40 protein-coding genes and 2 pseudogenes are annotated in these 46479 nt (G+C 44.5%); 14 read left to right on the forward strand and 28 right to left on the reverse strand.

Annotation, left to right across the window (positions count from 1 at the left end):
* Window positions 1–318 (reverse strand): annotated as a pseudogene (locus AB4323_RS20490) (cysteine--tRNA ligase); the annotation flags it as partial.
* 647 nt (window positions 319–965) lie between these two features.
* On the opposite strand from AB4323_RS20490, the gene AB4323_RS20495 reads away from it, so the two are divergent.
* The 4 genes from AB4323_RS20495 to AB4323_RS20510 all read left to right on the forward strand — a co-directional run bounded on the left by AB4323_RS20495 (window position 966) and on the right by AB4323_RS20510 (window position 4102).
* Window positions 966–1781 (forward strand): hypothetical protein, encoded by an 816-nt coding sequence (locus AB4323_RS20495; RefSeq protein ID WP_146161064.1) that lies wholly within the window; start codon window positions 966–968, stop codon window positions 1779–1781.
* Between the two features lie 127 nt (window positions 1782–1908).
* Entirely contained in the window at window positions 1909–2340 is a 432-nt protein-coding gene (locus AB4323_RS20500; RefSeq protein WP_108123650.1) for a hypothetical protein, read from the forward strand.
* 462 nt (window positions 2341–2802) lie between these two features.
* The gene (locus AB4323_RS20505; protein WP_108196063.1) at window positions 2803–3438 is read left to right on the forward strand and encodes a hypothetical protein; all 636 of its coding nucleotides are present in this window, start codon (window positions 2803–2805) and stop codon (window positions 3436–3438) included.
* Window positions 3439–3475: 37 nt separating this feature from the next.
* A complete protein-coding gene (locus AB4323_RS20510) occupies window positions 3476–4102 on the forward strand; it encodes a hypothetical protein (RefSeq protein WP_133153603.1) in 627 nt (208 codons plus the stop codon).
* A 292-nt stretch (window positions 4103–4394) separates the two neighbouring features.
* Here the strand turns inward: AB4323_RS20510 and AB4323_RS20515 are convergent, their stop codons facing one another.
* Window positions 4395–5123 (reverse strand): hypothetical protein, encoded by a 729-nt coding sequence (locus AB4323_RS20515; protein ID WP_265130221.1) that lies wholly within the window; start codon window positions 5121–5123, stop codon window positions 4395–4397.
* 1845 nt (window positions 5124–6968) lie between these two features.
* On the opposite strand from AB4323_RS20515, the gene AB4323_RS20520 reads away from it, so the two are divergent.
* Window positions 6969–7328, forward strand: coding sequence for a hypothetical protein (locus tag AB4323_RS20520; protein ID WP_016800258.1), 360 nt, complete (start codon window positions 6969–6971; stop codon window positions 7326–7328).
* Between the two features lie 20 nt (window positions 7329–7348).
* On the opposite strand, the gene traI is transcribed toward AB4323_RS20520, so the two are convergent.
* The 3 genes and pseudogenes from traI to AB4323_RS20535 all read right to left on the reverse strand — a co-directional run.
* Entirely contained in the window at window positions 7349–13129 is a 5781-nt protein-coding gene (gene traI, locus AB4323_RS20525) for a conjugative transfer relaxase/helicase TraI (RefSeq protein WP_372153235.1), read from the reverse strand.
* Between the two features lie 187 nt (window positions 13130–13316).
* Window positions 13317–15356 carry a type IV conjugative transfer system coupling protein TraD gene (traD, locus tag AB4323_RS20530; protein ID WP_016800260.1) on the reverse strand — a complete coding sequence of 680 codons (2040 nt, stop codon included), beginning with the start codon at window positions 15354–15356 and terminating at the stop codon, window positions 13317–13319.
* Window positions 15357–15684: 328 nt separating this feature from the next.
* Window positions 15685–16008: pseudogene (locus AB4323_RS20535) on the reverse strand (type I restriction enzyme endonuclease domain-containing protein); the annotation flags it as partial.
* Window positions 16009–16270: 262 nt separating this feature from the next.
* Between AB4323_RS20535 and AB4323_RS20540 the strand changes: the two are divergent.
* The 4 genes from AB4323_RS20540 to AB4323_RS20555 are packed head-to-tail and all read left to right on the forward strand — an operon-like array spanning window position 16271 to window position 20849.
* Entirely contained in the window at window positions 16271–17350 is a 1080-nt protein-coding gene (locus tag AB4323_RS20540; protein WP_102579940.1) for a CBASS cGAMP-activated phospholipase, read from the forward strand.
* Complete coding sequence (locus tag AB4323_RS20545) at window positions 17334–18647, forward strand: CBASS cGAMP synthase (RefSeq protein ID WP_102579941.1); 1314 nt, start codon at window positions 17334–17336, stop codon at window positions 18645–18647. Before AB4323_RS20540 ends, AB4323_RS20545 begins: the two co-directional genes overlap by 17 nt.
* A 1-nt stretch (window position 18648) precedes the next feature.
* Window positions 18649–20364 carry a ThiF family adenylyltransferase gene (locus tag AB4323_RS20550; RefSeq protein WP_372153238.1) on the forward strand — a complete coding sequence of 572 codons (1716 nt, stop codon included), beginning with the start codon at window positions 18649–18651 and terminating at the stop codon, window positions 20362–20364.
* Window positions 20361–20849, forward strand: a complete 489-nt coding sequence (locus AB4323_RS20555; RefSeq protein ID WP_102579943.1) for a Mov34/MPN/PAD-1 family protein — start codon at window positions 20361–20363, stop codon at window positions 20847–20849. The genes AB4323_RS20550 and AB4323_RS20555 overlap by 4 nt, the downstream gene beginning before the upstream one ends.
* 589 nt (window positions 20850–21438) lie before the next feature.
* Here AB4323_RS20555 and AB4323_RS20560 read toward each other — a convergent pair.
* Window positions 21439–22407, reverse strand: a complete 969-nt coding sequence (locus AB4323_RS20560) for a hypothetical protein (RefSeq protein WP_372153240.1) — start codon at window positions 22405–22407, stop codon at window positions 21439–21441.
* 561 nt (window positions 22408–22968) lie between these two features.
* Here AB4323_RS20560 and AB4323_RS20565 point away from each other — a divergent pair.
* The gene (locus AB4323_RS20565) at window positions 22969–23121 is read left to right on the forward strand and encodes a hypothetical protein (protein WP_372145445.1); all 153 of its coding nucleotides are present in this window, start codon (window positions 22969–22971) and stop codon (window positions 23119–23121) included.
* 213 nt (window positions 23122–23334) lie between these two features.
* Window positions 23335–23646: a Fic family protein gene (locus tag AB4323_RS20570; RefSeq protein WP_372145443.1), complete on the forward strand. Its 312-nt coding sequence runs from the start codon at window positions 23335–23337 to the stop codon at window positions 23644–23646.
* Between the two features lie 274 nt (window positions 23647–23920).
* Here the strand turns inward: AB4323_RS20570 and AB4323_RS20575 are convergent, their stop codons facing one another.
* The 4 genes from AB4323_RS20575 to AB4323_RS20590 form a co-directional block, all read right to left on the reverse strand.
* Window positions 23921–24382, reverse strand: coding sequence for an RES family NAD+ phosphorylase (locus AB4323_RS20575; RefSeq protein ID WP_017093449.1), 462 nt, complete (start codon window positions 24380–24382; stop codon window positions 23921–23923).
* On the reverse strand, window positions 24379–24822 hold the full coding sequence (locus AB4323_RS20580; RefSeq protein ID WP_016800265.1) for an antitoxin Xre-like helix-turn-helix domain-containing protein: 444 nt from the start codon (window positions 24820–24822) through the stop codon (window positions 24379–24381). Before AB4323_RS20580 ends, AB4323_RS20575 begins: the two co-directional genes overlap by 4 nt.
* 432 nt (window positions 24823–25254) lie before the next feature.
* Window positions 25255–25707, reverse strand: a complete 453-nt coding sequence (locus AB4323_RS20585) for a hypothetical protein (RefSeq protein WP_016799983.1) — start codon at window positions 25705–25707, stop codon at window positions 25255–25257.
* An 86-nt stretch (window positions 25708–25793) separates the two neighbouring features.
* On the reverse strand, window positions 25794–26591 hold the full coding sequence (locus AB4323_RS20590) for a hypothetical protein (RefSeq protein WP_372153242.1): 798 nt from the start codon (window positions 26589–26591) through the stop codon (window positions 25794–25796).
* Window positions 26592–26940: 349 nt separating this feature from the next.
* Between AB4323_RS20590 and AB4323_RS20595 the strand changes: the two genes are divergently transcribed.
* Together AB4323_RS20595 and AB4323_RS20600 are read left to right on the forward strand one after the other, a co-directional pair.
* Window positions 26941–27669: a zeta toxin family protein gene (locus AB4323_RS20595; protein WP_017091786.1), complete on the forward strand. Its 729-nt coding sequence runs from the start codon at window positions 26941–26943 to the stop codon at window positions 27667–27669.
* A gap of 18 nt (window positions 27670–27687) precedes the next feature.
* The gene (locus tag AB4323_RS20600) at window positions 27688–27846 is read left to right on the forward strand and encodes a hypothetical protein (protein WP_016799988.1); all 159 of its coding nucleotides are present in this window, start codon (window positions 27688–27690) and stop codon (window positions 27844–27846) included.
* Window positions 27847–28101: 255 nt separating this feature from the next.
* Here AB4323_RS20600 and AB4323_RS20605 read toward each other — a convergent pair whose 3' ends face one another.
* A complete protein-coding gene (locus tag AB4323_RS20605) occupies window positions 28102–28431 on the reverse strand; it encodes a hypothetical protein (protein ID WP_372147498.1) in 330 nt (109 codons plus the stop codon).
* Window positions 28432–28544: 113 nt separating this feature from the next.
* Entirely contained in the window at window positions 28545–29366 is an 822-nt protein-coding gene (locus AB4323_RS20610) for a restriction endonuclease (protein WP_016799990.1), read from the reverse strand.
* 331 nt (window positions 29367–29697) lie between these two features.
* Between AB4323_RS20610 and AB4323_RS20615 the strand changes: the two genes are divergently transcribed.
* Entirely contained in the window at window positions 29698–29970 is a 273-nt protein-coding gene (locus AB4323_RS20615) for a helix-turn-helix domain-containing protein (protein WP_102502808.1), read from the forward strand.
* 165 nt (window positions 29971–30135) lie between these two features.
* Here the strand turns inward: AB4323_RS20615 and AB4323_RS20620 are convergent, their stop codons facing one another.
* The 16 genes from AB4323_RS20620 to traE form a co-directional block, all read right to left on the reverse strand.
* Entirely contained in the window at window positions 30136–30579 is a 444-nt protein-coding gene (locus tag AB4323_RS20620) for a hypothetical protein (protein WP_017091788.1), read from the reverse strand.
* A gap of 85 nt (window positions 30580–30664) precedes the next feature.
* Window positions 30665–33373 carry a conjugal transfer protein TraG N-terminal domain-containing protein gene (locus AB4323_RS20625; protein WP_372153244.1) on the reverse strand — a complete coding sequence of 903 codons (2709 nt, stop codon included), beginning with the start codon at window positions 33371–33373 and terminating at the stop codon, window positions 30665–30667.
* A 12-nt stretch (window positions 33374–33385) separates the two neighbouring features.
* The gene (locus AB4323_RS20630; protein WP_017061846.1) at window positions 33386–34747 is read right to left on the reverse strand and encodes a conjugal transfer protein TraH; all 1362 of its coding nucleotides are present in this window, start codon (window positions 34745–34747) and stop codon (window positions 33386–33388) included.
* Window positions 34744–35181: a conjugal transfer protein TraF gene (traF, locus tag AB4323_RS20635; protein ID WP_372153246.1), complete on the reverse strand. Its 438-nt coding sequence runs from the start codon at window positions 35179–35181 to the stop codon at window positions 34744–34746. The genes AB4323_RS20630 and traF (AB4323_RS20635) overlap by 4 nt, the downstream gene beginning before the upstream one ends.
* A gap of 15 nt (window positions 35182–35196) precedes the next feature.
* Window positions 35197–36006 (reverse strand): type-F conjugative transfer system pilin assembly protein TraF, encoded by an 810-nt coding sequence (traF, locus tag AB4323_RS20640; protein WP_170962716.1) that lies wholly within the window; start codon window positions 36004–36006, stop codon window positions 35197–35199.
* Window positions 36007–36018: 12 nt separating this feature from the next.
* Window positions 36019–36222 (reverse strand): hypothetical protein, encoded by a 204-nt coding sequence (locus AB4323_RS20645; protein WP_137001387.1) that lies wholly within the window; start codon window positions 36220–36222, stop codon window positions 36019–36021.
* A 24-nt stretch (window positions 36223–36246) separates the two neighbouring features.
* Window positions 36247–37992 carry a type-F conjugative transfer system mating-pair stabilization protein TraN gene (gene traN / locus AB4323_RS20650; RefSeq protein WP_372153248.1) on the reverse strand — a complete coding sequence of 582 codons (1746 nt, stop codon included), beginning with the start codon at window positions 37990–37992 and terminating at the stop codon, window positions 36247–36249.
* Window positions 37989–38675, reverse strand: a complete 687-nt coding sequence (trbC, locus tag AB4323_RS20655; RefSeq protein ID WP_372147131.1) for a type-F conjugative transfer system pilin assembly protein TrbC — start codon at window positions 38673–38675, stop codon at window positions 37989–37991. The genes traN and trbC overlap by 4 nt, the downstream gene beginning before the upstream one ends.
* Before the next feature lie 12 nt (window positions 38676–38687).
* Complete coding sequence (gene traU / locus AB4323_RS20660) at window positions 38688–39689, reverse strand: conjugal transfer pilus assembly protein TraU (RefSeq protein WP_372147130.1); 1002 nt, start codon at window positions 39687–39689, stop codon at window positions 38688–38690.
* An 11-nt stretch (window positions 39690–39700) separates the two neighbouring features.
* The gene (gene traW, locus AB4323_RS20665; protein WP_016800270.1) at window positions 39701–40423 is read right to left on the reverse strand and encodes a type-F conjugative transfer system protein TraW; all 723 of its coding nucleotides are present in this window, start codon (window positions 40421–40423) and stop codon (window positions 39701–39703) included.
* Between the two features lie 4 nt (window positions 40424–40427).
* Window positions 40428–40775: a TrbI F-type domain-containing protein gene (locus AB4323_RS20670; RefSeq protein ID WP_016800271.1), complete on the reverse strand. Its 348-nt coding sequence runs from the start codon at window positions 40773–40775 to the stop codon at window positions 40428–40430.
* Window positions 40772–43315: a type IV secretion system protein TraC gene (traC, locus tag AB4323_RS20675; protein ID WP_016800272.1), complete on the reverse strand. Its 2544-nt coding sequence runs from the start codon at window positions 43313–43315 to the stop codon at window positions 40772–40774. Before traC ends, AB4323_RS20670 begins: the two co-directional genes overlap by 4 nt.
* Window positions 43316–43319: 4 nt before the next feature.
* Entirely contained in the window at window positions 43320–43700 is a 381-nt protein-coding gene (gene traV, locus AB4323_RS20680; RefSeq protein ID WP_016800273.1) for a type IV conjugative transfer system lipoprotein TraV, read from the reverse strand.
* An 11-nt stretch (window positions 43701–43711) separates the two neighbouring features.
* Entirely contained in the window at window positions 43712–45124 is a 1413-nt protein-coding gene (locus tag AB4323_RS20685) for a TraB/VirB10 family protein (protein WP_102258055.1), read from the reverse strand.
* Window positions 45121–45846 carry a type-F conjugative transfer system secretin TraK gene (traK, locus tag AB4323_RS20690; protein ID WP_016800276.1) on the reverse strand — a complete coding sequence of 242 codons (726 nt, stop codon included), beginning with the start codon at window positions 45844–45846 and terminating at the stop codon, window positions 45121–45123. Before traK ends, AB4323_RS20685 begins: the two co-directional genes overlap by 4 nt.
* On the reverse strand, window positions 45843–46403 hold the full coding sequence (gene traE / locus AB4323_RS20695; RefSeq protein WP_016800277.1) for a type IV conjugative transfer system protein TraE: 561 nt from the start codon (window positions 46401–46403) through the stop codon (window positions 45843–45845). Before traE ends, traK begins: the two co-directional genes overlap by 4 nt.
* Window positions 46404–46479: the final 76 nt, after the last annotated feature.

Raw genomic sequence — 46479 nt, forward strand, 5'->3', positions numbered from 1 at the left:
AAAAAAAGTAGCAATATCCCAAGCTGATTTTTCTTGTTTGCGTGCACCTTTCTCCATCTTGTCTTCTCCAGTGTCACCATCTGATACTAGATGTCCGACATCGGTTATGTTCATGACATGATTAACTTGATACCCATTGATCTGTAGTACGCGTTTTAGAACGTCAACGAACAAATAGGTACGTAGATTACCGACATGTGCATAGTCATAAACGGTTGGGCCACATGCATAAAGGCCAACCTTACGGGGTTGAATCGTATAAAACGGACTCAGTGTTCTATTAAGGGTATTAAAGAGCTGGAGTGTAGGTTGGGTCATAAATCATATCCTTATAAATACAAAAAGGCCGTGGATGAAAACATCAACGGCCTAGGTAATAGTGCGATAGGTTTGCTACGTAATAGCTACACGAAAACGGCCGTAAATAAGGTATTTACAGCAACAACATAGAGTTTGAGTGGAAGTAGTTATCAGCGTCATTTTTTTAAATTAAAATAGATGATTAACAAAAGCAATACATTTATTTGATGGTTATGTTGAGCATCATCGTTGGTAGTAATGGACGTCACCCTCACTATCAAAACGGGGGCATTAAACTTAGCTACTTCCCATACTATTAGTTATCCATGAATTGCTAATTTAGCTGAAGCTGTAGCTCATTTCTGCCCAAGAGTTTCTTAGGTTGAATTTCTACCCTTGGCACATTCTAACTCGAAAGTGCCCCAAACCTTCCTAGAACCCACAAACGGAACACCTGAGCAGTGCACCAATAGACCAAGTTAATCTAATCCGTACTTTGCTCTCTTATACTGAATTTTTCGTAATTCGACCCCGCAACTATATGCTGATTCACATAACAGGTTGATACCAGTTGAGTTTCATAATGAATGGCAGCAACATAGATGGAATGCAAAGGCGGAAAAAGTCCGCCTATAAAGCGTTATAAGAATAAAGGAGGTAAGTCTGTGTCAATTTATCACTATACCGACTTAAACGCGGTTAAATCGATACTGGAAACTAAGAAGTTACGGTTAACCGATAGCCGGTATTTAAATGATATTAAGGAGTTATCAGACGGGCTAACGTTTATTTATGAAGCAATTGAAAATGGGAATTGGTCTGAAACCTCAAGAGAACAGCGTAAAAGAGCTATCGATTTCATAAAGGCTGAGATAAATGAATATTTACTTTATGGTACCGAAGAAGAGCCTATTTTTGTTTGTTCATTTAGTACCAAACCTGATCTTTTGAGTCAGTGGCGTTCTTACGGCATGTTCGCAATTGAGTTCGAGGAACTGGATCTTGAGAGCGATGGATTTAATCTACGAAAGTGTTTATATAACAAAGAAGAAAAACGAGATAGAGCTAATCTAGCAGTTAAGGAAGCAATTCTGGGGTTAGAATCATTTTTCCATACAAATGATGGTCAATTTTTCGGTGATGCATTTGACTTTGTACCCAAATTAGTTGAGCTTGCATCAATCTTCAAAGACTCCGGTTTCTCAGAGGAAAGTGAAGTTAGGCACATTGATGTTGTTGGAGAAACAGAACCAAAATTAAAATTTAGAGTAAAGGACAACATACTTGTCCCTTATATTGAAAAAGAAATTTTCTTGCCATCCATAAAGGCCATTCATGTAGGCCCTGTTCCAGACCGTAAAATGGTTATTAATTCTTTAGAGCAATACATTCGTTTTATATGGAGCCAGCACGAAAGAGAGTGGGGATGGTCTGAACACCATATAGATATTGTAGAATCGGTAATACCATACCGAGGGTAAATTCTTATAACAAAGCAATTAAGGTGATGCCTTACACTCGGCGGTTTTGTATGGACTTCAGTGCGCTTTGTTAGTTCGGTGGGGCACACCTTATTGCAGGCGTTAGCTTTACAAGGAGGATTATAGTTTGGCAAAAGAGAAAAATTCGGTAAATGTTAGTCATGAGCATGCGAAGCCAATATTGAAGCTTCTATTTAGTAAGTATGACTCTCGGCATAAGGATGATAGTGCTTTAAACAGCTATCCATTTACCCCTCACCACCTGTATCCAGAGCTTAGCGAAGAATTAGTTGAACTAATCAATACGATTAAGGACAAGCATAACTTAGCGGAGACTAACCAAACTGTTTTAGACACTGTTTTGAATGGTTTTGTCAAAAATGACCTGCTTAAGAGTGATGATTGCGTGGTTTTTAACTTTACGCCCCGTGGCTATAAATTTGCGTTGAAGTACAGCAGTACTTTCCGTTATTTGTGGAAATATCATCCAGCAACTTTATGGGCTGCACTTTCATGTATTATCGCAGGGGTGGGCGTAATCGCTACGTTGACACAGTAAGGCTAACAAACGTTTAAGGTTTCAAGATACTTTTTCTAATCTGATTGAAACCGTTTAGATCAAAGAATCTAAATGGTTTCTGTCCAAAATCGTCACAACCTGAATTTTAACGCACAGTATTTTCTAGCTCGAAAATGCCCCATTGTAGGATAGACCTTTTACTCATTCACATCCTGTTCATAGGGTTTTGCCCTACTAGAAGTTATCCATTCTTCTGATGCTGTTCGTAGTGAATCCCCGCGTTGTATTACGGAGGGTATTATCCAAGATAACTTGCCACCTTCCCCGATTATCCACAACTGTAACGCGCCAGTTTTAAGCGTTAGCAAGCAATTAAACCATTGATTCATATCACGTTATTGGTAAGCAAAAGAGTGTATAATAAAAAAATTATGCAGAAAACTGCCGTCTAGATAGCGTTATGTGTAATCAGAGTTTTGTACTTAAATAAATTGGATTTTTATGACCACTTCTAAAAGTAAATATGGTGTCTTTATCATTGAATCTCTGAGACGAGGTGATTTTTTTGATGGGGAAAATTTAAGTGAAATATTAGGGCTGTCCGATATAGAAAATATATATCGAGAAGTAAACACAATATCAGATTTTAAAAATGCAATTGTGGATTTCAAAGAATCTAATTTCAGATATCTTCATTTATCATGTCATGCTGATATGGATGGCATAGAAGTTAATGGTAAAGAAATAACTAACATAAATTTATCTGAAATATTTAAAGGAAATGTTAATAAAAAAAGGATTTTCTTATCGGCTTGTAAAGGGGGAAATCGTAACCTTGCTACAGCTGCAATTTCTGAATGTGGTGCACAATCAGTTATTGGAACACCAATAGACCTTTATTTTGATAAAGCGGCTTTATTTTGGCCAGCTTTCTACCATGTAATTAATTGTGAAGACCAAAAGAAAATGAACCAAAGTAGTCTATCTTCAACATTAAAACGATGCGTAGATTTGTTTGAAATTCCAATTAACTATTACCATTCCATAAATGGTCAATCTAAATTCTTGCGAAGATATAAATTTAGAGATGGTAAACCGATAACAAATAAGAAAATTTTACGAACAAAGGTGTTGTAGCACTTACACATACAAGCATTTAAGAGGTGGATATATTGTGAAAAAAATAATGAGTATTATAGTAATTACTGTAGTTTCAGGGTGCGCTTCAGCTAGTCCAGATAACTGGTCCTATAGCGAAAAAATGGATCACTTTGAAAACAGGGTTTTTATTGAATCACAGTATTATGATGAGACGGAAAATAGTGGGTTAACTATCTCATGTGATAAAGGTGGTGAAAATGAAATATTTGCCAAGTTCATTACGCTGAAAGATGAAGGCTATTTGTTGTTCCCTGATATTGCCATGGCGAAATTTGATTTCGTGATAGATGACTTGTTAAGTGAGAGTATTTCTGGTTTCTATACGTATGAAAGCGAAGAAAAGGTTTTTTCTGGCATGACCAACAAACTTCCAAAACGCTTACTTAACGCAATAGGTAGCCCTTCTTTATCAGAAAAGCAGCTTCACGTTCGTATGACAGTTGATGGAGTTCATATCAAGGCTTTGAAAAGAGCACTAAATAGTAATGAAGATCTAAAAACAAATGAAGATGTTCTAAAATGGGTTAGAGATAATTCAGCGACCCAGGGGATCAAGCATCATTTCGAAAAGCATGTTGAATTAAAAGGCTTCAGTAAGTACATCGAAAACTATAACGGTTGCTCAGTCTCAAGCAAATAAACATACAAACAATTTAAGAGTGATTCCCCATGCTTGGCATTTTTAGTTTGGGTCTAGTTCAGTGTTTAAGGCGTCCAAATTGAGTGTTGTGGTAAATTGAAAGCGCAGAGGCACCAAATAAAATCTTTTTCTTTGGTTCGTGTTTTCGCTAAGAGCGTTTGACGTGCTTTAAAGGCTGTTTATGATAGTAAATCCACAGATTTTACATAATAGGAATAATCGACACCGAACGTTTAGTTCTTAAATTAAATAATTAGTACGGCATCACATTTGCAATACTAATTATCACAGATTAGCAACCGCGAGGGGCACGATTGGTCAATCTTTCTCCATACGGCATGGTATGAATTTCTCTAACCTCTCCAAAGCTCACATCTATGACCAATCGTGGGTATTCATCATAAAACCAATGGTCAATTGTTCCTACTGCGCTGGGCCCTGGTGAATACCAAATGCCATTTAACTTTTTGCTGCATGGCCATGAAACGTGATAAGTCTTTTTGCGATCAGGGAATCCTAAGATTTCAATCAAGTCCCCTTGTGTCGCTTTTTTCTTGAACGGTAGCTCGACAACCTTCGAGGTTAGTACCTTCTGTTTATTATTTACCTTAACTGTAATATCTATATCTTCTGTATCAGAACTTGAAATATTCCATTTTTGTAGTGATTCTTCGTAATAAATTTTTTTATTTGAGGTTATTTCAATTTTGCGTGGTTTACCTTCGATCTCAAAGTAGCCAGCTATATCGTAATAATAACTACTATTCTCATAAAGAAATACCTCAAGCCATTTATCAGACCAATAGCTGACTTTCTCACCTTTCATCTTATATAGTGATGGAATCTTATTAAAAAGACGCACGCTAACCTTGTCGAAAACAAGAAACTTTTCAATATTAGTATCTTCATTAGGAGGATTAGTTAATGTTTCTTTCTGTTGGGGGGGATAAGTATAAGTTGATTGGCAGCCAACCAATAAAAAAACAAAACCCAAGCTATTGATTATTTTTGTTATTTTCATACTTGCTTCCATTTAGTTGGCAGGAGTCCAAGCTCTTACTTTAGAACCACAACCTTCTAGAACAATATCTTTTTCTACTAATCCTTCAGCTTTAAGTCTCAATCGAGTACTACTGTCTTTCTTACAATTCAGCTTATAAACAGGTCTTATGGTCTCCCTATCTGTCCCAATTTTAGTCAACGAACTATAAATGCTACTCATTGCTTACTTTCCTTGGCTTAATTTTACATTAATGTAACTATACTTCTCTCATTGATATGATTCAAAAAATTGGAATATCTGCCTACTTAACAATACTTTACCATGGTAGTCGTAAAGCGTTTCGGCTTTGCTGAGTAAGATTTAGGCCTTTTCCGTTACTGCGTCACGGGCATTTAACGTACTGGCACTTAATACGCACCTAAACATAAACCAATCTTTTTGCTAGTACGATTTTACTTATCGCATTAGCTCTTTACAACTAGCTTTACCATACCTTTAGTTATTCATGAATTGCTAATTTAGGGAAGTCACTGGCAAACTTTTGTCCAACTCTGAGTCAGTATGTCGTCGCGACTCATGGCGAGTGCCAATGATGTATTTTGTAACTGGAAGCAGTTAGCTTTGTCGACAAAAGCTGATAACAAAGAGAGCCAAAGCTGACTAAATTGATTAACCAATAACTTTCAATGTTTTTGGTTATAGTATGTGTAATATAAATCCCAATAATACTTGAGTTATTTTAAATGAAACAAGAAGTACATAGGTTTGAGCTATCAATAAATAGCACTATCTCTGAAGTCTATGGTCACTTTACTAAGGCAAATAGTGACCAAAGCCTCGATAGAATGTTTGAAGGTCTTCAAAAAAAACTCAGGAAAATTACCTGCTCAGCGAGAGAGAGGGAGTGTACTCTCACTAATGTGTACATTGCATACGGCAGAAGACAAGAGGACTTTGATGGTAAAGGGAAGACTTGTAAATCTTTTCCTACAAGGAGAATCGAAAGTATAATGAACACCCACTCTAACCTTTCGCCAGAAGACCTGCTAGGTGAGGCTTTACGATCTTTAGAGCATTGATCTGGAACTTTAACGCTTTCTAAATTAGCGCATGATAGCTAAGAATATGAGCAGAAAAATTAAGAGTAATTAAGCACCAGTAGGTCAAAATAATGATAGATGTAGTTTACTCTCAAGAAAATGAATCTACGAAAGAGGTCAATGTGACCTCTTTTTTGTATTGATTTTAAAAATGATTAACTCGCTTATTGTCCAGAGGCGTTCTAGCGCTAATTTCCGTTAACTGTAATCTCGTCATTTTTAGTCTGTATTTTGGGGGTTAAAGTGCCCCTGTATAAGAGTAACTTGGCGTTAATGTAAAAACAGTGTGGTCAAATCTACACCCCAACCCCTTCCAATAGGGGCGTTTTTTATCGATAATTTAGCCTCTTAGCGAAAACAAAGACTAATTGGAAAGCGTCCCCAAGATGCCCCTGTATTTTCAATTCTTCACCACACCCTACGGCGCATTGAAATCAATGCAAATGGTTGTCTGTGAAAAACATAAAGATAATAAAAACAAAAAGTTAAAGATATAATAGTCGCTTAAAGTAACGTGGAAAAATTTTCAGAAATTACACTAATTAGCCGATTAAATTTCAATGGATAAATATATTTTTTCAATGATTATTAATTGATCCCTTATAGGTAAAGCGATGAGAGCGTTTTCAAGGTCCTTTAATTGGAAATCATTGAATGTTGATTGAGCCCTTTATTGACAATGCTTGAAGGGTCTTTTATAAAATTAATTGATTGAAATTTCATTTGAATAACAATGCTTTTAATTGGGATTGAGGAGGGCAATATGACACGTTCTTATCCGCTACAAAGTTCTTTACGTGGAAAGTTAGCGCAAGATTTTAAGACGTTTAGGGATAAGGAAGCATTAAGTGATGCAGAGGCCACACGCCAACTTTTGATGTTGGCACTGCGCATCAAACTCAATGACAGTGAGGATGATAGTCCATCGAACCGTGCGTTGATGGAAGAGATTTATCGTGTCGTTCGTGGCTCATCTGCGATCACTGATGTGGTTCATGGACAAACCTTTGATGGTGAAAAATTATTCCGACAACAAAAAGAATCCAAACCCTTTAGGCAACAGGTGAAATCAGATATCGATAATAAAGTCGATGAGTTTCTGGCAGGCAAAAAAAAAGGGTAGTCCATTGGACACCCCTTTTTCTACCGCTCTAACTCTCTATCTAGTTTATTATCTTGGTCATTGTTGTTGTCACGCTCCTGATTAAAATCAAACGTTTTTTGAGGGGAGGGTTCTTTGCTGTCGAAGTGTTCAAGCTCTTTATCTTTGATTTCTTTTGTGTGTTGATTAATATCAGTGTCCGGCTCGTTGGTTAATGAATCATGGTCTTGAGTGGGTGTGTCGAATTCCTCTTTTTGTTGATGCGTTTGTTGATGGTATTGTTCAATACCCTGTTTAATTTCCTCAAGCATATCGTCAGGTGAAACAAACTGAATATTTCTCCCTGAAAAGTTGGCCATGATTTTTTCAACGTTGTTGGGATTTAAATCAGTATTTCCTTGACTCAGTACAATCACAATGTTCTGTCTGAGTTCATCGGTGGAGATATTCTGAATGTCATTCTTATGATTGACATTGATAATGTCGTATTGGCCTTGATGCGCTTGATTAATAATAAAAGCATTCTCGATTGAGGTACTGATGATGGTGGTGTGCAAATCACTGCCTTGATGGAATCGCGTTATTTGTTTGGATTTCGTGCCTAATATCCGTGGGTTGATGTCGAGTGCCGGATCTTTATTTCCTTGCCCGTCTAAATAAGTCACTTCAATCGCTTTTGTTTCTCCTTTTTTATCGTGAATGTTAGTTATCATTGCCGAGTGAAATGTCTGGTCCTCCGAGGAGTACACTGCTTGATGAAAATGAACATGGTCACTCTTAGGGTGTTCAATACCTAATTTATTGAGGTAAGTTTCGGCTAATGTGCCTGTGAGTGGCTGACTGGTTTGTATATATTCTTTCGCTCTCTCTTCAAATTGTGCCATGTGTTTTGGCGTAGTAGTCAGTAATTGTTCATGTTTAGGGTTGGCGGTGAGTTGGTATTTATTAGGATCATTAAGGATGTTGTGGGCTTCTTTCATTGCCTCCTTATAATTTATTTCCTTATGACTCATCATCAAATTGATTAATGAGCCTTTTTCACCGGTGGTATAGTCTTTAAAATACCCTCGATATTCCCCCGTTAATGACACTTTTAGAGCCGATTTACCGATACCAAAGGTTAAATAGTCACGGTCTGATTTAGATGGGTTCGGTTGTCCCAATAGGTTGATGGCTAAGCTTTCGGTGTATTTAGGGAGCGCTTGGTTGATGTGTTCTTTAAATTGGTTGTAGTCAAAATCTCCGTTTCTATTTTGATAACGTACGTCTTCATGAGGCAGAGCTTTGTCATTAAAGTAAGGGGTACTGTGTGGTGCAATGTTTTCGATGGTTTCAATGGCACTGTGTTTATTGACCTCTTTTGATAACCAGCTCTTCATCATCTGTTTTGGGTTATCGGTAAAAAGTTTGACATGAGTGCTCGCTCGGCTCAAATCGATGTAAGCGCGTCTTAAGTTCGTCAGTGCGCCTTTGCCTTTGAGAGTGGTAATGACGTACTGATACGTCGCTCCTTGCGCCATGTCCGCAGTTCTGGTGTAAGCGTAATCCCAATGCCCATCTTTGAGTTGGTTTGGATTGAGGTTTAACGTTTGCCCTTCTTTCGAAAGCGCGGTGATTTCTTCCTTGGTGGCACGGCTGATGGTGTATTCCACATTGGCTTTAATGCCTCGCGCTTTGTCGGTAAAGCGGGTCATGATTTTATCACCGGTTGAAAGCGGCTTTTCTGATTGAGCGAAGAGTGACGTGTATTTGTGGTCTTTGTTACGTGGCAAAAACGGTTTTGTCTTACCTGTATTCACATCTTGAAGTGTCACCACTCCGTGCTCCGAATCAATGTGGGTAATGATGTCGTACTCTCCTTGCTTGGTGCTTAAAATGAGCCCTTTCTGATAAGGCATCATGGTGGCTAACTCTTCTTTGCTCTCACCTGTAGAGCGCAATCGGGTGGTGATGATGTTCTCTTGGCCTATCTCTTGTGTTTTCATCAGTCCGACACGAATGTGCTCAGTGATGTGGTCACGCTCATTATTCGTGTAAGCAATGATAAGCGTGTTTTCTCGCGTTTCGGGCGTACGGGCAAGGTAGTCCTGTGCTACAGCGTAAGGCAGCTTTTCGGTGGCAATAAGCTGTGCTTTGCTTTGGTCTTTCGCACTCTCATCGAGGGTGGAGATAATATGTTGCGTGCTACCGAGTGTATCAGGGCTTTGCTGAGAGAGTTTATCGAGGGCGCTGTGTGGCTGCTTATCCACAATGTTGTGTACGGCACCAAGCAGTATTTCATTCTTCTGACGAATGATGTCGGTCATAAAAGCCGTATCGATGAGTCCTTGTCTCATGCTCAATTCAAACGGTTTACCGGCATTAAGAGAAAGCAGCTGCTCTTTATCCCCAAGTAAGGTGGCTTTGGAGCCGCTTTGTAATACAAGGTCGGTGAGCTCTTTGGCTTGTTGGTTGCTGACCATGGAGCTTTCATCGAGGAAGAACAGCGTGTTTTTGTAGTCCTCTGGTAAGGTGATGCCACGTCTTAGGTCGGTCAGTAAGCTTTCCAGCGTTTGCGCTTGTATCCCTTTGCTTTCCAGTTCGCTGACGGCGGCGTGCGTTGGTGCAATACCTATGATTTGTGAAGGTGAGTGTTTACTGGCTTGGCTAGCGTGTTGAATCAATTCAATGTTGGATTCGAGTAGGGTGGATTTACCGGTGCCCGCTAAACCTTGCACGGCCACAAAACTGTCTTTGGTCGTTGAGATAAGGGTGATGCCGTCCTTTTGCCCTTGGGTAAGGCGAGGCTGTGCATCGAGATAATCTCTGACTTGTCTGTGGGTGGCAAACGGCTTGTGTTGATTTTTCCCTTGCTCAATGTTCCGCAAGATGTGCTTTTCGGTATCGAGCGCCGCTTGGGTGGTCCAGCGTGTGCCGTCGCTGTATTCGGCAGAGAGGGTGTCACTGCGCTTGGCGAGCTCTGTTTCAATTTGATCTTTGATTATCGGTTGATTGGCCTCTTCAAAAGCGTAACGGATCGCTTCGACGACTAACTCTTTTTGTGTAAACGCCGCTTCTTTTTCAGAAAGATGACTCAGGGCAAAGTTCAACGCTTTCTCTTGCAGTGGTGAATTTTGCTCTTTGTTTAAGAGAGTGAGGGCTTGCTGGATGTCGCTTTTGACGGTGATGGCGGTGGTGTCAGTCAGGTAGCGGTCGTTGACGCTTTGAGTGTGCATCACTCGCTCGATGGCAGAAAGCTTCACTTCGCTTTTCTCAAGCGCGGCCTGGGCTTTATCGGGGTTGTCGGTAAACACATCGATGCGCGCGCTTTTCTCGGTCAGATCATGGAAGAGCGCTTTGGAGAGCGTAAAGGTTTTGCCTGAAATAAGAGTGTGCGGCCTTGGTTCGATATGACTGGCGGAATGCACATAGTCGTATTTTAGTGGTGCGTCTTTCAGGGCTTCAGCGGGGATGGTTTTCGATTCGCCTTGCGTGTCCGTTAACGTCAGGGTTTCTTTAGATAATCCTGTGACCACGTAACGTTCATTGGCGTTCAACCCAGATGGAAAGTGCTTACTGGTGGTTATGAGGCGTTCACCTTGGTTAACTTGCAACGATTCAGGTTTAAAGACCTGCATGTTGAGGGCTTTGAATCCGGTGGAAGCGGGATCGAGGGTGTATTCTTGTCCATCGGTTTTGCTGAGTACATGGACTCGATTGTTTGTCTTATCCGATGTGGAAACCACTAACTCTTGAGGTTTTCCGTCTTCCCAATGGCGAAGGGTCATGCCCGGCTTGTAGTGTTGCGCTAACTCCTGTTGGGGTTTAGACAAATAATGAGGTTGCTGAGTCAACAAGGTGATGCCGCTGCGGGCAAGTTGACCCTGGTTCTGTAGAGAGGTCCGGATCGCGTCCGTCAATCGTCGTTGTTCAACGTGAGAAGTCGCCAGCACTTGTGTGTCTTCTTTGTTTGATAAGTAGGTATAAGCTCTGGCGAGGGTGCGCGTATCACTGTCGTGCAAGGCAACCTTACTGTCTATCTGTTTGCTGTCTACCCAAGAGTGCGAGACGACGTTGCCTTTGCGGTAAAGCTCGATGGCGTTATAGGCTTTAAAACCTTGGCGACTGGACGTGTTGTTCAGCAAGATGACTTTGCTCCCCGATCCTTTAGCTTTTGCGTTTAAAGCGATCAACTCATTCGCGCTCATTTTGTGGGCGCTGTCGACGAGAAGGACATCTTTGTTGGTCATTGGTAGGTCGGAGTGCAACAAACTATGGACAGAGTGACGATGCTCTTCTTGAAACCGGTGTTTTACCCAGGCTGCGACCGTATGACTTTCACGTTGGATGGTTTGGCTATGACGGTGTTTGTCTTTGGCGTTTTGTGACACTAAGTGGACACGTTTACCGACATGGTTGCCGACGTTCAATAGGTTTTGCGCGATTTGCTCACTGTTGCCAAACACATTGACCACATGAAACTGTTTGGTGGACTGGTAAATGTCCGCCACCTTTTGGCAGTTGCCTTGAGTGAGGGTCAGTTTATCTAACGTAGCGTCATTGACGGGAGTACGCATATGGTGCGTACGCCCTTTGCTGGCCGCCATTAACGCTTGTTCGGTTTTCAGCATGGTTTGAGTGGTGTATTGACCTTTCATGGAAAGGGGGAGAAGCGCCCCGTCTTTCACCCATTGGTCTGCGACCACTTTAAGGTCGATTGCATTGGCTTGTAAGCCGCCCTTGGTAAACTCGGCCGCGGCTAATTCTATGATCTTTTGCAGTTTTAGTGCCGTGTTGTATTGCCCCAAGTGTTCAACGGCGCGACTAAACGCGTCTTTAGCGATTTGTTCAGGGTGATGCTCTTGTTGAGCGATGCCGAGGGCGTTTTTAACCAAGTCTTTGGGCTGATAGCCTTTGTTGCACACCGTTTGTTGCCAGCGAGTATTGAGCTCGGCCTCACTTTCGTAGGTTTTGGCTTTGCGAGTATCGAGTGCGGCTACATCTTTTGCCGCTTGCGTCCCCCCAAAATCTAAGGCTTGTTGGTCGAGCTGTTGTTTGCGAGTAGAAAACGTATCAAGGAGGATTTGAGGGAGGCCTTTGGCTTCAAATTGGCCGTTACCCAATCCTTGCATTTGATAACCCATTTGTTCGCTCTCTTTGGCAAGCTGACTCTGGTAAAGAGCGGTGTAGTACTTTTGGAAGTGGTAAATGCGCTCGCCTGTTCCATTGATGACGCCGCCTTTTTGTTTGAGAGAAGAGGCGAGTGTACGCAGTTGCCCTTCTTTGTCGCGCGTCATGTTTGCCGTCAAAGCGTGGGAATGGAGTTGTGGGTCGTTTTCACGACTGGTTTTATGGCGCACGACCGCAAAGGCCATGGATTCGGTATTGATGAACTCACGAGCGCCTTCGTCATTGATGTGCGTGGCTTGTGCTACGTCTTTTTCTAATTGCGAGAGCGCGAATTTGACCGCCGTGTTATGCGCATCGATTAAACGTGTGTCACCCCCGACGAGAGCAAGTACACTGACCGATTTTGGCGCAGAAAAGGTTAGGTCAAACCCCGATTTATGATCGTCGCGTTTGCCTTTGATGGTTTCATGGCCTAGGTGTCCAGATAAAACGGACTCTAACGTTTTTTGGTCAACCGGTTTACCGAGTAGGCCTGCTTCTTCGGCTAACTGACCATGCCAAAAGGTGTTTTCATTGGTACTGTTTTCTTTGAGGTAGTAGTTGTCGTTGCTGTCTTTTTCGAGAGAAATGTCAGGGGTCTCTTGGGTGTTTTCTTCGTTTAAGTAATACTTGGCGGCGCCAGAGGCGGATTTAAGAGGGCTAATGGACATCATAAGGTGTTCTCCTTTTTTTGGGGCGCAGCAAAGCCGCCACGTCAGCGGAATGCCGGTGAGTTGGGTGTGGTACGAATGGGTTAGCGGACGGCGTTGATGTGAATGAAAGGGTGGTAAAGGGTTTTTACAGGGGAGGGTAAGATTGTGTTCGGTCTCTAAATGTTCCTTGATGTTTCATTTCGTGTGGTTAATCGTACATCTCGCCCGTTTCTGCTTGTGTCATGGACGCCTCTTCGGTTTCTCGCTGTAGTGCATTTTGTGTGTTTTCAGCGAGCTGTTGGTTTTGGGCAGCGTTATTGGTCGGGTTTTCCTTTTTCGGTGCTTTGGCAAGGGTTTGTTTTTGATGGGTTCTGGTTTGCTGCTGCTCTTCTTCGTTTTCATAGGTACTTTGCTGAATGGCGAGTAATCGGTTTCTTTGGGTTTCATCGAGTTCATGCAAAGCAATTAACTCATGAAAAATCAAGGCTTGGTCGATACTCTCCATTGCTTTCCCGCCTGGTAGGTTGCGTTTGATGAAGGAGGGTTGGAGATTGCTCATGCGGTCGTACTTCAGTTGCAGCTTAGTGATGAGCATGGAGTTAGGGGTGCGTAAGTAACACTCTAAATCATCCAAACCTTGGATTTGGGCAGGAGAAACCACAGGACGCGTTTTGTTTTGGTGGCCAAGTGAGACACCGTCACGCAGTGCGTTCGCCCCGTAAGAAATATTTTCTCGTGAGATATCGATTTCTTGCTCACCAAGATCATCCGAGGAAATGGTGGCCATCGCTTTTGAAGGGGCGCGGAAGAAAAAGCGCGTGTTGAGCAAATCAAAAATGACTCTCGCCGCGTTGCGCCCGTAAGTGGTTTCTAATTGAGCGTAAGATTGCAAACCCAGTAAATAACATCCTCCAAATTTACGCACTTCAGAAATAATGTGCGTGAGTTCAGGCAGTTTATGTAACGTAGGCATTTCATCGATGATCACCCAAATTCGGCGGTCGTCATCGGGCTCCATTCCTAGAATGGCGTTGGAGGCAATCGCAAGCCACATCGAGATCAGTGGTCTGAGTGCGGTGTGTTGTCTTGCGTTACTCGATAGGAATAAAAATCCTTGCTGGGATTCATCTTGCACCCAATCTGTGATCGAAAATGGCGCCCGTTTATGGTGGCCTTGTGCGTCTTTTTCATCCAAACCATGTAAGTAACGTAATGACTTAATGTAAGTCGCTAGTACCGATTTGATGGAGATAGCTGTCTTCTCGATACTTTTCGAGACGAGGGAGCTAGCTTCGGTGTCTTTTAAGTGTTCACCTAGCGTGGAAAGCTCCGACGTTAAGATAATGTGCAGCAAATTTTCAATGGTACATTTGTGTTTGTCATCGATCATCATTTGATAGGTGGTTGCTGCGAAAATGGTTCGTGCGGAATCCACCCAAAACGGGTCGCCTTCGCCGTGTTGCGGAATAAGCGCGGCCGCGAGCGATTCAAAGTCAGGGGCTTCTTTGGCATCACTCCAAATATCCCATGCAGCGCAACGCTCATCGAAGGGATTTAAAATCACGTCTTTATGAGGGTCATAGAATTTACTGACAAAATCGCAGCCTTTATCGTAGATGATGGCTTTATCGCCTCGCGCCCGTATCCAGCGCAATAACTTGCGAATCGCAACGGATTTACCTGCGCCTGTGGTGCCGTCAATCATTAAGTGCTTGACCTCAAACCTATCAACAAAAAGCTTGTGACCATCGAGTGCAAAAGGAGAGAGTTTTTTCTTCTTTTTCAGCTCTGCGGTGACGGCTTTAGGCTCAGCCAATTGAAAGCCGCGAATGTGGTTATCTTCGCTTTGCTCTTGCCCTTTTCTCTTAAACCAGTGGTTGATAATCACAAACAGCACGGTGGAAGTGGCCACAGAGACCAGTAGGCCAATGAACAGGGCTTGCAGCAATTCTTGGTAGCACTGTGACAAGATGGGGTTTTGCAGTTGTTGGCCAAGGGTGCTGCTGTAGCGTTGATCTTCCCATTCGACCACTACGTTGCGCTTTAGGCTAAAACCTAATTTGTTGAATAGCCAAAATAGACTGTAGTAGTAGGCACCGGTTAATGTGCTGGCCGAGGTGAGGAGGTAAGTAGTGATAAGCCCGAGCAAGGCCGCGAAGATATTGAGGTACTTGATTGTGGTTACGTTCACTTGCCACCACATTCGAATGTTATGGAAAGTGATTTGACCACCACGAGTCGTAGACATAGAAAAACTCCTTGTGAAGGAAAACAAAAAAGCGCCCACACTGAGTGAGGCGCTTTTGTTCGGTAGAATGAAATCAGGAATAAGGTGACAGGTTACAAAGGAGGTGTATTACGAGTGCCAAGGCTAAGGGACGACAGAATTGTTTGGTGCTCGCATTAAGATTGACCAGTTTCAAAACGTTATTGGACATAAATCACTTAGATCAATAGCTCTAATTTATTCCATTTTGATTACTATTTTTGACCGAAAAAGGCGGTTAGTTGATCTTTAATCAAATAAAAAGTGCATAGATATTCAAAAGGCAAGGTATGAACCTTGCCTTTGGTATTTACTTATACCAGCCGTCAGCTAGAACTTCTGCTTGTTCTAACACAAGCTTGATGGCTTCCTCTGCGGCATCAGGTGGGTTCTTCCAGCGATGCAACTGACGGCACAATAAGTTACGCATACGAGCACGGACGCTTTAACGTTTCTGCCAATCTACTGTTACCAATTTACGAAGCTGTTGGGTTAGCTCTATCGCCAAGTTACGTAAGGCATCATCACCAAGCTCTCGCACTGAATACTTATTTTCTACTAAGGCTCGGTAGTACGCCATTCCATCAACCGATAGGTTCAATTTATCTAACAACTCCGCATCTTCCTGCATCTCTCACGCAGGCGGACAATTTAACGCTGCAAATCTTAAGCTCCAATCTGACACTTTAGTCGTAGTTGTATGCCTTCCTTTAGTTTTTCTAGTTGCAAACACACGAGGCATTCCATGTTAGATAAGCATTGTGTTTGATACGGTTGATTGATAATCAGCTCACAATCTCGCCATTAAAAAGTTCAGAATTTATTCTAAAACCTTTAAATTCAGCTGCTTGCCCCAATATATATTGGACGTATTAAATTTGAGAGGAAGAGAATAGATGAAAGAAGCTCAGCAACCGAAGCTACGCGTCCTATCGCTAAATGGTGGTGGTGTTCGCGGTCTATATACGATTTCTGTTTTGGCTGAATTCGAGCGTATTTTGGCTAAGGATGACGAAAGTTACTCAATAGCTGAGCACTTCGATTTGATCGCGGGTACATCTATTGGTGGTTTGATAGCTTTAGGTTTGGCAGACGGCAAGACTGCACGTGAACTTGAATCGAAGGTGCGAGAGCACGCCTCAACGATTTTTCCTCCTCGTAGATATTTGCCGAAGTTCCTGTGGAATATATGTAAAGGTTGTCGAGCCGTGCTAGGGAATCGTTATAACGGCGACAATATCGGCAAAGCAGTTGTGGACATCGTTGGTAAAGAGCGCACGGTTCGCGATTTGCAGCGCCGAATCTTAATCCCAACGGTTAATGTTTCAACAGGTAAACCACTTTTCGTTAAAACTTGCCATAACCCAAGGTTTACTAGGGATGATCGACTTCGGCTAGTTGATGTTGCACGTGCGACCTCTGCCGCTCCAACTTATTTCGAGCCCCACTATATAGAAGAGCTTAATGCTTACTTTGTTGACGGCGGGCTAGTAGCAAATAATCCCAGCTATGTTGCCTATCATGAGGCCGTTACGGATCTCAAGGAAGAGTTTGATATTGAATCTGAAGGTCAAATTTATGTACTTAACATCGGCACGATGGCGAGTGAATTTTGCATAAACCCTGAGCTAATTAAAAGCTGGGTGCCGGGATATTTCCGTCTTTGGGGATTGGGTAGCACTCTCGTAGAAACAGTTATGAATGGTAATCAGTGGATGCATCATTTCATGACTGCTAGGGCGCTATCGGCGGTAAATCATGTGATGTTGGATGATGTAGTTCCAGACCAACAAGCCAGTATCATTACCTTGGATAATTCTCGCCCGGAAGCTCTTAATGCCCTTGCTGCGCGCGGTAAGCAAAAAGCAACCGAAGCTATGGCCGACATTGGTTTGAATCTTCGAGAAAAATTCTTTAGCGAGAAAGCACCCAAATTTGTTCACCCGGAGGATAAAGATCATGTCAATCCAGCATAAATGGAACCTGCACCGTTACTTAGGTGACAGTTGCGAGGGGCTGTTGTCGAAGTTAGAACTATCTAAGAGCCAAACTTCGTTCTTGGAGAGCTTACGTAAACAGGCTCGAGCTCGAATTCGCGAAGTTTTTTCAGAGGCTCAAGAGGTCTTCCGCGATGCTAAGCGGCTATCTCCTGATGAGCATACTCAGATTTATTTACGCCAGCAGATTAAAGCTAAGCGGAGCTTTAATCATGTTAGCGATGAGTTGTTATCTGCGCTGGTAAAACTCGCCTCAAATCTTGATGATGAACAGCGTCGTGCATTCTTAAAGGTTCGTCCGAGGTTCCGTACTCAAGGAAGCTTTCAATACAAGACGCTAAATGTCCCGTATTGTAAGCCGCCTCAAGAGATGGATATTGACGATGGTGTCTATTTACCTATGCAAATGTTCGAAGATGCTCCTGCGCTAGCGCATAGACTAATGATTGCTCTTGTGGACACTGCACTCCAGTCGTTAGCGGTTGAGAATAAAGGGTGGGTATTTGACGACAGTAAGCCTACTTGTGCACGGGTTCGTGTTGCCGCACAAAACGTTCATTTAGACGTACCTATGTACGCTATCCCGGAAGATAAGTTCGTTTTGATCAAAGAGAGTATGGATGCACGATGGGGAATGGAGGCATTTGCAGCTCACAACGAATTATGGTTGTCAAATGAAGCTCAGCTAGACCCTAACTCTGTCCACCTAGCCCGTCGTGACCGCGAGAAGTGGCAAAAGTCAGACCCGCAAGTGGTTCAGCAGTGGTTTATTGAATCTGTTAATGCCGTTGGAGAACACCTACGTTTGGCCTGTCGATTTTTAAAGGGATGGCGTGATGTTACGTGGAAAGATGGAGGTGGTCCATCTTCAATAACTCTGATGAAGTGTGCCGTAGATACCCTTGGTCAATCGCCGCTTGATGGTAAAGACCTCGGTTTGGTGATCAAAGCCGTGGCAAGTAACCTTGCTAATCAACTCAATGAAGGTGTCGAAAGCCCAGACCCGTCTGATGAACGACCTCTGTTCCCTGATAGTAGTGAGCATAATGATTATCAGCGCAGTATTGTAGAAGCAGCAAAAAACCTGGATTTGTCTCTTCATACTGCGATGACTGCTCAAACTAGAGGAGATGCATTTAGTTTCTTGAACCGAGTTTTCGGCGAACGTGGGATTGATATTTCTTTGCTAGTCTCTGCTTTAGCCGCTCCAGCCTATGCGATGACAGCGGAGAAAAGTGAACCTGCCGAAATCGAAAAAACGATGACGAGTGGCTAACTTGAAGTTTCGAAGTTATTTGTTGCGCGCGGGCTTTGAGTGGTTACAGCCGCCGGCCCGCGAGTTGCCTGAACGGTTTAGGGCGCTCAAAGGAGCTAAGTTCGTAAAGCGTTATGTGACTGCTGTCGGTGACTTTAAGATATTGCTGGTCCGAACTCATCAAGATCTGACAAAGTTACCACTCACCTTTGTACTGGAAAGACCTCTACAGTTTGAGGAGGTTGCATTACCTCATATTAGTAATGATGGCTACCTATGTTTTGCCCATAATGATCAGAGCCAATGGAACCCACTAGATGGTACAAGCTTCGCTGAAGCCATTGACAATAGCATCGCGAAAACGTTAAACATTGCCGTTGAGAACTACGATAACCAGGAAGAATACCGAAACGAGTTCTCCAACTATTGGGAAGGACACAGCACTGCGTTTTGTTTCGAAGCGTTACCGACGAAGAATAAGAGCAAGATGCTTAAATATTGTTCAGTTAAGGTTAAAACTGGCCGTGATATTAAAGAAACATCTGAATTTGTTGTCTACGCTGAACCAGATGAACGTGACCGTTGGTTGAGGTTGCGCGGTAAAGAGTCTACTTCGGAAGATGGTATTGCGATTGTTGTAACGGTTCAGCCAAATAACTGGGTTCCTGCTACCGTTTGGCCCCCAACCAGTTTTGCTGACGTAATCGACTGGCTAGCTATAGCAGATCGGAGTGCCCACGATCACCTTATATTTCAGTTAGTAAAACTATCGACTAAACGAGCATTAGTGATTCTTCAGATACCCGGTGAAGGCGAACTTGGTTTCAAGCTGACATTTAGCACCCAGTACCAAAAGTTGTTTAAATCGTGGTGTAGTCGTAAGAAACGTTCTGTTAGGTCGATGATTGCACCTATCCGCAGTTCTAAAGCGGTAGAGTTCTTTGGGCGACTTCGCATTGAGGCTGTTGACCGTGATGCGGTCTTTTTAAGAAATAGACCTAAGCCGGAGATAGGTGATATACGCGATAAACATATCGCGCTAATCGGTTGCGGGACGATTGGTGGTTATGTTGCTGAGTATTTGGTTAAAGCTGGAGCTGGAATTGGAACTAAGGGCAGCCTAACTCTCTATGACTCAGATAGGTTGAGTGTCGGTAACCTCAGTCGTCATCGTTTACCCGCTAGTTTTGTGAATTGGAACAAAGCGGATGGACTAGCGAAATTAATCGAGGATGAGGCTTTATACCCAGTTTCGATTTACGTTAAGAAAGAAGACTTTGACATCTATCCCGAACACCTGAAGACTTACGACGTGGTGATAGACGCAACTGGACGCGTACCTGTTAGCCTAGCTCTTGCTGGTACTGTTAGGGAAATTCCGTCGAATCCGCCGATCATTATTCATGGTTTGAACTATCGCTGGGGTCAAGAGTCAATAGCGTTTATCGACAACGGTAAGGCTTGCTATGGTTGCTTGGAGAAATTAGCAAAGGCTGAAGTTGCTCAACCAGATTTTGACACTTCTCGATATTCGTGTGGGAGTGTTTATACCCCATACGATGCGAACGTCAGCGTGATTTCTGCTGCTTTGGTAGTCGAGGCAGTATTGAATACGTTAGAACCTAAACTTAAATGGACTTATACCAAGGTAACGAGCGAAAAAACGAAGTCACAAAAACGATTGGTGCTCAAGCCTTGGACTGATTGTAAAGTTTGCGGTAGAGGAAGAGCTCGTTGAGTCAGTGTGATATTGAATTAGTCTACGAAGTAGAAGGCTCTAACGGTACGCGTTTGGTCGTAATAGAGCCTCGCGCAGTTAATGCTATGCGCGCTTTACGCCAAATTGATCCTGCCGCCCATGAAGCAGGGGGAGTGCTGATAGGCGAACGAAGAGGGGAAAACTTTATAGTTAAGGAAGTTACAACCCCCTCTACCGAAGACCGTGCTTCGCGCTTTCGTTTCATTCGGAAGTTTTTCCACCACCAATTAGCTATTGTTAATGCTAATCGACTTTCCGGTGGAACTAGTAACTATCTAGGCGAGTGGCATACTCACCCTCAAGATCTGCCTTACCCTTCAAGTCTCGATTTTCAAAACTGGAAATTAAATTTAAGAGGCCAAAAACCTTGCCTAGTAGCAGTTGTTGGGCGAGATGGAGATTGGTGGTCGCTTCATGAAAATGGAAAGTTCTATAACTTGGTCTCTTTGACCACATTTTCGTGATGCTCTGGTGAAGCTATATCCCATGAGGTGAGTAACCCTCAGGGGTGACAGGTAACATTGAGTTGGCTAATGTCCAAAATTTGTAATAACTAACTCCTCATCAGCAAAAAGAGAGTAATTGCGTTAACGCGCATTTTGTCCCAGAGCGAGCTAGGTCAAGTGTTCTAGCACTTTCTTCTTACCCAGTCGGTGCATAGCTATTCTTTTTCTAGTTTCAGAATAGCATTACTTTTTCGAATGCAAATTTCGCATATCTAAAGTCCGGGATAAATGTTTTGAAACTCACTTAGGGGCAGATCTGAGCTAGCTGGCACTTTTTGAGAAAAGTGCCACGAGTAAAACTTCAGGTCTATGAAGCCTCTGGACATTTATTTGTCAGAGTCTTTACTAAATTAGCAGTTAATGAATAATCTCAAGTATGGCAAATAGTTAATCTGAAGCAAAGAAGGTAATGTACACTTGAGAATACCATCGAGGTGAAGTCACCGCAGAAAATATCGCACAATTTATTTATCTAGAGGCATCGAGTTTGTTCAACAATTCGATTACACACTGGATTCACAGCGTTTAATCTTTATTAATTATATTTTCATTCACTTACAGAGTACCTTTTTTGGTTCCAAAGTAGCCTTTTAACTGTATTTCGGAAGCCGATCATCAATTGTTCAAGACTGTGACAATGATAAATAATTGGATTCGAGAACTTATTAGATTTTGCTTGATATGACAAAATTATAGGTTCGCTGTCTGGATATTCATTGTATGTCCAGCAGTGGATCATAGAGTGTTTTATACTATTTGATAGTTCATTAATAATTGTAAGAAATTCACTATTATCCCTCATGTACCCTTCGCCATCACCACATATTAGCTTTTCAAGAACACTGCTAGGGGTATTGATTGCACCTAAATTCCCTAATTCACTTTTTAATACTTTATTTTTACTTACAGAAGTTTCTCTATCCACCATGATCGATGTTAGTTGCACCAAATAGTCGAGTATAGATTTCATACACGTTATTAGCTCTTCAGCTACAAAATGATACTCGTAGTTAAAGCTAGGAGATGCATGATAATGCATTCCATCATTACCTAGTTTTGGCCCATCGATTGGTATAAATTTTTCCCCTTGAAAGTTACCTTTTGTTTTCGAGTACAACACATTAAGCTGATAATACTTATTGTGGATATTCCTTATTTTTTGCTGAATTAAAAATGGCAAATGCACATTTGTGAAAATTTGCGGCAATGATTTATATAAAGGGAAATCACCTAAAGATAAAGCGAATGGAATATAGTGACCCCAAATATAACCAGCATGATAATGCTTATTTATGAATATTGGTTTCCAAAACGTATTTTCTTTAATCACCCACTTTTTTTCAACTGTAAAAACAGGAATATAACCCTCAGCACATATCAGCACCGGCGGTGGAATTTCTGTGGCTAAACCAGGAGGTCCAACTTGACCATGTGCATAAGTAACTAACTTTGACTCCTCATAATACCGATATGATGCATTGAAGTAATGTACAAGAACTTTTTTATTTTGAGCCATTTACTCTCCTAAAAATATAACGCTTAACAGACGGATTTTTTCGTACTTACACGCAGCCAATCATAACGCGAATTATACTCACGTTCAATTTCATGCCCGTATTGCCTAGCGACTAGGATGCGAACGTCAGAAATTGGCGAAAGTTTCCGTATAGCTCCGGCGGCTTCGGAGTAATACGATTTTCAATCTATATATGCCCAAAATAAGCTCGGTCTGACTATCCTTAATCGGATTAGATTTGATATGGAAAACGTACGCCCCCTAGAATATGTAGAGCATTAGCTCTGAACAATTTTGGGGCATTTTCGAGCTAGAAAATGCCACGTGTAAAAATTCAGATTGTGACGTTTTTGGGGCAGCTCTGAGTTAGCTGGCACTTTGAGAGAAAAGTGCCACGGGTAAAACTTTAGGCCAATGAAGCCTCTGGATAAAACTTTGCCAGTGACATTACTAGAATAGAATGCTGCTGCGCGGCTCACTTGGCTTTGCGAAAATCGCTACTTCATGACATTAGCTGATTAGTCATGTACAATTAATACAACCAACAAGAGGAACATTGATATGGTCAATACCTCAAATTCAAAGCGCCAAAAAGCTACATTTACCCCTAGCTTAAAGAACTTCAAAACCAGTTTGGGTTATGAAGGCATGACGATAAATAAGAAATCGAACGTTCAAACCATTGAAGATTTAAAACGCAAGTATGCGAGATAAATATGGTGCTGATCAGGACAAATACTGTTACTCAAATTCTGATGTTTTAATTAACAGATTGAATATACTTGACTCAGATGAACTTGAAAAAGCCGAAATTGAGTTTACGAGTTATAGGTACCTTTCATACAAAAGTAATGTTTCTGAAATCAAGCATTTAGACTTCAATCACCTCAAGTGTCTACATCACCATCTATTCCAAGATATTTTTGAATGGGCAGGTCAAGTTCGAGAAGTAAAGGCTACACTCGATTCTGTACCGTTTCTAGGATTGAAGCTGAAGCTTCAAAATTATTTGGTATTATCCCTTCGTTAGACAATTTGGCTTTGCCCGATCTTATCCAAGAATTAGCCAATCTATTTTGCGAATTAAATTTGTTACATCCTTTTAGGGAAGGTAATGGCGAACTTTACGTTTTTTCTTTGAAGAACTCGTATTTATCCTTGGCTACACCATCGAGTGGCCTAAAATTACTCAACAAGAATGGATTGATGCAAATATTGAAGGGGTATCATTCGATTTAGAACCGTTAATTACAATATTTCGTTTAGCTCTATCTAGTGAAAAACAAGACTGAATTTTTGTGCGATTGCATTAGTTTTAATAGCCTAAACTCCACTGAGGAGTGTTGAACCGCTTTTTTCTGTGAAACATAACTGGGCAGAAAGTGGTTTAACTTATCTTCGCCGTCTAACTTGATGTAGCCAAAAACAGATCAAACTATATTGGAAATGAACAGACTTTATTGGAACTGACAAACTTTAATGTCCTCGGACATTTACAGTGGGAATCGCTGATTTATAGAAGCCGGGTATCGAAAGAAATTTCGTGTTTTTTGGCCGTTTTGATGAGTTTTGGATAACCTGGATGTTTTGTGTTGAGCACATAGTTTTGTTCGCGAGGCACAATCACCGATGGGGTCGCCAGCGCCAAGCTTGAATAGCTCGATAACCATTGATCACCTATTTCGGCTGTCTGAAGCGGGGCTGGCTCTTCATTCCAGTTGTCCGGTAAGTCGTCATTTTCAAGGACCAAAGCATCGGCTTCATCCAGTTCCAACGTAAACAAGACATAATTTTCAAGTACTTTGGTATTTTTGAGATGAACCAAGATTTCTAAAATGGCAAGTGACTCTGACGCCGCAACATAAACCGCAGACCGTCCAATAGAATTCCAACGCCCTCCGTACAGTCTGGAGCCTTCGCCATCGAAAGCTGACTCTTCCCACTTTTCCTTTACGATTCGGTACAAAGTGATCAAGAAAATACCCCATGCTCTAATCGTCCAATTAGGTTTAGCACACCCTCTGATTCAGCAGTTGTGGCAACCATATCGATAGGGCGGCGATTACCCAAACCAACCACAGGGGATTTGATCCATTCACACGCGGCCAAGATATCACCTTCAAACAAGTTGATGGTTTGGTTGAATATCTCAGCAAAACGGTACAAACGATCACTTTCGTCTTTGTTAAAACGTCCCGCTTTCGATCTGCGGTTTAGTGTGGCTGGTGGAATTGTAACAGCGGTAGCCAACTCTTTCTTTTCCAATTTAGAGTGCTTGGCTAGTTTGTCAAAAACATCAAAATCCAGACCTTTATGAACAGACTCATAAAGGGTTACCCCTCGCGATGGAATACCTACTTGCTGCCAAAAGCTAGCTGGCTGTTTAACAGGCTTGAATGCTTGCATTTGTGACATAACAATAACTCCTTATCAGATGGTAGTGTCATTATGTATCAGATGATTGCGGTAGGCAAGTTTACAAGTACATAGCTTGGAAAATTGGAGAGCGACAAGTAAGTTAGAGCCTTGTCTTCTGGCTTTTAAGTCCCTTCGCTTGTATCGACAACAACATATTGAAATTCAAGAGGCTGCTAGGATGTTGGGGATCAACAGGGGTAGTTTCAGCAAAAAATTAAACCAGATTACAAATAATGAACTTGGATTGGTTGAAAGCCTATAGATATATATCAAGCCTATTAGGACACAGCAGAGGGCGTAGCCATCATTACCTTGAAAAACGCCAGCCAGTCAGTAGCTTGGTCTAATTTACCCCCGTGATACATCACGGGGATTTACAGCGAACAGCATGATAAGAACGGATAACTTTTGGCAGGGTAAACCAATAGCTTAAAATTGCTTTTGCACTGGGCAAGGGTATTGCTCTTTTAATGCGGCGGTTAGATAGCTGGCGATGCTGCCACCAATGCCTGCTTTGCCGTATTTTTTTAAACGAGGATCGTGTTCAAGTCTGTTGTCGATAATTGTCATCAGATCTTTGGTTTTCCATTCCCATAATGTTTCGCGATTGGCTGCATCTTTCATTGGCAAGCAATAATCAATGCGTTGGCCGCGAGTATCTAAACGGGTGGTATAAAAGTTCACGGCGTTAGCAGCGACACGAGTACCAATCAATAAATCTCGATACTCAGGACTCCCCGGATTTTGATAATGTTCAACATAGTAACTCATATCTGCAGGGCTGTTGCCACTGCTGAGTCGGTCGATTTCTGGAATTTGACTATTGGCTAAGCTCAAAAAAGAGAAACATGTGCCTAAGCCTAATACGAGCCATTTCATCATTAATCCCTCCATTTAATACTGTGTATCTTACTAGGTCGTTACGATTTTTCATTTTAATTACTCAATAATTAACCATTATTTATAGGTTAAGAGCGGGTTTGATCCTCCTTCTGTGTTGGCTGTAAGGTTGATGGTGGCTCAACATGGTTACTGGTACTCTCAAATTGTTCACGTGTATCCTCCACGATTTGCGAGTGGTTGTCGGGGGTGTAATAACGCTCAGTGCCTCCGCGTTGTTTATGCTGCTCAATCACCGTTTGGCTGGTGTTGCCTAGAGCCTTACCTTTGTATTGTTCGCCCACCATTGTTTGCCACTCGGATTGGGTCGGCTCAGGATTAAAGGTACGTTCGTGCTCTTCTTGAGTGGGGACGCTGGCGAGCACAAAATCTTTAAACGTGTCGGTTGTTTTAAATTTTTCCCATTCATCAGCGCGGGCTTGGCGTGATTTATCATTACTACCGGTAAGAATCTGTTCTGCTCGTCCTACTTCAGATTTATATTTCTCCTCCACAAAACCTTGGAATGGTATTTCCAGTTTCTCAGTCAGGCTGGCCAGATGACGTTGCTCTTGGCTGTTGACTTGACTGAGTGTATCGACCTCTTGTTGAGATTGTGTCGTGGACGTTATCAAGCCTTGCGTCTCACTAAAGTTCGCCGTAAAGCCAGTGGCGTAAGTGCCCATCTCCGTATTACGTTCGTCGGCCGTGAGGCGGTTGCTTGCATCGATGGTTTGGTTGGCACCAGAGCGGTAGGATTCGATAGCGGCTTGCATTTGGCTTTGTTGTTCGTTGCTCATGCTGCTGAGCGTTTCGCGGTCTTCCTGTGTCCATTTTTGTCCCGAACCTTCGTAGGCTGAATTTTTACCCGTGGCATTTTCTAGCACGTTTGTGTCCAAAAGCTTGTTTCGATACCTACCAGTTTGATGTGATCACCAAGCGATTCTGTCGTACCTTAAGTACCAAGCGACTTTGTCATTATGTTAACTACCAGTTTGAATTTTTACCAGTGGCTCTTTCTCAGAGTGTTTACTCTTCTGTATGTTTGTCGCCCCTAAGTTAGCCAAATTTAGCTCATGGTTGGTTCCTAGTTTTGTTAGGCGAACTTTTTCATAGTGCTCAACTCCATATTTCACATGAATTTTTTATACGTATTGAAATGCACTTGAGTTAGAGCAAGTTATGCCTTTAGGCGTTAATTATTGTGTATAATGTGCGAAATATATTAATTTTGAGATGGTCATCTTGGATCTTAATGACGAAGAACTTGCAATCAGGGACAGGGCAGTCATCTTTGCCAAGAAAAACAGGACTAAGATTTGTAGAAGGCTTACTGATAAAGCAGTCTACCTTCCAGAAGAGGCTCCTGTATCTGTTTTTATGAGTGGCTCTCCAGGGGCAGGGAAAACAGAATCATCTAAAGAATTAGTTGCTTCCATCTCTGATGGTCATGTGCAAGTTCTTCGCCTAGATCCTGATGACTTGCGCATTGAATTTGAAGATTACGATGGTTCGAATTCATACCTATTTCAGCGTGCAGTTGTTATTCTTGTTGAACGTTCGATGGACTATATCTTTAAGAATGGTCAGAGTTTTTTGTTAGACGGAACGTTATCAAGCTACCATGTAGCGGAAAAAAACATTCAAAGATCTTTAGACAAAGACAGAGATGTACTGATAATATTTGTGTATCAACGCCCTGAACTAGCATGGGAATTTGTTAACGCGAGAGAAAAAGTTGAAGGTCGAAAAATTCTCCCTGAACACTTCGTAGAACAATTCTTTGGTTCTCAGACAGTTATAGAGGCGTTGAAGGAAAAATTCGGTAAAAAGATCCAAGTCGACTTGTTGATGAAAGATAATGATGGCAGCACTAGAACTTATCATAGTAACGTTAGTAGCTTGAAACCTTATCTGAAACCGAATTATACTGTAGAAGAAGTAAACAAAATTGTGGGCATTTAAAGGTTGATAGGAGGCTTTATGTTTAATTTTAGCAGTAAGAAGGTTGCTTCATCACCATTGTCAAATTTTGTGAAGCGTACATCTTCAAGTGAAAAGAAAAAAGTTTATAAAAGAGTGATCGTCGCTGCTTCAGAGTCTCAAAACTCAACAATTGAGAAAGCCAAAGCAGTTGCATAATCGAATATGCTCTTGCTCATCAATTTTTTAAGCCGATTCAAACTAATACAGTTGAATCGGCTTTTTTACACCTATAACTTTAGCGTATGAACAAACAAAGGTATAACAATCGCTTAAGGTTCCAAGATACTTTTTCTAATCTGATAGAAACGGTTTAGTGCAGTGGTTGTAAATCATTTATATCCAAAAACGTTTTTAAAACTGATCAACCTTTGTGTGATCAGCTCTAGCATACTCTCCCTGGACAAAACCTATCTAGAGAGGGTTTAAAAGAGGTAATTGCCCCAATGTCTCGCCAGACCTAGCTTTGTCTTCTTGCTTGTAAGCCCCTTCGCTTGTATCGACAACAACATATTGAAATTCAAGAGGTTGGTGGATGTCTTCTTTCGTTAGAGAGTCGAGCTTGAGGTCTCCGGAAGCAAAGCGAGGGGGTTCAGATGGTTTCAAACTAGGAATCACCAAACAGTTCGCAACGTACCCAAAAAATTGGTCAACACTTAAGCGACCAGAAGCATGACTTTGAATACGTGTGATTAGACCAAATTTGGGCTTATGACTGTTCTTTTCGATTTGTCTTCTAGACATACCGCAATAAATCAGTTGTTCGCCATGCCAAATAGCAATAGATGCCAGCAGCAACTTTCGGGATATCAAAGATTACTTTCTACAACAAGCGTGTATTGCGAATAGATTAAAACTCAGCAGTCGCAAGTATAACGACACTTTGGATACGTAGAGCAACCATAAAAAGACATACCAGATTTAGCTCCTTGCTTAGCAACACGCATTACAAGCTTAGATTGGCAACTAGGGCAAATCATAGATTCGACGCCTGCCCTGTGTGTTTGGGGCGATATTGATGGTTTATTTTGAAAGCTGCGCCCATCTTCAATCATATGTACTAGTTCGCTGCCATTGACTAGCCACAGACGCTTATCTAGAGAAAAAGCGACAGCCTCAGAAGTAAAGCCTCCTGAAGTTACGATAATCATCTTACTGGCATTGTTCGCGATCATGACACCGTACATTTCCCTTAGAACTTGCACACCCACTTTGCGAGTTTTCCAATGCTTACATTGTACAAGGCTTAATTCACTATCTTTTGTAAGCCAAATATCAACACCGCCATCAGATTTTTGAGCGAAAGACTGTTTGACCGCATACCCTTGAGACTTAAAGTATTCTCCGATGTAACTTTCAAATTCGATCCAAGTCAGGTGATTTAGTGGGGAAGTATTCCTCTGAATTTTAATCTGATTGTTCGTCTTGAGATAGTTTCTTTTCCTCTGATATTGCTTGAAAAACGCTATCGGTGCGGGGAGAAGAAATAAGAACGTAAAATATGGAGCCATCAAGGGCAAGTTTGGAGCAATAGCTTCAAAGATGAAATTATTGCTATCCACGGCCAAGCTAGGCAATAGGTATGAAAGCCCAAAATAAATACAAGCAGAGAGTACTACACTTAACCACCATGGAGCGTCCATTAAGTGCCATATGATTCCATCGTGTTTTCGTGCCATTTGAAGATTACCTGATAAGCGTTTAGATGCATTAAAACACAAGCGATAGATGATGGGTATAGTTTGTAAGGTGATATTTATCAGGATGATAGCTATTGATGAGCTAGGGCAGGGAAGGCAACGCTTGAAGTCGGATTCTTTGTTCGGAATCCGAACACTTCTAACTCATAATTGTCGAGTAGACGACATACTCAAGTCAAGATGACTGTGCCCACCAAGCGACTACAAACCAAAGCCTGCATGACATCAAATTTGGGAGTGAGCGGATTTTAAGGCACTTTCATGATAAATTTGCCAACATGATAAAATCGATTAACAACCTCCAATTTATATGAATGACCAACTAACCCCAATCAACAAAGACCATTTGAAAAAACTTATCCGAGCAGAACTGGAGCTAACATGGTTTGATAATAAATCAGCTAGCTCGGATATGTCTTGGGTTACTCCTACGGTGCTAAAAACATTGTTTACTGAGTTGATAACTCATACGCGCGGTAATCAATCAAAGGCTACTAGGATGTTAGGGATCAACAGGGGGAGTTTCAGCAAAAAATTAAACCAGATTACAAGTAATGAACTTGGATTGGTTGAAAGCCTATAGGTATATATCAGCCTATTAGGACACAGCAGAGGGCGCAGTCATCATTACTTTGAAAAACGCGGCAAGTCAGTAGCTTGGTCTAAGTTTACCCCCGTGAGATATCACGGGGGTAGTAGCGAACGGCATGATAATAATGGATAACTTTTGGTAGGGTAAACCAACAGCCTACAACTGCTTTTGTACAGGGCAAGGGTATTGCTCTTTGAGAGCGGCAACAAGGTAGCTTCCGATAGAGCCCGCAAGCCTATTATATTTTTTTACACGAGGATCATGCTCAATTTGGTTATTGATAAGATCTATTAGCTCTTTTGTTTTCCAGTTATATAAAGTGTCGCGATTGGCTGCATCTTTCATGGGCAAGCAATAATCAATGCGCTGATCGCGAGCATCTAATCGAGTGGTATAAAAATCTACCGTATCTGCAGCAGCACGAACGGTGGCTAATAAGTATTGATATTCTTGATTATTCGTCTTTTTATAATACTCCAAGTAATACGTCATAGAGGCTGGATTGTTTTTACTGCCTGAAAGTTCATCAAAACCTTGTGCCGTAGCTCCTGAAAAAGAGCACCATGTGAATAAGCCTAATACGATCCATTTCATCATCATTATTCTCTCCATTTAATATTGTGTATAATACTAGGTTGTTTTGATACCTTACTTGGGTTACTCAATAATTAACCATTATTTATATTTAAGTTCGGGTTTTATCCTCCTCATTCTCTGTTGGCTGCAAGGTGGAAGGTGGCTCAACACGGTTACTGGTGACCTCAAATTGTTCACGTGTCTCCTCCACGATTTGTGAGTGGTTGTCTGGGTTGTAATAACGCTCAGTGCCGCCGCGCTGTTCATGCTGCTCAATCACCGTTTGGCTGGTGTTGCCTAGAGCTTTACCTTTGTATTGTTCGCCCACCATCGTTTGCCACTCGGCTTGGGTCGGCTCAGGATTAAAGGTTTGTTCGTGCTCTTCTTGAGTGGGTACGCTGGCGAGCACAAAATCTTTAAACGTGTCGGTTGTTTTAAATGCTTCCCATTCATTTGTTCGATCTTGGCGTGATTTATCATTACTACCGGTAAGAATCTGCTTTGCTCGTCCTTCTTCAGATTTATATTGCTCCTCCACAAAATCTTGGAATGGTATTTCCAGTTTCTCAATCAGGCTCGCCACTTGACGATGCTCTTGGCTGTTAACTTGGCTGAGCGTATCGACCTCTTGCTGAGATTGTGTCGTGGACGTTATCAAGCCTTGCGTCTCACTAAAGTTCGCCGTAAAGCCAGTGGCGTAAGTGCCCATCTCCGTATTACGTTCGTCGGCCGTGAGGCGGTTGCTCGCATCGATGGTTTGGTTGGCACCAGAGCGGTAGGATTCGATAGCGGCTTGCATTTGGCTTTGTTGCTCGTTGCTCATGCTGCTGAGCGTTTCGCGGTCTTCCTGTGTCCATTTTTGTCCCGTGGACGCGTTCACACTCCCATTAAACCCTACGGCGTCACCGAGAGCGCCGCTTGACAGTCCTGCATTCACGTCATAACCGCCGTACGCAGAGTGTAAGAAGGCATTCGCTTTCTCATGGCTCCATCCGGTTGCTGCACTGACTTGCTCAGTGGCGGAGTTGACCTGCTCTAAGCCTTTTGAAGCCGCAGCAGTTGCACCGTGTCCATGAGTTAAACCGTAACCTTGGGTTGAAGAATAACTCTCTTTCCAATCGGCCATCAGTTGAGAGCCACTTTGTGTGCTTTGCGACAAGGCCGCTTGTTGTGTCGAGAGGTTCGATTGAGCATTGGTGTGCAAGTCTTGCACCGCTTCACTGTATTGACTGGTTGATGCGACGTTCCATTGGAAATTCGACGCGGTAGGGCTGGTGTCATATACGGTGGTATCCCCGTATTGCGTTGAAAGCATACCTTTAGTGTCTTGGGTGGTGGTACCGTGCTGTTTCAACAGGGTCGACGTATCAAACTTATTACCATTGACGTTGTTAAACGTGTGGGTCTGCATTTGCGTATTACCGTGACTGATGTCACCGCTTGAGGCCGCGGCTGAAGTACGGGCATTGGTTTGGTTTATCATCCCCGCCAGTTGGTAGTTTAAGCTGCTCATCATGGCCGCTGCGCCCTTGGTTAACGCCAAAGCAATCGCGGGGGTGGACATCATCAAGTATCCGGTAATGGAGGCGTAACGCGTGTTGACGTAATCAATGCCGCTCATGTTCGAGAGGGTAATGCCGCGTAACCCTTGTGTCGCGCCCTGGGTCGCCCCTTCTAAGAACCACATCATGATAGCGTTGAGGATGGTGAATATCATAGGCCAAGTGGCCAGATAGAAAAAACTGCCAACGTAGTTTTTAAGGACAGGCAGCGCCATATGTGGCAGCAAGGCAATGATGGCAATGATCGCCCCAAAGCAGACAAACAAAATCACTCCTATCGAGTGCATCATTGGAATGAACTCTTTGGCTTGCAGCCCAATGTTGGCCCACATGGTGGTGGTTTGCATTTGGTTGGCGGTGTAGGCGTAGTTGGCCGCGATACCTCGGTGCGTGTTTTCGATGTTCCATCGCGTCATGTTGATGACCATGTTCTGTTTTAAAATATCGACCGCGTTGTTACTGACCCCAATTAAATCTTGGTGACTATTCTCGATGGCGTTTCTTAAGAACGTTGATTGGATGTTGCTCTCTCGTCCCAAGATATACGCGCCCAGTTTATTCATGGTTTGATTGGCCTCTTCATCAAATTGTTGAGTGAGTTCAGGAAACGCGTCGCGGCAGGTTCTGTATTGACCCTGGGGGTTATAGAGCCCACGAATGGGGGACATCGATTTTGTGGCGAGAAAACCCAGCAAATCCGGTGCTTGCAGGATGTTTTGCATGGTGTATTTTTTGTTAATTCGAATGTCTCCGACGATGCAGTTGTGATAAAAGTCTTTCCAATAGCGTTGCAGATCAATGGTTTCGGCGTTGGCGCTACGAAGCAACGTGTATAAATTCGAACCAAACACCATGCCTGAGGAGCTGTAGCTTTCATCCTCTGTACTGCTAAAGACGATTTCAATGCCTTCGGTTAAGCCGTGCATGAACGTGGTGGCCGCCCAACCGGGTATTGCGACGATGTAAGGCACGTTATTCACGTAATAAATGCGCATAGGATTTTGCGCGTCATTGATATGGACGGTGGCTTTCATGCTGATAAGAAAAGTGGGGATAGCCAAGTAAATGAACATAAAACGCATCACATGTTTCGCGTCTCGAGACACAAAAAATAGGGTGGCACTGATGATAAAGGCCAGTTGTAAGGCGATTTCGATTAACGAGCCAAAGGTGTTGGTGGTAAAAAAAGTGGCGACGGCGTTCAAGGCTCGTTGTAATTGAGGGCCTGCGCCATAGAGATAAAAGTCTAAGGTCATTGGGGATCTCCTTTAATGGCCAAAGGTGAGGTTCGATAGGGTAGCGTCACTTGCCGATTGGCTAAGGAGCTTTCGTTTGCGTTTTAAGCGCTCAGTGAGGGCTAAGTACGCGTTCAATTTTGTTTTGTGACGGTCTCGAATGGTTTGTAAGTAATCCCTTGCACTGTTGATGCCTTCGAGAGTGCGATTGACGTCGGTTGGGTTAACCGAAGCGAGGTTGGTCATGGATTGATTGACGATCATCAGCATGTTGTTGAGATAGGCATGCAAGAGATCGGCGGCAATATTTTGAGCGTATAAATGGCTTTCTGGTTGTAGGTTGAGGTGCGCATCATCAATGAGCATTGCTAAGATAGGAATGTCACTGAGTTCAACAAAGCTCTTCTCTGAGTCGGTGATAGGTTGGTCAGATTGTAAGTGGGCATAGAGCGTATCGACGGTGTGGCGCACTTTGGCGTTAAAGGCTTGGCTTTCATTTAGGCTGATGGCGCTTAGGCTCATCGAAAGGCAGGTCTCGGTGTTGTCGCATCGATACACCTCCAAATCCCCTCCGGTCAAAAGGGCGTTAATGGCGGTGTCGTTACCCACTAACATGGCCGGAATGTAGCTTGGCGTCCCCTGCGCGTCGTAAATGACGGTGCCAGTGAGGCTTACGATAAACTCGGCGACCTCTTGATTGTCTTGAAGGTAAGCGCTTTTCATGAGCGCATCCCACACCACATTTAAGTTCACTTTCACTGCGTGCGCCGTGGCGTCATCGGTGTTGCTAGCCAGTGTGCTCTGGTTGGTACGGACGTTGCGACATTCGTGTTGCGCTTCTAACCAATCAGCGAAAGCGTTGCTTTGCGTGCCTAGGGTGGCGCAGGCATGTCGCTTGGCTTCCCCATCGGTAAAGGCCGCTAAACCAGAGACCGCCGATTGCGCTACTTGGCAAGAGTTCATCGAGGTGGTGAGGAACTGATCAGCAATGGCTTGCAGTTTGTCCCGATTCTCTTTGATGCTCGGCGCCCAAGTTTGCAGCGCTAAATCCACCGCGAAGGGCACGGCGTTGGCAATGACGGCTTTACCAAAAGCCACCAGTTGGTCAGAGTTAATATGAGAAAAGCCGCCCATAAAGGCGTCAATGCCACCGCACCCTGCGCTGACAGAAGGCAAGGTGATGGCGGCCAGTTGAATGTTTTTGATGTTGGTGCGAGCAAACAAACTGCCCGCATTATAGTAGGTGGCGGATTGACCCTGATAGGCACTTGGGTTCGTGATGTTGCTGTTAAAACTGCTGTCATCCCAAAAGCTGTTCATGGCGTCGCCCAAGCCGCCGGCATGAAGTGAACATGAAAGACTCATTAAGAGAGCCAGGAGGGTAGGTCGCGTCATTGTAAACTCTCCATGATGGCCACATCGGCGCGCAAGGCTTGGTAGCTCTTAAGCAGCTCAGTGTATGGAACATTGCCTTCACTCAAACGCACGTACTTACCATTGCTGACGTTGATTAAGAACGTGGCGGGCGTAATGGCGTTTTTGAGATCCCCAAAAAACGCAGCGGTGATGTCAGAGTTGGTCGGTATAGGCATCGCGTAACCGGGGATGGGTTGTCCGTCAAAGGAGAAATCGTACACAGGTAGTTGAGTAGTTTGCTCTAGCCGCTTCATGGTTGGGGCAAAGTGGTGACACTCAGCGCACTGACTAAAATGGAAGAACACCAAGGCGTATTGGCCTGTCATCGCATGAGGGGGTTGCGCTTGAGTGAGGGAGGTTGAGGCGAGCGTCATCAGCGTACTCAACAATAACGTGCGGATAAAAGCGTTCATCGGGGCGTCCTTAAGTTAAAAGTCGCTGTCTTGGTAATTGGTCGCGACGTTGTGAAAGCGAGAGAGCAAGTCTTTTTGTGAAATGAAGCCGTAGGCGAGGGGCTTGAGTGCTTTGGTGTGGATATTGGCCAGCATTAAAGCCGGTGTGTAGCGCACCTGTACACGCCCTGTCTTATCAATACGGTTTTCATTAATCGTCTCAAAGGTCTGACCGTCTTTGCTGATCCCGACCAGTTCGATGTGGTACCGGTGGGCAAAGTCTTGGATTGAGGGTGCTAGGGTTTGAGATAAGGCGTCTTGCCCTTCGTAGATGAAGTAGAGGCCCCAACCTTCTTGTACCAATTGACGCACAGTGGCTTCGTTTTTGAGTTGGATACCTTGATAGTACGTCGCTCTTGCGGCTTGCTCTGTGGGGCGGTCTTTGGTGTACGAGTATTCGGGGTGTTCGTTGATGAGCTTTTTGAAGGTCATGCCCGTTTGCGTGGTCTTGCCATCGATGAATTTTTTCAGCTTCATCAATTTTAGATTTTTCTCTTCATCGGTTGGGTTAATGGTGGCATCGTTTAACGCTTCATCAAACGCGCGGTGGAACCATTGCATCTGCTCGGTGGCGCTCATCACGGTAGAGACGCTGTTGGGGGGGAGGCTCTCCTCCTCTTTGGGAGGGACTTTGGGCGCTTTGGTCTCGTTATACCAGCGCCACCCCTTGGGGGGCTCATCGGCGATACTGTGAAAGGCCAATAAAGCCAACAACATTAACGGTAGGGGTTTGATTGTTAATCGGTTAATTGAGTTGTTCACCGTTTTTGTGGATAAGTCCTTCATGGTGTGACCTCATTATTGCCAGAAACTCAGCATCTTGTGGGTGCGCGTGTGAAATAACATCCAAAGTGCTTCATCGTTACCGTGTTTTTGTTGGTGCCTCATCATTTCTTGCTTGAGCTGATGGAGTTTTCGTTTGAACAGAAGATGGCGGATCAGGGTGGTAGCAAACCCGGTTGTCGACAGGGTGGCCACAAGTAGAGGGAGTAGGGGGTCCATATCATGTCCTCATCATTGATTAAGTTAAGGTCTATAAGCGCTTTGCAATCGCTCTTGGATTTCTTTTGCCGAAGGCAGGTTGGTGTTGCGGGGCATGTCGTCATAAAAGTCCGAAAAGTCGAGGCGTTCAAAATCTATGTTTTGAAGCTGCTCGGGGGTAAGGGCGCCGCAAATGGGGGTTTTGGCGGTTCCCAGACTGATACCTAACTGGCCTTTCGAGCCTTGCTCTTGGATGATGCGTGCCAACTTGCTGTCAAAGACGCAGTAGGTCTTCTTTTTCCGGATACACGCGCCTAAGACTTTTTCTGCGCAATAACTGCCAAGGGCAATCGTAAGCCCTTGCTCTTTGGCTTGGCCGAGCGCCTTCTCTTCATCGTTGCATTGCGTCACGCCAATACTCGTGCCCCAACCACCGTCTTTACAACAGTCGGCAAAACCCAAAGCCGCGTCTGTGCATTTCATGCCTTTGCCTGTAAATATCATTGGTGGATCGCCAAGACCGTCAGCGGCTTCTGCGAGGGCGGCTAAGGCTGAGGTGCTTTCATTAAAGCGGTTTGAAGTGGTCGCCATGGCTTCAAAACAATCGCCATCCAGACAAAAGCTCTTTTCTCCACAGATTAATTGAGTGGCACTGCAGCGCCGTTGTGGGCAGGATTTATTGACTTTCTCCTCAATGCACACACCGTTTTGCTGGAGGCTGCAATGGGTCGAAGTCGTGGTGCAATCGGCGGGCAGGACGTTGCACGTATTGGGTCGAGTGCATTGGTGGTCAACCCGGTACTTCCAGCAATCAAGCGTGGTCGGTATGCCATTAATGGTGCGGGTGGCTCGACCTTCAATACATTGCTGGCGAGTGATCTTGCACGAGTTCATCAGGCGGCATTGTGTTCGCCAGGTCATGGTGTTTTTGATGCAGTTCCCTCCGGATAAGGAGAATCCGTTTGAACAGCTCAAGGTGGCTTTTTTCGTTTGTGTGGTGGGTCGACAAATCTCGTAGCGTTTATCCCAGTGTTCGCTCGCTTGCCAATTAACGTGATAGGTCTGTTTTAACTCGCCAAGCGTGTAGCCTTGGTTGGGATAGACACTCTTACCGCCCCATAAATACATGGTTCCTGACGATGAGAAAATGCCATCACCTCTCGTTTGCCTCACATAATGTTTATTATTGTATCGGCATTGTGGGAGGGGACGTTGGCAATCCTCCCCTTGCTGTGTCCAGCCGGATGGACAGCGGTAGAGTACTTCACTGAGGCTCACGGAGGCGACGGGGACTTTTTCACACGGTACTGGGTTGTGAGTCGGCCGGTGACATTGCTTTGCGATATTATCGATGACGCACTGCGTGGCGTTGTCACAATCCACGTACTGATTAGACTGACCATGACTGATCTCATAGGCGTTCTCAATGCCAAGGGTGGCGAATCGATACGTATCATCATTGGGGTCAATGATGGCACTATTATTGTTAAACCCCTCTTGTATTGCTTGAGCGTGTTCGTTGCTGCCAAACTCCAACGTGGATTGGTTTGTGATTTGTGCGTCAGTCATCCCCGCTTCATCAGGTTGTCGGATTTGGCTTTCACACCCTAGATTATTGTCGCTGCAGAAGTCGGACAGGTTAAGCGTCATCTCTGAGGGGTTGTAAGCCTCATTTTGGGCGTTTTTCGCCCATTCCACGTTGTCGTAAAACGTGTTTTTTTGTGGGTCGGCCAGGGTAGGAAGGGAAATTAAGAGAGCGGCGCTGAAAGAGAGCAAAAAGGGCGTATTCAAGGGGAACTCCTATTGAGCACTTGTTTGGCGATGTGTCCGACATCGCCTTGGCTTAAAATCGTTAATGCGTTGGGAAGGGAAAGGTTGCCGTAAACCATGTCGTAAGCATTTTTCGGGCAAGACGCTTCATTGCACGCGTCTCCAATCGCCACAAACACGGGGACATGGGTGATGTTAAATTGACGAAACCATTGTGGGCTGATGGCAAAACCGCCCTCAATCGCCTCTCCCTCGTCGGACGCTTCTAACAAATCCATGATTCGAGAGGTGGTTGGGACCATGCCTTCTGGCAGTACCCCACGTATCACGAGCGGAACCTGATATTGCTGACTTTGTTTGAGTAGCTGTCTAAGCGCGTTATCTGGCATGGAAAGCGACACAAACACCATCACACCTTGCGCCTTTTTGTTTGGATTTTCCTGAGGCACCCCAAGAACACTCGCCAGTGGCGAGTCTTGCAACACGTTATCGAGGTGTTGATTCATCGACAACGCTTCTTGCTTATGTTGCTGACCTCGTTCAAGAAAGGTGGTCAGTTCACTGTGATTGGTTGGCGCTGCAATGGTCTGCTCTTGCTTGGCAAGCGCTTTGAGCTCTTCTTGAGAGTAACCCTTCTCGGCTGTTGAGAGAGGGCTAACCAGCAGAATAAGTAACAGCCATGAGGCTCTTGGGCTAAATGACATCGTCTCATTTCCTTATAAAAATACGCAATTACGTTTTCGCCAGTTCACAAAACCAAAGTTACCGCCGGTGGTTGGGTTGTCTTTACCTTGCTCCCAAAGTGACGAGGTGGTGCCATAGGGATAACAATGAGCGGCATCACCAATCGGTGCCGACAATTGATAGCGATAGCGACTTTTCGGCAAGATAGGCTCTGGCCATTGGTAACAGATTGCGCCATCTTCGCCCCGGGTTTCCCACACAATGCCTTGCCTGTGCATTTTAAAATTAAAACGCTCTAACATCAGTGTGCCAACTTGAGGGCCGGTATGAGAGTAAGCGCTATTACCGGTTAATGGGTAGACGCTGCCTTGTGAGCCTAAACACCAAAAAAGCGCATCAAAAGGCAAAACGCGCCCGGTGGTGGTCGCCATGGCTTCGGTGATGCAAGAGAGCTGCGTGATGGGGTGGCCAAACAAAATGGCTTCGGGGTTAAGAATGAACGACATCTCATCATCATCCCAAAACGGGTCAAGCTCGGTGATGTAGGCAACATCGAAATTATCCGTGGCCATGCAGGCGGCCGACTGCATCAGTTGTAGCCAGTAAATCACCGGATATTTGTACCAATGCACGTGATAAAAAGCATTGCCGCTGGTTTTGCTGCTTGAGTCGTGCTGCGAGCCTCCTATTTGTTGGCTATTGTCATTACTCAACTGCATCCCCATGTTGACCATGCAATAAGGGACTCGCGTCACGTCCACCAAGGAATACGGCTCCCAATACCCAATGTTTAAGCCAATTTGCATAAAAATGGGCGGGGGTTTAGGACAATAGGAGATCGGCATGCTTGGGTTGGCGGTGTCAGGGTATGTCGAGCTAATGAGAGGCACACTGCCCAGTGTCATAGGAAATAGGCAGTCCCAACAAATATCAGACAATGGATTTAAGAAATGCCCCGTACAAGCGGCGGATTGAGCTTGGGTTTGCCAAGGAAATAGGAACAAACCAAGCAGTAATAACCCATGGGATCTCAAGGTCTTTCTCCTTATTTTGTGTTCGTCGCACTCTTGTTTATGGTGGTGAACGGCGTCACATCGATCTCTGTGATCTTCCACCGCGCTCCGTCTTGTTCAATCAGAGCGGGAATGTGTGAGAGTTGAAATTGACGGCTGTAGTGACCTTGTTGGTCAAAATAAATTCGGGCGTCAAACTCCGTGGCGACGTCTTCTGGACTGCCGTTGGTGAGGGTCCATTTTATCGGCTTATCTGCGCGGTATTGTTTAGCCCAAGCGCGCTGGCTTGGGTCGTCACCATCAAGAAAGACAATCACATACGAGTAATCGAATGATTGTTTGGGAATGTCGACTGGCCAAGTGTCGGTATCAAAAGGGTTGATGACGAGGCCTTTAGCATAAAGGAGGTTACCTTGTGCATCTTTGATATCGGTGGCCAGCTTTAATGATGGGTCGATGTAAAAGGTGTTGGGCGCGGTGGTGGCGGTCAACCCTTTAACGGGAGGGGGTCTTCGCACGTTATTTTCTACGTTCTCCACAAACTGCTGTTGCATCTTTGCGGTTTCTCCCGTGGCTTCTAAGTGTGTCAATCTGCTGTTAATCCATTGCAACATGTCTACCTCTGCAATAGGGAAAAGTTCGCCTTGACGCCCAAATTGTTGACTAAGAGCGGTGGGGGCGATGGCAAGTAAAGTGAGACCGAGCACCTTTGAGAGTGCTGTTGGTTTGATGAATGAATGCCCGTGAACAATCATAAGATCATGACTCCTTTTTAAGCGCCTCAATAACGTAATGTTGGATCTCGGTGGTTCTATCCGGTGCGCCGCTGATGAGCGCGCCTGGCACGATAATCACGAGATGGTGCGCTTGCGCGTATTCTTTCAAGAGCCGCCTGAGTTCCGTATCAAAGGTCGCCAATTGCGCGCTGTGCTCCTGATCGCTGAGGTTGGCTTCAATGAGTTGGTCTTGATATTGCGCTAACGTTTGTTCGATATCGAAGACCACGATTTGAGGGGCGGTGTTGAGCTTGACGGCCATCAGCGTGAACATCATCAACACTATGGCAAACAGGGCACCGACAAGACGTGTGTGACGGATGGATTTCATTTGGCCTCCTTACCATAGATGAGGGTGTTGAAGATCTCAATTTCTGGTCCGTAAAAATGCTCTGCGGTTTGATTGACCGCATCCATGAGTGGGACGCCTTGGTTCATCAAGGTTTCACAGTACTCAAACTCATGCGGCTCTGTCGAAAGGCACGCACGAGTAAAAGGATCGGCAAACAAGCGATGAAAGGTCGTTACATCACCGGTTTTTAGCATGACAGAGCTGTAACCGGCGATGGAGGACTTTTCAAAACTCTTGATGACAAATTGCTCATAGGGTGAAAAGTGTGAAGGATTGTCTTTGATGAATTTCGCCAATCCACTGCCTTGACGCAGAGTGATGTGAATGTCGGAGTTATTGAACGCAGCGAGCGCTTCAGGTGTGCTGTAAAAATCCTCAATCCCTTGCGTCACGGTGCAAAACGAACCCCCAAATTTTCGGGCGGTGCGATAACCGGTATTGATGAATTCTTGTGCCTGTGCATTAGAGCCAGCCATCAGAGACCACGCCTCTTCAATGATGCACATCTTCGGCGTTGAACGGGAGCCTGAAAGGTACATCTGCTGAGTGATGCTCGACATCAGCGCAAAAATCACCGGTCGCATGATGTCCGAGGGAAATCCGTCGAGTTCAATGGTGGTAAAGTGGACATTGGGATCCAGCATGGACGGTTTATTGAAGGTGTCACCGTAGATCCCCTCTGAGCGGTATTTATTCAGTTGCATGGCGATATCAGAAAGGCGGCGATCACCGCCTTGTTTTTCGGCCGCCGCAAACAGCGCTTCTTGCACATGGTCAACCAACGTCTCGCTTTTGTGTGCCTGCCAAGCCGCAATGATGCAATCACCGAGGACCGATTTTTCAAAATCTCCCATTTCGTGTGTGGGGCAGGCCATGGTCGCAAAGAGTCCGGTGATGGTGTGCAGCGTTTCCTTGAGAGGGTTGACCTGTTCGCCTTTTTCATCGGTATAGTCATCCCCCATGGCAATGCGTTCCAGGTGAGTGAATGGATTGAGGTAAATCTTCTCAGCCGTCATGTAGCGGCCGCCAAGCATCAAGGTGAGCTTTTTAAAGCTCTTTCCTTTATCTAGCGCCCAGATTTTACCGTTCATGGCAAAGAGGGTTTCGGCGAGCTTTTGCACAAAGAAGGATTTTCCTGCCCCGGAGCCTCCGGTCAGGGCGATGTTGTAGTTATCTGAGCCACAATTAAACGGATTAAACCAAAAGGCTTGTTGGCGCATGGTGGGAAGCATCATGCCGCCACTGAAATTCTTTACGTCCATCACAAGAGGCAAGAGGTTGGCCACATTGCCGGTTTTTACGGTTTGAATGCGTCCAGCACGGTCGCAATCGGCCCAAAACCCATCGGTCATCATGAACGGTAAGGTCGTCATGAGCGCTTGGCTTTGCAGCATCGAGACGGTTTGTAAATCAATCCCGCCAGAGCGAAAGGCGTTAATGGCCGTAGTGCGATGCAGTCGCTCGGATTTTTTGTTGGTAAATAACGTCAGCGTCAGGTGCATGTATGCCATGCTGTTGATGCCATCCGACATTTCATCTCGAATTTGCTCGCGTTCGCTCTGCTCTTTCTTCGCTTGAGGGAAGAAAAATGCCATCGGGGACTTGAGTGTTTTTTCCAGCTCTCCAATGCGTCCGCCATTTTTGGTCGCAAAACTGCCCGATTCTTGATGGCGAAAATTGAGGGTCATGAGGTGTGGACATTGCACATTTTTGGCCACGCTCTTTAAGGACGCAAAACAATCGGGCAAGGCGTAAAGGCGGAAAGTTCGAGGTGTACTGCGTAAACCCAATGAAATGATCCGCGAGGTCACCGTTTGATGTTGGCGGTTACTAAAGCGAACGTCGGTGTAATGTCGGCGAGTTAAAAACTCGGTATCAGGAGAGAGGACTTGTTTGTAGATCAACGCTTCTGGTGCGTAGTCAGATCCGCGAGGGGCGGTTTGTGTGGGGTCAAAATTGAGAATGCCTTCGACGTAGTTGATTAAGCCTTCGGGGGTAAGCGGCGTGAGCTCCAGTCCAATTTGGGATAAAGTCGTGGTGAGCGCCTCTTTGCAATCCAACACACTATCAACATCGTCCGTACTGGAGACAAACAACCACGCGCTGTAATCTTTGATGTCAAAGTAATGCTTCTGACGATGAAAAAAGCCGTGGTGAGCCGCAAAGTTGGCGTAATCGGCTTCTTGTTTTGCTAATTCACTGCAAATACCCGCACGAGCGGATTTCAAGGCGGTATTTTGCTCAATCAAATGACTCACGTGGTTGTGGCCCATCATGGAAAAATGGTAATCCCATTTATGGCCAGGCGGTAAATCCATGATGAGACGGTTAAATGCCTCCACCATGTCGTCATTCGCCCCCGTTAAGACGCTCAATTTGAATCCAAATCCTACGCCCTTTTTGTTATGAAAGAGGCTGTGCTGCGCATCAAAAGTGCGGTAAGGCAGTTCAGAATGAAGGTGGTTATATTCACGTTTGGCTTCTTGATAAAAACCCTTTAAATCTTTTGAGACGCCCATGGCGTTAATCCTTCTTGATAGCCTGAACAGGGCGACCTGTCCAGGTAGACTCGTCTAACACAATGTAAATATCCATTGTGTCGAGGTAAGTGGTGGTGTCATCCGAAGTAAAGGGAAAAATCACCACCTTCCTAACCGTGTCTTGGGTTCGAATAGGATGGCCTTCACGGGTGCGTCTTGGCAGTAAGGCAAAAGGGTGGGAAGCCAGGACGTTAGCCTCGGCGACTTGTTGTGTTGTTGGGTGTGTCGAGATGTTGCGAATGTCATCCATGCTGGCGCAGCCGGGTATACCGCCGATTTTTTGGCAACTAAATTCATCTTGAAAGCCCGCAGAGCAACCTGCTAGTAGGCTAATAAGCAGCGCTGTGAAAAGTTTGATAGTCATAAAAGCCGACCTTAATTTAATTGTTGGTTAACTTCTGCCGCGAGAGGGTTGAGTGTGATGGTTTCTAAAAGGGTGTCTGGTTTTGCTTGCTCTTGCTCTTTTGTCTGATGATCAACATAGCGTTTGATCGCTTCCTCATCATCCAGAGGGAACCCTTTCGTAAAGACGATATTCACGATGCCCCCTGGATTGATTTCGATGAAGGGGTGATATAACTCGGCTAAGGCAATGTAGTAATCCGAAAGCTTACTCCCCACGTCCGAGGTGGCATTGCCCAATAAACTTAATCCCACATCCTTGCTGTTGAGGCTCGACGTTGAGCCAAGCGCTGAGGTTGAGGTGGTGCTGGCCAAGCCCGCCCCGGTCTCACCCAGTCCGGTTAAGATGCCTGAGATCCCCGCCATTTGGACGATTTTGCCGTTACGTAAAATCGAGGTGCCACGGATGCCATTGCGCCCAAAGTTAAAGACGGTGCCTTGAACGGGGATATCTAAAATTCGACCGTCCCGAATGCAGCTGAGGGTATGAGTGCGCGCCACGCCGCGATTGGAAGAAAGGTCACCGTACACGCTCCCAATGATGGTGCAGTCTTTGAGGTGGCTCTTTTCTCCATTGGGCAACACGCCTTCATGCACGGTTTGAAACACGATGGGGGCGGTATCACTTTGGCCGAACGCCCCGGCATTGGCATCGGCGCCACCGGTGATTTTGGCGGTCACAAAGGTGCCCGACGGGACGTAATTGTCGACGGTTCGTTGGTACGCTGACTCTGAGGAGGCTGTCCAAAAAAAATCAAACGAGTCAAACGCTTGCCCTTGGTCATCAAACGAGGCCTTATCGGCTTTGCTGTATTGAAAGCTCTCTTTTTGCAGATCATTAGTGGCGTAAGAGGGCAAAGGTTTGGGAGGAAGTGGGCGCGAGCCAAACGGCGCAGGCTCTCCCATGACGGTGAGGTGACCGGCTTCCTTTGAGGGTAGCGATTGGGTTGATGGCAAGGCGATGGTGCGTTGCGCTTCTTGATGTTGGCGTAATTCCTCGCGTAAGATCTCGTTCTCTTTCTTCATTTGCGAAATCGTATTTTCGTTGCTCGTCATCAAACGATCGACGTCTCGATTGAGGTTTTCCATCTTCTCTTTGACGTCTTCAATGTCTTGACCTTGTAAGGTCAAGGCTGAGCGGTTGTCTTTGTCGGTAAAATCATCAGTAATGATTTCCCCAAAATTGGGGGCTGGCTCAACGACTTCTTTCGCAGTATCTAGCGAGGTTCGAGGTTGTTTAAAGGCTTTAAACGCAAAAAAAACTGCGACTAAGAGCGCAACGGCTAACAGGCTGAGTATTTGGTTACGCTGCTTACTTTGGTCATTGGCGAGCACTCCATCCTCTAAGTCTGACTCTCTAAAAAGCCACTGTTTCAATCGTTTCATTCGCGACCTCCTGTGATGATGTACAGATGTGTAGATTCACCTGGGGGTAAGGTATAACGGTCAAGTGAGGCGCTCCGACTGGCGTAACTGTAAAATTGCGCTTCGGTCAGAGTGACGGTGTCATTGGATTGGTTTTTAACTTGATAAATAAGCCCTGAGAAGGGGCGGCCTACAAAAAGGGTCTGCGGAATAATGGCCAGTGGCGACGTGTCTTTGGGGAGGGTTTCGGGGTCAATCGGATGGACACGAAACCCTGGGATAGGCGTCTTTGAACGCTGCCAATGTATCATTTGTTTGGTGAGTTGCCCCAAGGCCAAAGGGTATTCGAGATCTTTTTCAAAGACACTTTTCTCTGCAGTAGAGCGAAGCGGAATAAACTCATTCACCACCGCAGGGACGGCTTTAGGGTTGATAAAAAGCGAGAAATTTTGACCTTTCTCTGTGGTGACGTGCGCGGTAAAAGGCAAGGCGATGTTGAGTTTGACGGTAATAGAGCCCGATTGGTCTCGTTGATTGGCTTTAGCGAGACAAAACCCTCTAGGGCAATGAAGGTTTAATATCTTGTCGTCTTTCACTACTAAACGGTTGGTGTTGACCGAGGATAAGGGCAACACAATGGTATCATTTTGCTCAAAATAGTAGGTCTTTGCGTCAATCGTATGGGCGTGGCTCATGATGGGTAACAACAAACCAAAAAAAGCATAAATCAAGCGTATTTTCATAACGGTATCTCTTGGGCGATGGTGTGAAGTTCAATCAAGCCACTTGAGTAATCGGCTTGGAGTAGATAAGTCACGGGCTCAGGGTCAAGTGTGCGCCCCGCGATGGTTTTGTTGAGCGTGCCTTTGACCCGTATTTTCATTTCATTCAGGTTGATAGACAGCGTGTCAACTTCAAAAAAACTGGTGACGTCGTTCTCGATGATAAATTCGGCTTCTCGCATCAACTTGTCTTGTAAGCCGCTCCAGTATTTAGGCGGCACGTAGGTAATGAGTAAGTTGAATTGACGTTTAACGTTAGAGGGCGTGACATTAAATTTTAGGTGTATCCACCAATCGGCCATCATAGAAAGATACGCTTCATCAACCGCATCGCTTGAGATCGTAAACGCTCGGTCGATATGAGGTGGCACGAAGGTGCGCTTTTCCGCTTGGTTTTGGCTTAATAAAGCAAAACTCAACCCAGCGGTTCCTAAGGCGGTGATCAACACCACCGCGGTGAGGACGTAATTGATAAAGCGAGCCGCTTTAAGCGCCTCGCCGTTATGTTCATTGAGCATCAGTAAATCCAATATTTTTTTGTGGCGGGGGGCGTGCGTTTAAAAATGGTTTTATTCGCTGTGTCATCCCCATACC

This window comes from Vibrio sp. 10N.261.52.C11 (assembly GCF_041471405.1).
Taxonomy (GTDB): domain Bacteria; phylum Pseudomonadota; class Gammaproteobacteria; order Enterobacterales; family Vibrionaceae; genus Vibrio; species Vibrio crassostreae_C.

Bases quoted from the DNA above. Each gene is read 5' to 3' on its own strand.
- traK (WP_016800276.1), bottom strand. From the start codon at position 45,846: ATGAAAATACGCTTGATTTATGCTTTTTTTGGTTTGTTGTTACCCATC.
- AB4323_RS20540 (WP_102579940.1), top strand. From the start codon at position 16,271: ATGAAAGAAGCTCAGCAACCGAAGCTACGCGTCCTATCGCTAAATGGT.
- traC (WP_016800272.1), bottom strand. From the start codon at position 43,315: ATGGGCGTCTCAAAAGATTTAAAGGGTTTTTATCAAGAAGCCAAACGT.
- AB4323_RS20585 (WP_016799983.1), bottom strand. From the start codon at position 25,707: ATGATGAAATGGCTCGTATTAGGCTTAGGCACATGTTTCTCTTTTTTG.
- AB4323_RS20570 (WP_372145443.1), top strand. From the start codon at position 23,335: ATGGGCAGGTCAAGTTCGAGAAGTAAAGGCTACACTCGATTCTGTACC.
- AB4323_RS20685 (WP_102258055.1), bottom strand. From the start codon at position 45,124: ATGAAACGATTGAAACAGTGGCTTTTTAGAGAGTCAGACTTAGAGGAT.
- AB4323_RS20600 (WP_016799988.1), top strand. From the start codon at position 27,688: ATGTTTAATTTTAGCAGTAAGAAGGTTGCTTCATCACCATTGTCAAAT.
- trbC (WP_372147131.1), bottom strand. From the start codon at position 38,675: ATGTCATTTAGCCCAAGAGCCTCATGGCTGTTACTTATTCTGCTGGTT.
- AB4323_RS20645 (WP_137001387.1), bottom strand. From the start codon at position 36,222: ATGGACCCCCTACTCCCTCTACTTGTGGCCACCCTGTCGACAACCGGG.
- AB4323_RS20520 (WP_016800258.1), top strand. From the start codon at position 6,969: ATGACACGTTCTTATCCGCTACAAAGTTCTTTACGTGGAAAGTTAGCG.
- AB4323_RS20625 (WP_372153244.1), bottom strand. From the start codon at position 33,373: ATGACCTTAGACTTTTATCTCTATGGCGCAGGCCCTCAATTACAACGA.
- AB4323_RS20670 (WP_016800271.1), bottom strand. From the start codon at position 40,775: ATGAAATCCATCCGTCACACACGTCTTGTCGGTGCCCTGTTTGCCATA.
- AB4323_RS20615 (WP_102502808.1), top strand. From the start codon at position 29,698: ATGAATGACCAACTAACCCCAATCAACAAAGACCATTTGAAAAAACTT.
- AB4323_RS20505 (WP_108196063.1), top strand. From the start codon at position 2,803: ATGACCACTTCTAAAAGTAAATATGGTGTCTTTATCATTGAATCTCTG.
- traE (WP_016800277.1), bottom strand. From the start codon at position 46,403: ATGCTCAATGAACATAACGGCGAGGCGCTTAAAGCGGCTCGCTTTATC.
- AB4323_RS20560 (WP_372153240.1), bottom strand. From the start codon at position 22,407: ATGGCTCAAAATAAAAAAGTTCTTGTACATTACTTCAATGCATCATAT.
- AB4323_RS20565 (WP_372145445.1), top strand. From the start codon at position 22,969: ATGGTCAATACCTCAAATTCAAAGCGCCAAAAAGCTACATTTACCCCT.
- AB4323_RS20580 (WP_016800265.1), bottom strand. From the start codon at position 24,822: ATGTCACAAATGCAAGCATTCAAGCCTGTTAAACAGCCAGCTAGCTTT.
- AB4323_RS20595 (WP_017091786.1), top strand. From the start codon at position 26,941: ATGGTCATCTTGGATCTTAATGACGAAGAACTTGCAATCAGGGACAGG.
- traW (WP_016800270.1), bottom strand. From the start codon at position 40,423: ATGATTGTTCACGGGCATTCATTCATCAAACCAACAGCACTCTCAAAG.
- AB4323_RS20620 (WP_017091788.1), bottom strand. From the start codon at position 30,579: ATGATGATGAAATGGATCGTATTAGGCTTATTCACATGGTGCTCTTTT.
- AB4323_RS20630 (WP_017061846.1), bottom strand. From the start codon at position 34,747: ATGACGCGACCTACCCTCCTGGCTCTCTTAATGAGTCTTTCATGTTCA.
- AB4323_RS20610 (WP_016799990.1), bottom strand. From the start codon at position 29,366: ATGGCACGAAAACACGATGGAATCATATGGCACTTAATGGACGCTCCA.
- AB4323_RS20545 (WP_102579941.1), top strand. From the start codon at position 17,334: ATGTCAATCCAGCATAAATGGAACCTGCACCGTTACTTAGGTGACAGT.
- traI (WP_372153235.1), bottom strand. From the start codon at position 13,129: ATGATGTCCATTAGCCCTCTTAAATCCGCCTCTGGCGCCGCCAAGTAT.
- AB4323_RS20515 (WP_265130221.1), bottom strand. From the start codon at position 5,123: ATGAAAATAACAAAAATAATCAATAGCTTGGGTTTTGTTTTTTTATTG.
- traD (WP_016800260.1), bottom strand. From the start codon at position 15,356: ATGTCTACGACTCGTGGTGGTCAAATCACTTTCCATAACATTCGAATG.
- AB4323_RS20605 (WP_372147498.1), bottom strand. From the start codon at position 28,431: ATGTCTAGAAGACAAATCGAAAAGAACAGTCATAAGCCCAAATTTGGT.
- traF (WP_372153246.1), bottom strand. From the start codon at position 35,181: ATGAACGCTTTTATCCGCACGTTATTGTTGAGTACGCTGATGACGCTC.
- traV (WP_016800273.1), bottom strand. From the start codon at position 43,700: ATGACTATCAAACTTTTCACAGCGCTGCTTATTAGCCTACTAGCAGGT.
- traF (WP_170962716.1), bottom strand. From the start codon at position 36,006: ATGAAGGACTTATCCACAAAAACGGTGAACAACTCAATTAACCGATTA.